Here is a 55120-nt window from a genome sequence, read left to right as displayed (position 1 = left end):
CCGTGTCCACCGCCGCGACGCGGCCGAGGGCGCCGGGCCGGGCGACGCCGGGTACGACGCGGTGGTCGACGACCGGTCCGAGGCGTACGCGCTGCTCGCGGTGCAGGGGCCGAAGGCCCAGGAGATCCTGTTCCGGGTCACCCGGGCGCCGCTGGCCGACCTCAAGTACTACGCGATCCTGGCCGGGGAGGTGGCCGGGATCGACGCCCTCATCGGGCGCACCGGGTACACCGGCGAGGACGGCTTCGAGCTGTTCGTCTCCAGCGGCGACGCCGCGGCGCTGTGGCACGCGCTCGTCGAGGCGGGCGGTGACGACCTCAGGCCGGCCGGCCTGTCCGCCCGTGACACGCTCCGCCTGGAGGCGGGCATGCCGCTGTACGGGAACGAACTGTCCACCGAGACCACGCCCTATGACGCCGGTCTGGGCCGCGTGGTGAAATTGGACAAGGAAGGCGATTTCGTAGGCCGGGAGGCTCTGACGGCCCTCGCCGACACCCCGCCCGGGCGTACGCTCGTCGGCCTGGTCGCCAAGGGCCGCCGGGTCCCCCGGCACGGCTACGCGGTGGTCACCACAGGTGAGCAGGGCGGCACGCCGTGCGGTGTCGTGACCAGTGGCGCTCCGTCGCCGACACTGGGCAGGCCGATCGCGATGGCCTATCTCGACACCGGCGCCGGCACGGACGAGCTCGCGGTCGACATCCGAGGCAGGCACGAGCCGGTCGACGTGGTCCCTCTGCCCTTCTACAAACGTGTCTCGCCGTAGGCACGCCCGACCAACACTTTCATCAGGAGAAGACAAGTGAGCATTCCCGAGCAGCTGCGATACACAGAGGAACACGAGTGGGTGGCCGGTCTCGACGGCGAGAGCGGAGTGGTCACCGTGGGGATCACCGCGTACGCCGCCGACGCGCTGGGCGACATCGTCTATGTGCAGCTGCCCGACGAGGGTGCGACCGTCGAGGCCGGTGAGCCGTGCGGCGAGGCGGAGTCCACCAAGTCGGTCAGCGATGTCTACGCGCCGGTCTCCGGTGAGGTCACCTCGGTCAACACCGCCGCGACCGAGGACCCCGCCATGATCAATACGGATCCGTACGGCGAGGGCTGGCTGTTCAAGGTCCGGCTCGACGGCGACCCCGGCGACCTGCTGGACGCCGCGTCGTACGCCAAGCTCATCGAGGAGTCCTGACTGCCATGAGCAGCAGCATGTTCCGGTCACTGGCCGAGGTCGACCCGGAGGTCGCCGCGGCGGTGGCGGCCGAACTGGGCCGTCAGCAGCACACCCTCGAGATGATCGCCTCGGAGAACTTCGCTCCGGTGTCGGTGCTCGAGGCGCAGGGCTCGGTGCTGACCAACAAGTACGCCGAGGGCTACCCGGGCCGGCGCTACTACGGTGGCTGCGAGTACGTCGACGTCACCGAGCAACTGGCCATCGACAGGGCCAAGGCCCTGTTCGGGGCCGAGCACGCCAACGTGCAGCCGCACTCGGGCGCGCAGGCCAACACCGCGGTCTACTTCGCGCTCCTGCAGCACGGCGACACGATCCTGGGCCTCGACCTGGCGCACGGCGGTCACCTCACGCACGGCATGCGGCTGAACTACTCCGGCAAGACGCTCAACGTGGTGCCCTACCACGTGCGGGCGGAGGACGGCCTGGTCGACATGGACGAGGTCGCCACGCTGGCGGCCGAGCACCGGCCCAAGATGATCGTGGCGGGCTGGTCGGCCTATCCGCGGCAGCTGGACTTCCCGGCCTTCCAGGAGATCGCCGACTCGGTCGGCGCGCTGCTGATGGTCGACATGGCGCACTTCGCCGGTCTGGTCGCGGCCGGGCTGCACCCCTCGCCCGTGCCGTACGCCGACATCGTCACCACGACGACGCACAAGACGCTGGGCGGCCCGCGGGGCGGCCTGATCCTGTGCCGCGAGAAGTACGCCAAGAAGATCAACTCCGCGGTCTTCCCGGGCATGCAGGGCGGCCCGCTGGAGCACGTGATCGCGGCCAAGGCCGTGGCCCTCAAGATCGCCGGCTCGGAGGAGTTCCGCGAGCGGCAGGCCCGCACCATCGAGGGCGCGCGGCTCCTCGCGGCCCGGCTGCTCGAGGAGGACTCCACCAAGGCCGGGGTGACGGTGCTGACCGGCGGCACGGACGTGCACCTCGTGCTGGTCGACCTGGTCGACTCGGAGCTCACCGGGCGCGACGCCGAGGACCGGCTGCACGAGATCGGCATCACGGTGAACCGCAACGCGGTCCCCAACGACCCGCGTCCGCCGATGGTGACCTCCGGACTGCGGGTGGGCACGCCCGCGCTGGCCACCCGGGGCTTCCAGACCGCCGACTTCACAGAGGTGGCCGACATCCTGGCGCTGGCGCTCCAGCCCTCCTACGACGCGGTGGCCCTCAAGGCCCGGGTGACGGCCCTCGCCGACGCCCACCCGCTCTATCCCGACCTCTGAGGTCACCCGCCAAGACCCACTCCCCTCCGTGATCATGCAATCCATCGTCGATGGATTGCATGATCACGGAAGTTGGGGGCGCTACGGAGCTACAAAGAGGTAGTGCAGTGGCCATTTCTGTATTCGATCTGTTCAAAGTCGGCATCGGGCCGTCGAGCTCGCACACGGGCGGGCCGATGGCGGCCGCCCACCGTTTCGCCCGGGGCCTGCACGGCGACGGCCTGCTGCCGTCCGTCACCGGCGTCCAGGTGATCCTGTACGGCTCGCTCGGGCTGACCGGCAAGGGCCACGGCAGTGACAAGGCGGTGTTCCTCGGCCTGGAGGGCGACAAACCCGAACTCGTCGACGTCGACTCCGTCGAGCGGCGGCTGGCCGCCCTGCGCGAGAACGGCACGCTGCGGCTGTGGGGCCCGGACGGGCCGCGGGTGCCCTTCGTGACCGGCGAACACCTGGTCTTCGAGCGCAAGGTGTCGCTGCCCGGCCATCCCAACGGCATGCGCTTCACCGCGTACGGCGCGGACGGCGCCGAGCTGCGGTCGAGGGTCTACTACTCGGTGGGCGGCGGTTTCGTGGTCGACGAGAACGCCACCGGCGCGGACCGGATCAAGGCCGATGACACGCTGCTGCCCCATCCGTTCGGCTCGGCCGCCGAGCTGCTCGAGCTCACCCAGAAGACCGGGCTGTCGATCTCGGCTCTGATGCTGGAGAACGAGAGGGCGTTCGGCCGCTCCGAGCAGGAGATCCGCGACGGGCTGCTGGACCTGTGGCGGGTCATGCGCGAGTGCGTGAGCCGGGGCTGCGCCAACGAGGGCCTGCTCCCCGGCGGGCTCAAGGTCCGCCGCCGCGCCCACCAGCTCTACCGCAAGCTCACCACCGAGACGGGCCAGGACCCGCTGGCCGCCATGGACTGGGTGACGCTGTTCGCGCTGGCGGTCAACGAGGAGAACGCCGCCGGTGGCCGTATCGTCACCGCGCCCACCAACGGCGCGGCCGGGATCATCCCCGCGCTGCTGCACTACTACGACAAGTTCGTGCCGGGCGCCGACGACGACGGCGTCATCAGGTTCCTGCTCACCGCCGGGGCCATCGGGGCGCTGTTCAAGCAGAACGCGAGCATCTCGGGTGCCGAGGTGGGCTGCCAGGGGGAGGTGGGCTCCGCGTGCTCGATGGCGGCGGCCGGGCTCACCGAGATCATGGGCGGCACTCCCGAGCAGGTGGAGAACGCCGCCGAGATCGGCATCGAGCACAACCTCGGCCTGACCTGCGACCCGGTGGGGGGCCTGGTGCAGGTGCCGTGCATCGAGCGCAACGCGGTCGGCTCGATCAAGGCGATCGGCGCGGCCCGCATCGCCCTGCGCGGCGACGGGCGGCACTTCGTCTCCCTCGACAAGGCGATCAAGACGATGCGCGACACCGGCCGCGACATGCTCGACAAGTACAAGGAGACCTCACGCGGCGGCCTCGCCGTCAACGTCATCGAGTGCTGACCGGGAGCGCCCGGAAGAGTGCGCACGTCATGGGGTGCTGACGGCCGGTGGCGCGGCCTCGGCGCCACCGGCCCCCAGCGGTCCGGGCTACTTGCCGAACATCCGCCTCATCTTGTCGACGGCGTCGCCGACCTTGTCCTTGGCCTCCTCGGCGGCTTCCCTGGCGTGTGGCTGGACCTCGTCGGCCTTGCCCTCGCGATCGGGCCGCTTGTCGCCGGCCGCCTTGCCTGCGCCGTTCCTCGACGCACCGGCACCGGCCCTCGACGCACCGCCGCCGGTCCTCGACGCACCGCCACCGGTCCTCGACGCACCGGTGTCGTCCCGGGACGCACCGGCGCCGTTCCTCGACGCACCGCCGCCGGTCCTGGACGTACCAGCGCCGGTCCTGGACGTACCGGCGCCCGCCTTGCCTGCGGCGTTGCCGGCCCTGGCGGCGGCCCTCGCCGTGTCGGCACTCCCCGCCGCGCCGGCGGCGCTCTTCGCCGTGCCCGAGGTGTCTTCGGGCTTGGAGTTCAGGTTGTTCATCTGACATCCCCCCAATGGTGACTACATGTCACCCAATACCCACTCTACGTCACCAATCTCTCGGCATCTGCGGTGAGCCGCCTCTGAGCGAGTGCGGCCAGCAGCGCGGCGCCGTCGGGGAGGACACCGTCGTCGAAGGCGGCGTCGGCGGCGTGGTTGAAGGGTGCGGTCGAGACGTCGCGATCGGCGGGGCAGGCGCCCAGGAAGACGAACGCGCCCGGCACCTCGTTGAGGACCAGGGAGAAGTCCTCCGAGGCGGTCAGCGGATTGGGCAGCGGCACGTACCGGTCCGGGCCGAACAGCGAGCCGATGGTGGCCTCCGCGAAGCCGGTCTCGGCCGCGTCGTTGATCGTCACCGGGTAGCTCATGAAGAACTCGATCTCCACCGTCAGCCCGTGGGCCGCCGCGATGCCGCGCACCACCTGCACCACGCCGTCCTTGATCCGCGCGTGCGAGACCTCGGAGAACGAGCGCAGGGTCACCCCGAACTCGGCGGAGTCCGGGATGACGTTCTCCTTGGTGCCCGCGTGGAAGCTGCCGACGGTGAGCACGACCGGGTCGAAGACGTCGAAGGCCCGGGTCACGAACGTCTGCAGCGCCAGCACCATCTCGCAGGCCGCCGGGACCGGGTCCTTGGCGAGGTGGGGCTGTGCACCGTGCCCCCCGACGCCGCGTACGGTCACCCGCACCTGGTCGGCCGCCGCCAGCACCGGCCCCGGCCGGGCCGCGAACCAGCCGTTGGGCAGCAGCGAGGAGGCCACATGGAGTCCGTACGCCGCGACCGGCCGCTCCCCGGACGCCTCCAGCACCCCTTCGACGATCATGTGCTCGGCGCCGCGGAAGCCCTCCTCGCCGGGCTGGAACATGAACACGACGCTGCCGGCCAGCTCGGCCCGCCGCGTGGCCAGCAGCCGGGCCGCGCCGACCAGCATGGCGGTGTGCAGGTCGTGGCCGCAGGCGTGCATGGCCCCTTCGACCGCCGAGGCGTAGGGGACACCGGTCCGCTCGGTCACCGGCAGCGCGTCCATGTCGCCGCGCAGCAGCACCGTCGGCCCCGGGCGGCCACCGCGCAGCACACCGGTCACCGACGAGATCCGCTCGCCCGTCGTGATCTCCAGGGGCAGGCCGTCGAGCGCGCCGAGGACCCGCTCCTGTGTGCGGGGCAGCTCCAGCCCGATCTCCGGCTCCCGGTGCAGTTCCCGCCGGAGCCGTACGAGGTCGTCCCTGAGGTCCGCAGCGTCATCGGTCATGGCCATGGGGCACCTCCGCCTATCGGCCTCGCACGTCACGGTCAGGCTATGCCCGTAGGAACGGGCCCTCGGCGGACCAGCGTTGCACCGCACCGCCCTCCGGAACGGAGTTATCGCGGCGATGGGGGTGGGCTCAGCGGAAGACGACGGTCTTGTCGCCGTTGAGCAGGATGCGGTGCTCGGCGTGCCAGCGGACCGCGCGGGCCAGGGCCAGGCACTCGGTGTCCCGGCCGACCGCCATGAGCTCCTCCGGCCCCTGGGTGTGGTCCACCCGGGCGACCTCCTGCTCGATGATCGGCCCCTCGTCCAGGGCGGAGGTCACGTAGTGGGCGGTGGCCCCGATGAGCTTCACGCCCCGGGCGTGCGCCTGGTGGTACGGCTTGGCGCCCTTGAAGCTCGGCAGGAACGAGTGGTGGATGTTGATCACCTGGCCGGCCAGCTTCGAGCAGAGGTCGTCGGAGAGGATCTGCATGTAGCGGGCGAGCACCACCAGGTCGGCGCGGTAGTGCTGCACCAGGGTGAGCACCTCGGCCTCCTGCGCGGCCTTGCCCTTGGGGGCCACCGGCAGATGGTGGTAGTCGATACCGTACGACTGGGTGAGCGGCCGCAGATCGGGGTGGTTGGACACGACGGCGACGACGTCGATGTCCAGCAGCCCGGAGCGCACCCGGAACAGCAGGTCGTTGAGGCAGTGCCCGCCCTTGGAGACCATGATCAGCACGCGGGGCCGTTCGCCGCGGTCGTGCAGCCGCCAGTCGAAGTCGAACTCGCGCGCCAGCGCCGCGAAGGCCCCCCGCAGCTCGTCCATCTCACCGCCCGGGTACGCCTGCGCCGCGTCGGCCGGACGGCCGGGCCCGGCGAACTGGACGCGCATGAAGAATCGGCCCGTCGCCGCGTCGCCGTACTGCTGGCTCTCCAGGATGTTGCAGCCGCGCTCCGCCAGTGCCCCTGAGACGGCCGCCACGATGCCGGGGCGGTCCGGGCAGGACAACGTCAGGATGTACACCGCGCTCATCGGCTCTCTCGTTCGTGTGGGGTCACGCCGCCCGCCATCCGGGAGCGTACGGATCAGGTCACCCAGGGTGAGCATTTCGAGTCTATGCCGTCCGCCGCGGCCGGTCAGCCGATCCCGGCCCGGCCACCGGGGGGGTCGGCACGCAGCGGGCGGCGCGCGGGTTTCCGCATAGCGGCCATAGCCCCCGGGCCTGCGAGAGGGATCCACCCAGGCCGTCATCAGGGGTCTGTCTGTCATCATCCGGGTGTTCATCCGGATACATCGGGGCGTAGGGAGACGACGGGTGGTCGAGTCGCCGCAGGACCGGCCGGCGGTACGGATCGTCTGCGTGGACGGGACCGGCCGCATCCTGCTGCTGCGGTGGCGGGACCCGGTGAGCGAGCGCGACTTCTGGGAGCCCCCGGGCGGCGGGCTCGACCCGGGCGAGAGCCCGCTGGCGGCCGCCCGGCGCGAGCTGGAGGAGGAGACCGGGCTGCCCGGCGACGCCGTACTGGACCTTTCGGTGCCGGTCGACCGGGACTTCCACTGGAACGGCGTGCACTACCGCAAGGTGGAGCCGTTCTATCTGGCCCGTTTCGAGGGAACCGTGCGCGCGGCGCCCGCGGCCTTCACGGCCGAGGAGAACGAGACCTACCTCGGCAATGGCTGGTTCACCGCCGAGGAGATCCCGTCGCTCGACGACGTCGACCCACCGCGGCTGCTCGAGGTCCTGGCCGCACTGATGCGGCGGCAAAGATGAGAAACCGTTGATGATCATTTAACTCGGACAGGGGCAGGACCCTTCAGACCGGTCTTCGGACCATGGACTGCACAGGTTGAGGCGGGGGCCCTGGATGTCGAGACGCACGGCCGTGCTGTTGATGGCGATCTCAGCGGTCCTCTGCTGGCCGGGCACGTCCGCCGGCGCCCGTACGGAGCCGGGGCCCGCCCGCGATGTCGTGCTGATCGGCGTACCGGGCCTGCGCTGGGCCGACATCACGCAGGATCGCTCTCCCCAGTTGCTCCGCCTGGTCGGCCGGAGCGCCACCGGCGGCCTGTCCGCCCGTACCATCGGCCGCTTCACCTGCCCGGCGGACGGCTGGGTGACGATCTCCGCCGGCGCCCGGGCCGCCACCGGGCCGCTGTGCCGTCGCCCGCCCCGGCTGGACCCGAGCGGGCAGGGCGTGGTGGTCGCGGACCTCCCCGGGATCCGCCAGTACAACACCGGGCTGGGATTCCCCACCCGGCTGGGTCTGCTGGGCGACGCCGTGCACCGGGCCGGGCGGTGCGTCACCGCCGTGGGGCCGGGCGCCGCCCTCGCCGCCGCGGACGGCGCGGGCCGGGTCGACCACTACGCCGCGACGGTGGCCTCCGCCGAGCGCGGGCTGTGGACGCGCTGCCCGGTGACCATCGCCGCCCTCGACGACCTGGCCACCGTACGGGGATCACGGCGGGCCGACGTCGTACGCGGGATCGACACCGCCGTCGGCTCGATCCTGGCGCGGATCTCCGCCGGCACCACCGTCCTGGTCGCCGGGGTCGGCGACGACCGCCGGTACGCCCGGCTGCGGGTGGCCCTCGCCGCGGGCGAGGGCACCGCGGGGAGGTACCTGGGGTCGGCCTCCACCCGCCGTCCCGACCTGGTGATCCTGCCCGACGTCACGGCGACCGTCCTGGCCGCGATCGGCGTCCCCGCCCCGGACGGGCTGGTGGGCACGCCCTGGCGCCCGGGGGCCGAGGCCCCGGGCCCGATCGCCACGATCCGGCATCTGACCGGCCAGGCGGCCGCGCCCGAGGTGCTGCGCCCGGTGGGCCGGGACTTCTACCACTGGTTCATGATCGGCCAGCTCACGGTGTACGCGGCGGCCGCGGTCGCGCTGTGGCGGCGCGGCCGGTCGCTGCTCCTGGTCAAGCCCGTCGCGCTGGCGGCGGCGGCGTTCCCCGTCTCGGTGTTCCTGGTCAACCTGCTGCCGTGGCCGCAGTCCCGGCATCCGGCGGAGGCGGTGCTCGGCGGCATCGCCGCGTTCGACCTGCTCGTGGTCGGCATCGCCCTCTGCGGTCCCTGGCGCCGTCATCCGCTCGGCCCCGGGTCGGTCGTCGCCGCCGTCTCCGCGCTCGTCCTGGCCGCCGACCAGCTCACCGGCTGCACCCTCCAGTTCAACAGCTTCATGGGCTACTCCCCCATCGGCGGCTTCCGCTACTACGGGATGGGCAACATCGGGTTCGCCGTCCTCACCACCTCGACCCTGCTGGCGGTCTGCGGCTTGGCGCACCGGCTGCGGGCCAAGGGCAGGCCCCGCGCCGCCCTCGCGTCGGTGGTGACGATCTCGCTGGGGGTGGCGGCGCTGGACGGCTGGGCCGGCTGGGGCAGCGACCTCGGCGGCATGATCGCGTTCATCCCCGGCCTGGCGGTGACCGTCCTGCTCGTCTCCGGCCGCCGGGTCTCGCGGGTCAAGCTGGGCCTGCTCGGGGCCGCCACCACGGCGGTCGTACTCGGGGTGGCCTTCCTGGACCACCTGCGGCCGCCGGACCAGCGGTCACACCTCGGCCGGTTCTTCGGCGACCTCCTCGCCGGCCAGGGCATGCCGGTGGTGAGCCGCAAGACCACGGCGATGCTGCACAGCTTCACCAACCCCGACCTGACCTCCGTGGCGGTCGCCGCGCTCCTGTTCCTGGTGGTCGTGCTGGCACGGCCGCGGCGGGCCGGAGGGTCCTTGCTGCGGCAGGCCTTCGAGCGCGCCCCGTTGCTGCGGGCCGGACTGGCCGGCGCCCTGGTCACGGTGCTGCTGGGCACCGTGGTGAACGACTCCGGGGTCTCGATCCTGGCGCTGGGGCTGACCGTCACGGTGCCCGTCACGGTGGCCGTCTGCGCCCACGTGCTCCGGTCGGAGGTGGCCGCCGCCGGGACTCGCCCGGCGCTCGCGGGCCCGCCGCTTCGGAGCGCACGGTCCGCCGGGCCGTCGTAGTGGCCGGGGGCTCGGTGCCGGTCGCCCAGCCGAGTGCGCCCCCCACGGGCAGGCCGCCTGACCTGCCGCTCCGTCCCTCTGGGCACTCGGGTGACACTTGTCACTGGTTTGCCCGGGTCTGACCGGGTTAGGTTCGCTGCTATGCGACGGGCCCTGATGCTGCTGGCGACGATCGCCCTCCTGCTGTCCGCCGGACTGGCAGGTTGCAAGAGCCAGAGCGGCCAGGGCGGCGGGGGCGGCGAGAGCGCGGGCCCGCGGAGCGGCGGCCAGAAGGGCGGCGGCCGGCGTCCCACGACGGTGCAGGGGATCCCCACCGGCACCGGGACCTTCAAGCTGAAGCTCGACGTGGGCACGGTCGGGCACCGCGAATACCTGCTGCACGTGCCGGCCCAGCTCACGAAGGGCGGCTGGCGGAACGGAAAGCCCGTCAAACCGCTGCCCCTGGTGCTGGCCATGCACGGCGGCCTCAGCAACATGCAGGGCATGCGGAAGCTCACCGGCTTCGACGACCTCTCCGACCGGAAGGGGTTCCTGGTCGCCTACCCCGACGGGTTCATGACCACCTGGAACGCCGGCGACTGCTGCGGAGCCGCCAAGATCGGCAACGTCGACGACGTCGGCTTCCTCACCAAGCTGATCGACAAGCTCGTCGACTCCGGGCTGGCCGACGGCAGACGGGTGTACGCGACCGGGTTCTCCAACGGCGCGGGCATGGCCTACCGGCTGGCCTGCGAGGGCCCCGGCAAGGTCGCCGCGATCGGAGTGGTGGAGGGCGCCCTCGTCATGAGCTGCCACCCGGGCCGCCCGGTGTCCGCACTCATCTTCCACGGCACGGCGGACCGCAGCGTGCCCTACAACGGCGGCGGCAACCGGGACTTCAACGACCGGCGCCCCTTCCCCCCGGTGTCCCAGGCGGTCGACTTCTGGCGCAAGGCCAACAAGCTGCCCGGCCTGCGCCAGACCGGCCTGAGCCGGGACCTGAGCCGGGCCTCGGCCGAGTGCACGGCGACGGGCAAGGGCGGGAACGGCGCCGAGGTCTCCTTCTGCCGGATCAAGGGCGGCACGCATCACTGGCCGAGCACCGCCGGCGCGCAACTGTGGGAGTTCTTCGCGGCCCATCCGCGACCATCATGAAGACTTTTCATGTTTAACGTTTTATGACACTCTGACCCGTATGAATATCCGGGAGCGCTACGACACCGCGACGGCCGACCTCGAACCGCCGTTCGCGATCGTCGATCTCAAGGCCTTCCGCACCAACGCCGCCGACCTCGTCCGGCGGGCCAACGGCAAGCCGATCCGGGTGGCGAGCAAGTCCGTCCGCTGCCGCGCCCTCCTCGAAGAGGTGCTGGCCATGGACGGCTTCGCGGGCGTCATGGCGTTCACGCTTCCCGAGGCGCTCTGGCTGGCCAGGCAGGGCGTCAGCGACGACATCATGGTCGCCTACCCGACCACGGACCGCACCGCCCTGGCCGAGCTGGCCGCGGACGAGCACCTCGCCGGGATCGTCTCGATCATGGTGGACTCCGTCGAGCACCTGGAGCTCATCGAGAAGGTCCTCGCCGAGCGCACCACCGGCGAGACCGCGCCCATCCGGGTCTGGATGGACGTCGACGCCGCCTACTACGCACTGCGCGGCCGGCTGCGGGTCGGCGCCCGCCGCTCCCCCGTCGTCACCCCCGCGCAGGCGGCGGGCCTCGCCGAAGAGATCGTCAAGCGTCCCGCCTTCACGCTGGTCGGCATCATGGCCTACGAGTCGCAGATCGCCGGCGTCGGCAACGCCCCTCCCGGCAACCCGATCATGGCCCGCGCCATCCGCGTGCTGCAGGCCAGATCCCGCGTCGAGCTGGCCCGCCGCCGCGCCGCCATCGTCAAGGCCGTACGAGCCGTACTCGCCACCGCGGGCCGGCCCGACCTGGAGCACGTCAACGGCGGCGGCACCGGCAGCGTCGAGACCACCACCCTGGAGAAGGCCATCACCGAGGTGGCCGCGGGCTCCGGCCTCTACCAGCCCCACCTGTTCGATTACTACACCAACTTCCGCGGCCACCCCGCGGCGCTGTTCGCGCTCTCGGCCGTACGCCGGCCCGCCCCCCGCATCGTGACCGCGCTGGGCGGCGGCTACCTGGCCTCCGGCCCCGGCGACAAGCTGCGGCTGCCCCAGCCGTACCTGCCCACCGGGCTGTCCTTCAGCGGCTCCGAAGGCGCCGGCGAGGTGCAGACCCCGCTCCTGGGCAAGGCGGCCGACCTGCTGCGCGTCGGGGACCGCGTCTGGTTCCGGCACACCAAGGCCGGCGAGCTGTGCGAACGCTTCGCCGAGCTGCACCTGGTGGAGAACGACCGCGTGGTGCGGTCCGTGCCCACCTACCGCGGCGAGGGCAAGACGTTCCTCTGAGAGAACGCCTGTGAACCGGGTCAGCGGGTGAGCCGGCCAGGTGGCGGCGGTCCCGCCCGGCCCTCAAACCTTTGACGACGCCGTCGGCGAAGGCGCGTCACGGGCGCCGGTGACCCGGGTTTTGTCATAGCCGCATGCTGTAGTAGCAGCGTGCCCTCAACCCCGGAAGCTCTCCGGCCACTGCACTATCGTGGAGAAGTCGAACCCTTCTAAGGCGGTTCAATGTCCGATGATCCCCTGATCAGGGTGCGCGGCGAAACCGTCCTGCAGGTCGAGCCGGAGATCGCCGAGCTCACCGTGCATCTGCAGGCACGCGATATGGACCGCCGCCGGACCCTCGACCGGCTCAGCGCGCGCAACCAGCAGTGCCTCGACCTCATCAAGACCTACGGCGAGGCCGTCGAGCGGCTGGAGACCACCGGGCTGGTGGTCCAGCCGGTCATGCGAGAACGCCGCCGGGACGAGAAGGTCCACCGCTACCAGGGCACCGTGCGCATCCACGTGACCCTCACCGACTTCGGCGTGCTCGGTGAGCTCGTCACCCGCCTCGGCGATCTGGAGCTCACCGCCGTCCAGGGCCCCACCTGGGCGCTGCGCCCCGACAGCCCGGTCTACCGCCGGGCGCGCCACCAGGCCGCCCGGGAGGCCGTCGGCCGGGCCCGCGAATACGCCGAGGCGCTCGGCTGCCGGCTCACCGGCCTGGTCGAGCTCGCCGACGAGGGGCTCACCACCCACCCCCAGCGGGAGGGCTACGCGCTGGCCGCCGCCGGGGACCTCATGCGCGCCCAGTCCGCTCCCGAGCCCATCGACCTGGAGCCCGAGACCCAGACCGTCCGGGCCGCGGTCGAGGCCAGCTTCACCGCGACGGCACCCGATGACCTCTGATCCGCCGCCCTCCCCCAGCCTGCAAGACCCCTGTGCCGAGCGGGAACTCGGCGGCCAGCCCCTGCACGCCGACGGCGACGACGGCCTCGACGTCTTCCTCAGCGGCCAGATCTTCATGGACATGATCTTCACCGGGCTGCCGTTCCTGCCCCCGCCCGGCACCGAGCTGATGACCAAGGGGCTCGGCTCGGCCCCCGGCGGGGTCGCCAACATCGCGGTGGCGATGAGCCGGCTGGGCCTGCGCGTCGGGCTGGCCGCCGCCGTCGGCGACGACCTCTTCGGGGCGTACCTCTGGCGGACGCTGTCCGAGCAGGAGGGCGTCGACCTCCGCTGGTCCCGCCAGCTCGCCGGCTGGCCCACCCCGGTCACGGTCTCGATGGCGTACGACTCGGACCGCAGCATGATCACCTACGCGCCGCCGCCACCGCTGCCCACGACCGGGCTCGTCGACGTCCCGCCCCGCGCCCGCACCTGCTTCCTCGACATCGACCGGCCCGTCCCGGAGTGGGCGATCTCCCTGCGCAAGCAGGGCGCGACCGTCTTCGCCGACCTCGGCTGGGACCCCACCGAGGCCTGGTCCGCGGAGGTGCTCGACCGGCTCCAGCACGTCGACGTGTTCCTGCCCAACGCGGTCGAGGCGATGGCGTACACCCGTTCCAGCAGCCCTGAGAAGGCGCTCGACGCACTCGCCGAGCGGCTGCCCGTCGTGGTCGTCAAGCTCGGGCGGGACGGCGCCATCGCGATCGACTCCACCACCGGCGAGCGCGCCTCGGCCGGCGCGCTGCCGGTCAGCGCCGTCGACCCCACCGGTGCGGGCGACGTGTTCGCCGCCGGGTTCGTGTTCGGCACCCTCGCCCGGTGGCCGCTGGCCCAGCGGCTGAAGTTCGCCAACCTGTGCGCCGGGCTCTCCGTCCGGCATCTCAGCGGCTCGCTCGGCGCGCCCTGCTGGGGCGACATCGCGACGTTCGGCGAGGACACCGAGGTGCCCGCCGACGTCCTGTCCGACTACTCGTTCATCGTGCCCTACATCCCGCAGAGCGGGCTCGACGAGGGCGCCTACGCCGTCGCCCGCGCCCAGCCCACCCTGCGCCACACCGACTGACTCCGTGATCATGCAATCGTTCGTCGATCGATTGCATGATCACGCAGAGGGGGGAGAGCAGTGAAGATCGCGATCGTGGGAGCCGGCAGCGGCTACATGCCCGGGGTGATCCGGGGGCTGCTGCACCGGTCCGCCGAGCTGGCCGGGACGGAGCTGGCCTTCCACGACCTCGATCCAGATCACCTCGCGGTCATGACCCGGCTGGCGACGGCCATGTTCGCCGCCCGCGGCGCCGGCTTCACCGTCGTGCCGCACACCGACCTGAAGACGGCCCTGGACGGAGCGGACTTCGTCTTCACCACCTTCCGCCCCGGCGGGATGGCCGCGCGGCGGCTGGACGAGTCGATCCCGCTCCGGCACGGCGTGGTGGGCCAGGAGACCGCCGGCCCGGGCGGGTTCCTGATGGCCTGCCGATCCGTGCCGGTGCTGCTGGAGATCGCACGGCTGGCCGGCCCGGACGCCTGGATCATCAACTACACCAACCCCACCAACGTCGTCACCGACGCCGTCACCCGGTACGCCCCCGGCACCAGGATCCTCGGGCTCTGCGACCAGCACGTGGGCGACACCGAGATGTGGGCCTCGCTGCTCGGCCTGCCCTCCGAGCGGCTGGAGGCCGACTGGATCGGGCTCAACCACGCCACCTGGGCCACCCGGGTCCGGCTGGACGGCCGCGAGATCGACCTGCCCGCGCGGCTCGCCGCGCTCCAGCCCCCCTCGGGCGGCGCCACCCCGTGGCGGGACCCGTCCCGGATGGCCTCCCTCGCCAAGGCCCTCGGCTTCCTGCCCAACTCCTACGCGAAGTACTACTTCTTCCACGACGAGGTCGTACGGGAGCTCCGCGCCAAGGGCACCACCCGGGCCGACGACATCCTCGCCATGCTGCCGTCCTACTACGAGCAGGTCGCCGCGGAGGCCGCCAGGGACGACCCCGACCCCAGCAGGGACCGGGGCGGCGGGGAGCACGGCGAGTTCGCGGTCGAGGTCATCTGCGCCATCGCCCGCGACGAGCGGCGGCGGATCATCGTCAACACCGTCAACGACGGCGCGATCTCCTCACTGGAGGACGACGCGATCGTCGAGGTGCCGGCCATCGTCGGCCGTCAGGGCGCGACACCGCTGGTCATGGGCTCGCTCCCGCGCCCGGTGCGCGGCCTCACCCAGGCCGTCCACCAGTACGAGCGGCTGGCCGCCGACGCCGCCGCCACCGGTGACCGGCGGGTGGCGCTGCAGGCCCTCATGGCGCACCCCTTCGTGCGCGGCAAGGACACCGCGGAGAAGATCCTCGAGGAGGGCCTCGCCGCCCATGCGGCCCACCTGCCGCAGTTCACCCACCGGGGGTGAGCCGAGGCGGCGTCATCACCTCGGTCTGAGCGGGGCGAGCGCCCGGATCAGCGACGGCTCCGGCGCCACAGGACCAGCACGGTCACCGTGAGCGCGACGCCCGCGCCGACCAGGACGGCGGTGTTGCGCCGCGTGATCGCCTCGTGGTCCTCGGGATCCGGCCGTGCGACGATCGTCCCCATGGCGGCGGCGACGTTCCCGGCCTCCTCCTTCACCCGGGCGACGCTGCGCGAGGCCACCTTCTTGGGGCTCACCCGCTCGGCGAGCGCATCGATGGTGCGCGCCAGCTCATCGCGAGTGCGCTCGATCTCCCGCTCCAGCGCCTCCGGGTCGCGGGCTCTGTCGGCCATTGCGGTGTCCTTATCGTTCGAGCGTCCGTCCAGCAGCACATGATTGTGATCAGAGTGTGCCAGGACCTTACCCTGTAGACCGCGCCCAGACCCCCAGCACGGCCGGTGATCCCCCATGTCCGGCACCGGCCCGGGTACGGTGAGAGCCGACCATGACCGGAAGGAATGTCCTGTGACCGAACGCCTGCAGCCCGGTGACGCCGCCCCCGACTTCACCCTCCCCGACGCCGACGGCAAGCCCGTGGCGCTGTCGTCGCTGCGGGGCAAGCGAGTGATCCTCTACTTCTACCCGGCGGCCATGACCCCCGGGTGCACCAAGGAGTCCATCGACTTCAACGAGGCGCTGCCCGAGCTGGAGGCCGAGGGCGTCACCGTGATCGGCATCTCCCCGGACAAGGAGGCCAAGCTGGCGAAGTTCCGGGACCGCGACGGGCTGACCTTCCCCCTGCTGTCGGACATCGACAAGAAGGTCCTGCAGGCCTACGGGGCGTACGGGGAGAAGAAGCTGTACGGCAAGGTCACCATCGGCGTGATCCGGTCGACGTTCCTCATCGACGCCGAGGGCAAGATCGAGAAGGCCTACTACAACGTGAAGGCCACCGGCCACGTGGCCCGCCTCCGCAAGGATCTCAACGCCTGACCCGCACTCCGGAGAGTGAGCGCCCGTCGCGGAATTGTCACACCCTGGCGTTACCTTCAATTCATGTCAGGATACAGAAAGTACACCCCCGAACTTCTCGCCGAAGCGGCGGCGGCGTCGATCAGCGTCGCCGGCGTTCTCCGTTACCTGGGAGTTCCGGGCTCCGGCGGAATGCACGCCCACATCAGCCGTCAGTTGAAGAAGTTCGAGATCGATACATCGCATTTCTTAGGCAAGGCTCACTATCGAGGCCGGGAATCTCCGCACCGCAGGAGGCCCGAGCAAATCTTCGTGATAAGCCCACCCGGCTCGAACCGAGCAAAGCGCGCGACCTTGCGAAGCGCCCTGCACCAGGTCGGCGTGCCGTACCGCTGCGGACGATGCGGAATCACCGAATGGAACGGCGAGCCGCTGATACTGCATGTCGACCACATCAACGGGGACTACCTGGACAATCGCCGGGAGAACCTCCGCTTCCTCTGCCCGAACTGCCATACGCAGACCCCGACCTATGCTGGTAGAATCAAGAACGCGAAAGCGGGGTCGTAGCCCAACGGCAGGAGGCGAATGGTTTAGGTCCATTACAGTGCGAGTTCGAATCTCGCCGACCCCACACCTTTGATGGGCGGCCGAATGGCCGCCCATTAGGCTTTCCAGGATCACGCAGCGCGGTCGGCACCTGCGCGCCCCTGCGCGTGCGCTAACTGGGAGGCTACAACCCCCTACCTTCTGTTCATCATCTGAAAAAGCGATCGTGCGGCCGGCCTGGCGACGGGCGTATTTTGGTCGGATCTATCCGGTGGGGATGGCAGGCGCATGGACGGCACAGTGGTGACGGCGGGCGTGTCACACGAGGCGCTGCCCTATGCCTCCGAGCGCGACTTCCTGTCCGGTGCCCTGCCGTTCCTGCGCCAGGGCGCCGAGACCGGCGACGTGGTGCTGGCCATCGGCGGCCGGGCCAACCTCGGGATGCTCCGGGAGCGCCTGGGCGGCGCGGCGGCGCGGGTGGAGTTCATCGAGGACGTCACGTTCTACCACCATCCGGCCCGGACGCTCGCGCAGTGCCTGGCCTTCGCCGACGAGCTGGCGGCGCGGGGCCGCCGGCTGCGGCTGCTCGGGGAGCCGATCTGGCACGGCCGCACGCCGTCGGAGATCGCCGACTGGCAGCGGATCGAGGCGATCGTGAACGTCGCGTTCGCCGGCACCGGCGCGTCCATCCTGTGCCCCTACGACGTGCGGTCGCTGCCGCCGGCGATCCTGGACGGGGCCCGGCGCACCCATCCGGTGGCGGTGCACGACGGGGAGCATCGCGTCAATCCCGCGTACCTGGATCCGTGGGCGTACACCTCCATCATCGACCGCCGGCCGCTCCCGCCGCCGCCCTCGTTCGCGGAGAGCCTGCGGATCGACACCGAGGACCTCTACTGGCTGCGGGCCTACGTCGCGGAGTACGGGCGGGACGCGGCGCTGATGGATTCGGCGATGCAGCACCTACTCATGTCGGTAACCGAGGTGGCCACGAATGCGATCCGGCACGGTACTCCCCCGATCACGCTGCGGCTGTGGACCGAGCCGGGCGACGTCACGGCCGGGTCGCGGCGGGATCCGGCCACCGGCATGCTGGTGTGCGAGATCAGCGACCGCGGTCACTGGAAGCCGGCCCCGGGGCTCAGCCTGGTCCCGCCGGGGCCCTCCGCGCCGGGCCGGTTCGGGCTGTGGGCGGTGCGCCTGCTCTGCTCCCGGGTGCAGGTGCGCACCGGGCTGACGGGCACGACCATACGACTTCACATGGCGACGGCGGCATGACTTTTCACGCCGATCCGCTCACATGACGGCAAAACATTCGCCTCCTGATCAACCGTGGACGGCGTACGCTAGGCAGATCTACCAGAACCGCAATGGATGGGTGATGGAGACCTGGTTCGCTGAACGGCCCGTGGGCGACCTGCGCCCCGGCGATCATGCGTGGTTGGCCTTCGCCAACGGCGAAGAGCAGAACCGCGTGATCGGTGACTTCGTGTTCGACGGCCTGAAGACCCAGGAGAAGGTCGTCTACGTCACCGACTCCCGGCCGTTGGAGCTTCCCGGTCTGCTGACTCGCTACGGTATCGACCCCACGCCCTTCACCGAGGTCGGACAGCTGCGGCTGATCCCGCCGGACAAGGCCTGCCGGACCCATGGCCGGTTCGATCCGGACCGGATGTTGATGACACTCGACCAGGAGATCTCCGTCGCCTTCGACCAGGGCTACCGGGCCGTCCGCGTCACCGCGGACATGGGCTGGGCACTGCGGGAGCCCGGCGGCTCGGATCTCATGCTCGGCTGTGAGCAGGGTTTCGAAGCCGCCGTCGCCCCGAGCACCATGACCATGGCGATCTGCCAGGTCGATCGGAGTAGTTGCAGCCCCGACGAGCTCACCGCCCTTAGGAACACTCACGAGGTACTCGTGGAAGTGAACCCCGAATTCGATGACGGCATTCTGAAGATCACCCGTACGTTCGCGCCGCACGGCCTGCGGCTCGAAGGTGAACTCGACGGGGCACGGCACGCCGTGTTCGCCGAGACGCTCTCGTCGGTGGCGGTGGCGGTGACCAGGAGCAAGGTCCACCTCGACTTCACCCGGCTCAGCTTCATCGATCTGGGCGCACTGAATCTGCTCGCGGTCTACGCGATGCAGTTGCCCAAGGGCGGCGGGCTCGTCCTGGACAATCTCCGCCCGGACGTCGAGCAAGTGATCGAGATGGTGGGCTGGCACCGGCTGCCCGGCATCTCCCGCGGGCGGGGAGCCGCATCGTGAGCAGAGACGAGAGGCTTGTGCACCAGGCACTGCTGTACGGCGGTGAAGCAGAGTTCCTCACCGCCACCGTTCCCTTCCTGAAGGCCGGTCTGGAGGCGGACGACGAGGTCCTGGCCGTCGTCCCCGGGCCCAGCTCGGCGGCGCTGCACGACATGCTCGGCTCCGACGCGGGCCCCGTGCGGTTCATCGACGCGGCCACCTTCTACCAGCACCCGGTCCGCACCATCGCGAGCTACAACGACATCGTGCACGCCGTCGCGCCGCGCCGGGTGCGGGTGCTCGCCGAGCCCTTCCTGCCGGGACGTTCCCCGCTGGAGACCGTCGAATGGTCCCGGTACGAAGCGGTGGTGAACGCCGCCTTCTCCACCACCCCGGCCCAGGTGATCTGCGGGTACGACACCCGGCGGGCGGCCCCCGAGGTTCTGGACGCCGCCCGGCGGACGCATCCGATGCTGGTCGGCTGGCACGGCACGCACCGCAACCGCGGCTACGACGACCCCGAGCGCTTCGGCGTCGACTGCGACCGGATGCCGTTGCCCGCTCCGGCGGAACTGCCGGTCACGCTGTCCTTCGAGCGACTGGAGGACCTCCGCGGGGTGCGGCGGTTCGTCGAGAGCCACGCCCGGCGGCTGGCGATGCACGGGCTGGAGATGGCGAAGTTCCGGCAGGCCGTGGACTCGGTGGTGGGCAACGCGATCAAGCACGGGTCGCCGCCGATGGAGCTGCGGCTGTGGGGCGAGGACGACTTCGTGGTCTGCGAGGTGGTCGACTTCGGCCACTGGCGGCCCGATGGGCTGGTCGGCTTCCTCCCGCCGGAGCCCGGCACCGGTTTCGAGGGGCTGTGGGGCGCCCGGATGCTGGTGGACGCCGTGCATGTGCGCACCGGCTGGTCCGGCACGGTCGTACGGCTGCGTACCCGGCTGCAGCCCGAGCCGCCGGGGCACTGACCGATCAGCGCCCGAGCCGGGGCGAGGCGACCGGCCGGCGTGTGGTCACGGCTTGGGCCCGCTCTCAGGTCGTGATGGCCGGGGGGTTTCCTCAGCCCGCCAGCAGCTCGGGCAGCAGCCGGGCCAGTGCCCGCAGCGCCTTGCCGCGGTGGCTGATGGCGTCCTTCTCCGCCGCGGTCAGCTCGGCGCTCGTCCGGGTGTCGCCGTCCACCATGAAGATCGGGTCGTAACCGAAGCCGCCGTCACCTCGAGGCGCCTCGATGATCCGGCCGTCCATCCGGCCCTCCACGGTGTGCTCTCCGCGCTCCGGCAGCACCAGCGCGGCCACGCAGACGAAGTGCGCGCCCCGGTCATCGGGCGCGACATCGCTGAGCTGGTCCAGGACGAGGTGGAGATTGGCCAAGTCCTTGTCCGGCGCGGCACTGCCGAAGCGGCCCGACCAGCGCGCGGAGAGCACCCCGGGCATGCCGTTCAGCGCGTCGACGCACAGCCCGGAGTCGTCGGAGATCGCGGGCAGCCCGGTGTGGGCGGCGATCGCCCGTGCCTTGAGCAGCGCGTTGCCGGCGAAGGTCAGCTCCGTCTCGGGCACGTCCGGCGCGTCCGGGAACTCCTCCAGCCCGACCACGTCGAAGCCGGCGAGCCGCCCATCCGGGTCGTCCGCCCGGAGCTCGTCGAGGATGCGGCGTAGTTCGACGATCTTCCCGGGATTCCGGGTCGCTAGGACGATCTTCATACCCTCTGCGTTACCTTCGTGAGCTCCGCGGTGCGGAGACGCGGGCGCCGGACGGCGGGGTCTCAGGCGGACAGTGCCGCGTGCTGGAGGCGGGTGAGCTCGGCACAACCGCCCAGGGCGAGGTCGAGCAGCGCGTCCAGCTCGGACCGGTCGAACGGCTGTCCCTCGGCGGTGCCCTGCACCTCGACGAACGCTCCGTCACCGGTGCAGACGACGTTCATGTCGGTGCCGGCGGCGACGTCCTCCTCGTAGCACAGGTCCAGCCGGGGCTCGCCGTTGACGACCCCCACGCTGATCGCGGCCACCGAGCCGATCAGGGGATTGCCCCTGGTCAGCTTGCGCTCGGTCATCCAGGCGACGGCGTCGGCCAGGGCGAGGTAGGCCCCGGTGATGGCCGCCGTGCGAGTGCCGCCGTCGGCCTGCAGCACGTCGCAGTCCAGGACCACGGTGTTGTCGCCGAACGCCTTGAAGTCCACGCAGGCGCGGAGCGACCGGCCGATGAGCCGGGAGATCTCCTGGGTGCGCCCGCCGATCTTGCCCTTCACCGACTCGCGGTCGTTACGGGTGTTGGTGGCGCGCGGCAGCATCGCGTACTCGGCGGTCAGCCAGCCGAGCCCGCTGTCCCGCCGCCAGCGCGGCACCGAGTTCTGTACGGAGGCGGCGCACAGCACGCGGGTGCCACCGAACTCGACGAGCACGGAACCCTCCGCGTTGTCGAGCCAGCCTCGCTGGAAACGGACGGGACGGAGCTGGTCGGTCGCACGACCATCGGGGCGGGACATGACCTCAGCTTATCGACCGCGATCGGGTTACCGGCACGGGATCTCGCCGGCCGGGATCACCCGCTCAGATCTCGTAGACGTCGCCCTCGTGGGCGAGCGCGATGCTGCCGGAGAAGCCGCTCTCCTTGGCCTCGGCGAAAGTGCGTTCCGGTCCGTCGTCGTCCCAGGGGATCAGATGGGTGAGCACGAGACTGGCCGCCCCCGCACGGGCGGCGTGCTCGCCGGCCTCCCGTCCCGTCAGGTGCAGATCCGGCGACATGCTCTGGTCGGCCCACGACGCCTCGCAGAGGAAGAGATCTGCCTGATCGGCGAGCCTCACCAGGGTGTCGCATTCACCGGTATCTGAGGAGTAGGCGAATGCACTGCCGCCGTGTTCGACGCGAAGGCCGTACGTTTCCACCGGATGATTCATACGGTCGGTGGTCACCGCAAAGGGCCCGATATCAAACGAGCCGGGAAGCAACGTCTCGAAGTCGAATGCCTCGCGCATGCCGGGGTCGGGATCGAGCCCGCATGCGCGCGCCAGCTGCTGTGCCGTGCCGGCGGGGCCGAACACCGGGATCTTGGGGAGTGCACCGGCCGGATGGTAGCGGCGCACCACCCAGTAGCCGCACAGGTCGAGGCAGTGGTCGTAGTGGAGATGGGAGACGAATATCGCGTCGATGTCGTACAGCCCGTGGTGACGTTTCAGCGAGCCGAGTGCGCCACTACCGAGATCGATCATCAGGGTGAATCCCTCGGCCTCGACCAGATAGCATGAGGCGGCACTTTCCGGCCCGGGGAAACTACCGGAGCAACCGATCACTGTGACGCGCATATTCCACTCCTCATTCGATCCGACCTTATCGGCTTTCCTGGCCGGAAGAGGTCAGTGCATTTTCCACGTCGCCTATCTCCGGGCCCAGGAAGCGGCGGCCGAACACGGCGAAGACGGCGGGGTCGCCGGTCGCGCGGAAACGGTGCAGAGGCGGGGGCGACGACTCGGCACGGGCGAGGTTCTGATCGTGCAGCACTCGGTAGACATCCTTAGCGGTCTCATCGGCGCTCGAGACCAGTGTGACCCCGTTCCCGACGACATACGAGATGACGCCGGTAAGCAATGGGTAATGCGTGCAGCCGAGGATGAGGGTGTCGCAGCCCGCGTCGACGATCGGTCGCAGATAGTCCGTGGCGACGTCGAGGAGCTCGTCGCTCATCGTCACTCCGCTCTCGACGAACTCCACGAACCGCGGGCACGCGACGCTGGTGAGCCGGATGTGCGGAGCCGCGGCGAACGCGTCCTCGTAGGACCGGCTGGTGACGGTGGCACGGGTGGCGATCAATCCGATCTTGCCGTTGCTCGTGGCGCGGGCCGCCCGCCTGGTGGCCGGAAAGATCACCTCGACGACGGGTACGTCGTAGCGCTCCCGGGCGTCGCGCAGCATCGCCGCGCTGGCACTGTTGCAGGCGATCACCAGCATCTTCACGCCCTCCTTGACCAGGTGGTCCAGGCAGTCGAGGGCGTAGGCGCGGACCTCGGCGATGGGCCTGGGGCCGTACGGCTGGTGGGCGGTGTCGGCGACGTACAGGATCGGCTCGCCGGGTAGCTGATCAAGGACGGCGCGGGCTACGGTGAGGCCACCGACTCCGCTGTCGAATATCCCGATCGGCGCATTGGACATGGTCCAACAGGCTAGGCGACATCCTGCCGTAACAGTGCGTCCTGCGCTCTACATCACACAGCTTCATGACGGCGGCATTGCCTGCTGAGGAGCCTGAACGACCGCCGCGGCGTCCGGCCGGGCGGCGTACCGGCCCGGGCGGGCGCCTCAGCCGCCCTCGGGCCTGCCGCGGCCGACCCGGGCGAGCTGGCGGCTCTGCGCCACCAGCCGGCCGGCCGAGTCCCAGATCTCCGCCTCCTCGTCGAACCAGCCGTCGCTGACCAGCCGGCCGCTGCCGTGCACCGCCAGCCAGCCGGGTGCCGGTACGGCGCGCATGTGCCAGGTCAGCTCGACGGTCGGGGCCCAGCCGTAGGAGCCGGTGTTGAACACCACCGGCGGCAGGGCGTCCACCGCGAGGGCGAGCACGAACGCGTCGGGGGCCTGCTCCTCGTGCAGCCGGAAGTAGGCGGCCTGTTCCAGCCGCCCGGTCGGCCGGCCGTCGAGCCAGCCCATCGTGGCCGGTTTGAACCGCATGTCGACCCGGTCGGCGAAGCCGCGGTCCCCCTTCTCGGACTCGAAGTGGAGGCACTCCTCGACCGGGGGCAGCGCGGGCGGCTCACCGGACCAGACCGGCTCGGCCGCGGCGGCGAGGGTGCCCGTGGTCACCGTGGCGTCCACCATCGAGTCGCCGTCCTGCACGAGGGAGACCCGGAAGGTGGCCGCGGTGCGGCCGGTCTTCCGTGATTCGACCCACACTTCGGCGGCGCCGGGCCGGGGCACCCGCAGGAAGTTGGCGCTCGTCGCGACGGGGTGTTCGTGCGGGGACGCGTCCAGGACCGCGCGCAGCATGGCCGCCATCAGGTAGCCGCCGTTGGGGGCCGTGCCGATGGAGAATCCGGCGTCGAGTTCGGCCTGGTAGCGCCCGTCCCGCACGCGCTTCACGGTGGTGGCGTCGTCGAACCTCGTCATGTGTCCTTCTTCTCCAGCCCCGGCGGGAAGCCGCGCCGCACCCAGCGAATCCCGTTCGGTTGGCACTTTATCCCTCCCGCCCGCCCGATCTACATGCGGTAGGAATGCATACAGATCACACCCATGCGACAGATCGGTACTCTTGGGAATCCACGGACGCGGAGAAGACCAGTGACGCTGCACGAATCGAAGCACGCCGGCTACACCGACCTCAGCCGACTCCACCAGAACTTCCTCGGCGAGGGCGATGCCTTCCAGCCCGGTGGCCCGCCTCCCAGCTCACCCGCCGCACCCGGCTCGGTGCCGCCGCCGAGCATGCCGCCGGCGGGCGGCTCTCCGGCGGCGCACTCGGTGGTGCCGGCGGCCCCGCCCGCGGCCCCCCAGCCGGTCCCGCAGCCTGCGTCACGGCTGTTCCAGCGTGTTCTCTACAAGCACGCCGACCTCGGCCCGCTCCGCTCCGACCCCGACCGGCGCCCCCCGGCCGGCGAGGACGACTGCTTCGACCAGCTCGCCCGCTTCGCCGAGTCCGAGTCGTGGGCCGGGCCGGTGTCGGCGAACCGTGGCGTGCCGGGCGCCGCGCAGCACGACGAGCTGTGGGTGCTGCGGGAGTACATCGAGTGGACCTTCGAACGGCTGCACCAGCAGCGCCAGGTCATCACCTCGCCCGACGGCGCCTACAGCCTGTTCAACACCGGGCTGGCCACCCCCCAGCAGGAGACCATCTACGGGCTGTTCGTGCCCAGCCGCAACGCGGACGGCGCGCCCTGGCAGCTGGCCGGCTGGTACCCGGAGTCCGAGCGCGAACTGCCCGACCACTTCCCCGACCTGCCCGGCTTCGCCACCTACACCGAGTCGCCGGGCGACTTCGTCTACGACTGGCGGCGTGAGCTGGCGGTGAATCCGAAGCACCTGCTGGAGTCGCAGGAGAACCTCGGCAGCCTGCCCGACCCGCTGCGCAGCAACCCCTACCAGGCCAGCCTGGTGCTGGAAGGCGCGGTCCGGCGGGCCGAGGCGCGGGTCCGGCGCAGCTACCGCGTCGCCGTGCCCTGCTGGGATCCGGCGGCCGAGCGCGTACAGCTGCTGCTGCCCCTCGCGCTGACCACCCCGGAGACGGTGGACGTGGCACTGATGGTGTCCTCGGAGGGCGAGGCCTACCGGGCGACGATGGTGCTGGGCCTGGACGTGGCCTACGCGCGCGCCCGCCTCATCGCCCGGCCCGAGGAGTGGCTCAGCGCCAAGTGACGGCGGGGCCGCGCAGCTCAGTCGGGGTCGGCGCCGTCGGCCTCGAAGGCCGACTCCTCCAGCAGCCGCAGGTTGATGTCCTGCGCCCACTCCGCCGCGAACCGCTTGATCCGCTGGATCTCCTCGTGGTCGAGGCCGTACTGCTCGAATTCGGCATCGTCCCTGATCTCCGCGGCCTCCAGCCTCGAGGCCAGGCGCTCGAGCGAGAAATCCCGTTCGTGTGAGCGGCCCAGCCACTCGAGCCGCTCGAAGCCGTACTCGCCCGCGAGCGAGGCGGCATCGATGAGGTCGCGTGCGATCCCGCGATCGTGCACCGCGCGCATCTTGAGGCCGACGGCGTCGTCGAAGCCGACGACCGGGCACGAGTTCACCACGATGGGGGACACCCGCAGCGTCGTCTTCATCAGATCGATCTCGCAGGACTCGCCCGTCGACGGATCGCTCACCAGAAGCCGGGCGAAACGGTGGTTGCCCGGCGCGGTCTCCACCACGAAGCCCTGTGCCCGGTAGCCGTCCGCGACCTGTTCCGTGAGCTGGTCCACGGGGAGGGGGCTCGCGGTCACGAAGTCGAGGTCCTTACTCGGCCGATCCACCAGACCATGGGCCTTCATGGCATAACCGCCCGCGAGGAACAACTCGTACTGCTCGCACAGGCCGAGCCCGGCCTCCAGCAGCACGATGACCAGCTCGTAGAGGGCCACCCGCTGGCGGAAGCCGTCCACGTGGTAGGAGGTGGAACCAGACCGGCAGAGGTCCAGGGGCGGCTCGACACGGCCGGCACGCGGACCATGGAGCTCCGAGAGGGAACGCGGGATCCACTCCGGAAGGCGGGCGGTCCGGCTCGGCGGCTCCGCCGATGAGGTCATGTCCCCAGTATGCCGAGCGGGACCCACCGCCCGTGCGGTGCCCGGCTAGGCCCAGAGCTGGCCTTCGAGCCGGGCCTCGGCCTCCTCCAGGGTGCCTGCGTAGGCGCCGGTGGAGAGGTACTTCCAGCCGCCGTCGGCGACCACGAAGGCGATGTCGGCGCGCTCCCCCGCCTTGACCGCCTTGGCAGCCATCCCGATCGCGGCGTGCAGCGCCCCGCCGGTCGAGATGCCGGCGAAGATGCCCTCCTGCTCGAGCAGCTCACGAGTCCGCCGCAGCGCCTCCCGGGACGGCACCGAGAACCGGGTGGTGAGCACGGAGGCGTCGTAGAGCTCGGGCACGAAGCCCTCGTCGATGTTGCGCAGGCCGTACACCAGCTCGCCGTAGCGGGGCTCAGCGGCAACGATCTTGATGTCCGGCACCTGCTCGCGCAGGAAGCGCCCGACGCCCATCAGCGTCCCGGTGGTGCCCAGCCCCGCCACGAAATGGGTGATCGTCGGCAGGTCCGCGAGGATCTCCGGGCCGGTCGTCTCGTAGTGCGCGAGGGCGTTCGCCTCGTTGCCGTACTGGTAGAGCATCACCCAGTCCGGGTGCTCGGCCGCCAGCCCCTTGGCCACCCGGACCGCCTCGTTGGACCCGCCGGCCGCGGGCGAGGAGATGATCTGCGCTCCCCACATCTCCAGCAGCTGGCGGCGCTCGGCCGAGGTGTTCTCCGGCATGACACAGATCACGTTGTAGCCGCGCAGCTTGGCGACCATGGCCAGCGAGATGCCGGTGTTCCCCGAGGTGGGCTCCAGGATGGTGCAGCCCGGGGCGAGCCGTCCCTCCTTCTCGGCCCGCTGGATCATGTACAGCGCCGCCCGGTCCTTGACCGAACCGGTCGGGTTGCGGTCCTCCAGCTTGGCCCACAGGCGTACGTCACCGGACGGGGACAGCCTGGGCAGCCCGATCAGCGGGGTACCGCCGAGCGAGTCCAGCAGGGAGTCGAATCTCACCGCCGGCCACCGGCGACGGCGGGCAGCACGGTGACGCTGTCGCCGTCGGAGACCTGGGTGTCGAGACCGCCGAGGAAGCGGACGTCCTCGTCGTTGAGGTAGACGTTCACGAACCGGCGCAGTCCCTTGTCGTCGACCAGCCGGTCGCGCAGGCCGGGGTGCCGGACGTCGAGGTCGGTGAAGAGCTCGTCGAGCGTGCCGCCCTTGCCTTCAACCGCCTTGGCTCCGTCGGTGAGGTTGCGCAGGATCGTCGGGATCCGGACCTCGATCGCCATGGGAATGCTCACTTTCGCGTTGTTCGGACCGGCCACCGGTGTCAACACGGCGACGCGCCCGGGGAATTCCAGAGAGGGAGGGTTTGACCGGGAACTCGGCAGTACGCGTCAGAGACAGTCGTAGACGACTTCGACACGCGTGTGCCCGAACAGAAAGTTCTGCACAGGCGGCACGGGGAAGACGTGTCCCGCCCTCCGCTGGATCGTCCGCATGAGTCCAGTTTACCGAGTCAGGCGTACGCCGCCACGACACGGACCTCTTCCTCGGTCACCTGGCCGTCGACGATGCGGTACGAGCGGAACTCGACGTCCTCGGGCTCCCGGGTGGACACCAGCACGTAGTGGGCGTTGGGCTCGGAGGCGTAGCTGATGTCGGTGCGCGAGGGGTAGGCCTCGGTGGCGGTGTGGGAGTGGTAGATCACGACCGGCTCCTCGTCCTGGTCGTCCATCTCCCGCCACACCCGGAACTGCTCCATGGAGTCGAACCGGTAGAAGGTCGGCGAGCGCTCGGCGTTCTCCATCGGGATGAAACGGCCGGGCCGGTCCGAGCCCGCCGCCCCCGCGACCACGCCACACGCCTCGTCGGGGTGATCGGCGCGCGCATGCGCGATGATCTTGTCAACGATGGCCTGCTCGATGGTCAGCATGCCCCAAAGCTTAGTGAAGGCTCACAGGCTGTTGACGAGGGTGTCCTGGAGCAGCGTCAGCCAGTCGTAGATCGCGAACATCGCGTAGCGCGGATCGTCCCAGTCGAGGGCGGCCAGCCGCTCGTGGGAGTCCTCGGTGATCTCCAGCCGGGTGCCGAGCGCGAGCCGCAGGTCGTTGAGCGCCCGCAGCCAGGCCTGGGCCTCCTCGTCCGACAGGATGACCTTGCCGCCGGTGCCGAAGTCCCCGCTCAGGCTCTTCAGCATGGTCTCGGCGGCGGCCCGCTTGCCGTCGCGCAGCGAGGCCTCGGTGTAACGGCGGAACTCCACGGCCGCCGCCGGATCCTCCTCCTGGTAGCCGTCGGGGAACAGCCGTGCCAGCACCGGATCGTCGGGGATCTCGGTGTTCTCCGAGATCCCGAGCTCGGCCAGGCCCGGGTCACCGTCGGGCAGCCGGCTCATGAGTTCCAGCAGCTGCTCGGCCAGGCCGCGCAGAATCGCGGCCTCCTCCTCCACCAGATCGAGGGTGATCCGCTTCTCGTCGTCGTGCCGGAACCCTCTGGACATTCAGTCGTCCCGCTTGACCGTGGCCCAGAGGCCATAGGAATGCAAGATCTCCACGTCGCGTTCCATCTCCTCGCGGGTGCCGTTCGACACGACGGCACGGCCCTTGTGGTGGACGTCGAGCATGAGCTTTTCTGCCTTGTCCTTGGCATAACCGAAAACCGTCTGGAAAACATATGTCACGTACGACATCAGATTGATCGGGTCGTTCCACACGATCGCCAGCCACGGCCGGTCGGGGCTCATCTCCTCGTCCGTCGTGGGCTGCTCGATCTCGACCGGTGATGGCGCGGTCAACTTGAGCCCCCTTCCTCCGCATGGACCTGCCCATCCATGGTGCACACACCGAGCCCTAGTGTTCCACTCGTGAATGTCCCAAGCTCGCTGCTCACAGATCATTATGAGCTGACCATGCTGCAAGGGGCCGTCAAGAGCGGCACCGCGTCGCGCAGGTCGGTCTTCGAGGTGTTCGCCCGGCACCTGCCCGCGGGACGCCGGTACGGCGTGGTCGCCGGCACCGGGCGGCTCCTCGACGCGCTGGAGTCGTTCGTCTTCGACGGGCCCGCGCTGGAGTTCCTGACCTCCAGCGGCGTGGTCGACGACGACACGGCCACCTGGCTCTCGGACTACCGGTTCTCCGGGAACATCTGGGGCTACGCCGAGGGCGACTGCTACTTCCCCGGCTCGCCCATCCTCGTCGTGGAGGGCACGTTCGCCGAGGCGGTGCTCCTGGAGACCCTGGCCCTGTCGGTGCTCAACCACGACTGCGCGATCGCCTCGGCGGCCTCCCGGATGGTGCACGCCGCCGGCGACCGCCCGCTGATCGAGATGGGGTCCCGGCGCACCCACGAGAAGGCCGCGGTTGCCGCTGCCCGCGCGGCGTACCTGGCCGGGTTCGCCACCACCTCCAACCTGGCGGCCGGCCGTGTCTACGGCGTGCCGACCGCGGGCACCAGCGCCCACGCGTTCACGCTGCTGCACGACAGCGAACGGCACGCCTTCGCGGCCCAGCTGGCCTCGTCCGGGCCCGGCACCACGCTGCTGGTCGACACCTACGACGTCGAACGGGCGGTCCGCACGGCGGTGGAGCTGGCCGGTCCAGCGCTGGGGGCCGTACGGCTGGACAGCGGGGACCTGGGGGCCGTGGCCCGGGAGGTGCGCGCCCTCCTGGACTCGCTGGGCGCCCCCGAGACCAGGATCGTCGTCACCGGCGATCTCGACGAGTACGCGATCGCGGCGCTGGCCGCGGCCCCCGTCGACGGGTACGGCGTCGGTACCTCGCTGGTCACCGGCTCCGGCGCGCCCACCGCGGCGCTGGTCTACAAACTCGTCGCCCGCGCCGACTCCGCGGACCCCGGCGCGCCGCTGCGGCCGGTGGCCAAGCTCTCCGTGGGCAAGCCCAGCATCGGCGGCCGCAAGTGGGCGTTCCGGCACCGCGACGGCACGGGCACGGCCCAGGCGGAGATCGTCTCCACCGGCAGCCCCGAACCGGGACCGCACGACCGCCCCCTGCTGATCCCCCTGGTCCGTGACGGCGAGGTGGTGCACCGGGAGCCGCTGAAGGCCGCCCGGGAGCGGCACGTCCTCGCCCTCGCGGAGCTGCCCTCGCACTCCCTGCAGCTCTCCCGCGGCTACGCCGCCATCCCCACCGAGTTCCAGGTCTGACGCCGTCCGGCCGATCCGGGCCGGTCGGCGAGCCGTTGCCGATTCCCGCCGACCGGCGCGCCCATAGTGGGGACATGGCCGCATCGTCCTCGTGGGACTCCAGCCCGGGGTTCCTGCTCTGGCACGCCAACCTCCGCTGGCAGCGGAGCATCACCATGGCGCTCAAGCCGCTCGGGCTGACCCACGTCCAGTTCGTGCTGCTGGCGAGCGCCTATTGGCTGGGCAGGAACGCGGAGCCGCCCAGCCAGCGGGAGCTCGCCGATCACGCCGGTACGGACGCGATGATGACCTCCCAGGTCGTCCGGACCCTGGAGGGCAAGGGGCTCATCGACCGGACGGCCGACCCGGCGGACTCCCGGGTGAAGCGCCTGCACGTCACCCAGGCCGGCCGTACGGTCGCGCTGCGCGCCATCGAGAAGGTCGAGGCGGCCGACCGCGACTACTTCCGGCAGGTGGCCCATCCCGATCTGCTGATCCCCCAGCTCCGCTCGCTGGCACTGCCGGGCGCCACGGCGCGATCGCGGCCCGCCGGGGCGTCCGCCCGGCGGCGGCCCGAAGGCCATGGCCGGGACTCAACGTCGGCGGGCCCGTGAGGTAGCGTCCGGTTCAGGACGAACTCCGCGATAACAGGCGGGGGCCGCCGCCCGACGCCACAGGGAGCATCCGATGAACCGCGCACTGATCATCGTGGATGTGCAGAACGACTTCTGCGAGGGAGGCTCGCTTCCCGTGGGCGGCGGCGCGGAGGTCGCCACGGCGATCTCCGGCTACGTCTCCGGGCACCCCGGCCGCTACGCCCACATCGTGGCCACCCGTGACTTCCACTTCGACCCCGGCGGCCATTTCTCCGCCGAGCCGGACTTCGAGCACACCTGGCCGCCGCACTGCGTGATCGGCACGCCGGGCGCGGACTTCCACCCGAACCTCGCGCTGGCCCCCATCGAGAGCGTGTTCAGCAAGGGCCGGAACGCTGCCGCCTACAGCGGCTTCGAAGGCGCGTCGGACGACCAGGTCCCGCTGGCCGACTGGCTGCGCGAACGCGAGGTGGACACCGTGGACGTGGTGGGCATCGCCACCGACCACTGCGTGCGCGCCACCGCGATCGACGCGGCCAGAGAGGGCTTCCGGACCACGGTGCTGCTGGACCTGACCGCCGGGGTGGCCGCGGGGACCACCGAGCGGGCCCTCAGCGTGCTCCGCGCCGAGGGCGTCGAGCTCTCCGGTGAGCCCGTGGTGCGGCCGTAGCGTGATCAAGCCGGTAAACCGGGTATGCAACTGCCCGTGACTGACGCAGAGCACACCACGAAGCCGAAGATCATCCTGGTGATGGGCGTCTCCGGCAGCGGCAAGACCACCATCGGCGGGATGCTGGCCGGCCGCCTGGGCCGGGAGTACGCCGAGGCCGACGACTTCCACCCGGCGGCCAACCTGGAGAAGATGCGGTCGGGGCAGCCCCTCACCGACGAGGACCGCTGGCCCTGGCTGCAGCGGATCGCCGACTGGATCGACGAGCGCCTCGCCTCCGGCACCCCGGCCGTGGTGACCTGCTCGGCGCTCAAGCGGAAGTACCGCGACGTGCTGCGCCGCCCCGGCGTCACAGTCGTCTACCTCGAGGTCGACCCCGAGGTGCTCACCCGCCGGATGGCCGCCCGGCACGGCCACTTCTTCCCCGCCAAGCTGCTGGAGAGCCAGCTCAAGGATCTGGAGCCGCCGGCGCCGGAAGAGCACGCCCACTACGTCACCGCCTCCGGGGAGCCGCCGGCCGAGATCGTCCAGCGGATCGTCGACGAGCTCCACCTGAACGCGGACTGACCGAACGGTCGAGCCCTCCCCGGAACCGCCCGCCGCCCGCCCGGTCGCCACCTGGCATCGTCGCCCGGGACGATACCGAAGGGCCTAACTCCGCTTCGCGGCCCAGTCGCGGATCTTGGCAATCCGCTTGCGGAGGTCGTCGCCGGAGGCCTGGGCGGCCGGCGGGCCGCCGCAGGTGCGCCGCAGCTCGTTGTGGATGACCCCGTGCGGCTGGCCGGTGCGGTGGTTCCACGCCCCCACCAGGCCGTTGAGCTCCTTGCGCAGCGCCTGCAGATCCTCCGAGGCGGTGCGCTCGGGCTCCGGCGCGCCGCGGCCGCGCTGCTTGCGCTGGGCGGCGAGCTGACCGGCCTGGCGCTGGCGCAGCAGCTGGGTCACCTGCTCGGGCTCCAGCAGCCCCGGAATGCCGAGGAACTCCTGCTCATCGTCGGAGCCGGACTCGGCGTGCGTCCCGAACTCACCGCCGTCGTAGAGCACCCGGTCGAACGTGGCGGAGGCCTCCACGGTCTCGAACTCGAGCTCCTCCCCCACGTCGGGGTTGTCGTTCTGCCGGTTGGCCTCGGCGAGCAGGTCGTCGTCGAGGCCGTCCTCGCGCCGGGGCCGGTCGAGCACGTGGTCGCGCTCGGTCTCCATCTCGGACGCGTGCCCCATCAGGGTCGGCACCGACGGCAGGAACACCGAGGCGGTCTCACCACGCCGCCGCGACCGGACGAAGCGGCCGATCGCCTGGGCGAAGAACAGCGGGGTGGAGGTGCTGGTGGCGTAGACCCCCACGGACAGCCGCGGGATGTCGACCCCCTCCGAGACCATGCGGACGGCCACCAGCCACCGGTCCTCGGACTCGCTGAACTGCTTGATCTTCTTGCTGGCGTTGGGGTCGTCGGAGAGCACGACGGTGGCGCCCTGCCCGCTCACCCCGCGGATCATCTTGGCGTACGCCCGCGCCGTCTCGTGGTCGGTCGCGATCACCATGCCGCCGGCGTCGGGGACCCCCCGGCGCACCTCGGTCAGCCGCTTGTCCGCCGCGGCGATCACCTGGCGGATCCAGTCTCCCTTGGGGTCGAGCGCCGCCCGCCACGCCTGCGCGGTCTGGTCCTGGGTGAGCGGCTCGCCCAGCGTGGCGGTGATCTCGTCGCCGGCCCGGGTCCGCCAGCGCATCTCCCCGGCGTAGGCGAGGAAGATGACGGGGCGGACCACCCCGTCCGCCAGCGCGGGGCCGTAGCCGTAGGTGTAGTCGGCGCGGCTGCGCCGGATCCCGTCGTGTCCCTCCTCGTACTCCACGAACGGGATGGGGTTGATGTCGGTGCGGAACGGCGTGCCGCTCAGCCCCAGCCTGCGGACCGCCGGCTCGAACGCCTCCCGGATCGCGTCGCCCCAGGACAGCCCGTCACCGGCGTGGTGCACCTCGTCCAGGATCACCAGGGTCTTACGGGCCTCGGTGCGGTTGCGGTGCAGCATCGGCCGGGCGGCGACCGTGGCGTAGGTGACCGCGACACCGTGGAAGTCGCGGGCGGTGCGTCCCTGTGAGTTCTGGAACTCGGGGTCGATCTTGATGCCGACCCGGGAGGCCGCCTCCGCCCACTGCCGCTTGAGGTGCTCGGTCGGGCAGACCACGGTGATCCCCGCGACGATCCGCCGCTCCAGCAGCTCCCGCGCGAGCCGCAGCGCGAAGGTCGTCTTGCCCGCGCCGGGCGTGGCGACGGTGAGGAAGTCGCGCGGCCCGTGACCCTGGGCGCGGGCCTCGCCGTCGCCGTCGCCGTCGCTCGCGGCGGGCGGACGGCCGCCGGGCGCCTTGAAGTAGATCTCCAAAGCCTGCTGCTGCCAGGCGCGCAGGGACGGGGCGGTCCCCCAGGCGGCCCGCTCCGGGAAGGCTGGGGGCATGCTCGATGCGGCGAAGGTGCTCACGGTATTGGAAGGTTACCGAGCCTCACCGACAGGACGTGCCGACCGCGCGAAGGTCCCAGCAAACCCATCGGCGCCGTGTTAACGGCGGATACCCGGATCCGCGGGTGCCCGCGCCACCCGCGGAAGAGGCGGACATCACACCCCCGGTTCCTACCTCTGGGACGCCCGCGCCGCCCCGGCGCCGCCGCGGTAGACGGTCCAGACCGCGCGGATCCGGTCGCCCTGGCCGGCGGTGAACTCGTTCATGCAGGCGTCGAAGCCGTAGTCCATGAAGTTGTGCACGGGGTCGGTGCCCGTGGCCAGGCAGGTGTCCTTGACCAGCGGGCAGCCCTGGGTGGGCACGCCTTCGTACGGCGTGTCGTCCACCGCGTCGCCGGGGGCCAGGCAGCCGTTCTCGAAGGTGTGCAGGAGCCCGAGCCAGTGCCCCACCTCGTGGACCGCGGTGTAGCCGCGGTTGAAGCGGGGATTGCTCCCGCCCGGGATGCTGCGGTAATCGATCATGACTCCGTCGAGCACCGGCTGCAGGGCGTACCACTGCGGGAACGTCGAGATGCCGAGGATGTCGACGCCGACGGCCGCGCTGTAGAGGTTGAGCGTGCCGGGACCGCCCCGGCGCAGTGCGGTCTTCAGCTGCCGCTCGTACACCCGGGGAGCGGCGAACCAGTCGGCGTTGCTGGTGACGTCCGTCGCGATCAGCCGGAACGAGACCCCGGTGTCGGCGCCGCCGGTCCGGCCCGAGTACGCCGCGTTGAGGGCGGCGATCTGCCCGGCGACCTCGGCGGCCGACAACCGCCCCTGGTCGCCGGAGGCGATCACGTGGAAACGCACCGGGACCTGGATCGTGTCCGGCAGCCGGGGCCCCAGCCGGCGGTCGTCGGGCTCGCCGAACCGGCGGGACAGCCTGCGGCGCAGATCGCCCAGGAGACCTGCCACCTGCGCGTGGGACAGGGAGTCGCGTTCGCGCAGGACCCGGTGCGCGAGCCTGGATGCGCGCCAGGATGGGGTGCGGCACCCCGGTGCGACGGTCCCGTCCGCCGAGATATGGCGGGTGCCGGGCATCGGACAGATGATCGTCGCCGCCACCCCGAGCATGACGAAAAGAACTCGCCGCCTCATGAATCCCCCGACCTAAGACGGCTCGTATGCAGAGCAGCCGCACCGTCACCCAGTGTGACTGCCCACGTTATTCCTCGCCGCCGCCCTTCGGCATGCCTTCGAAGATCTCTTTGCACTCCGGGCACACGGGGTACTTCTTCGGGTCACGGTTGGGTACCCACACTTTGCCGCACAGCGCGATGACCGGCGTGCCGGTGACGGCACTCTCGGTGATCTTCGCCTTCTTGACATAGTGCGCGAACCGCTCGTGATCGCCGTCGCCGTGCGAGAGATCTGGCCGGGTGTCGCTCTCTGGAAGGATCTTGGTGCTCACGCCGACAGTTTAGTTAAGACTCGGGTCGTCCGGGAAAGTCGCGACGAAGGCGAGGTCACCGCCCTGCCTGCGGAGCACCGCCTGCCAGAGGTGCTCGGGATCGTCGATGAAGGCGTCGCCCGGCACGGCGGGCACCACGTACCACGCGCCCTCTTCGATCTCTGACCGAAGCTGGCCATCGCTCCAGCCCGCGTAACCCGCGAAGACGCGGAACTGGGCCACGTCCGCGGCGACCAGGTCGGGCGGAGTGTCCAGGTCCACCAGCCCGACCCGCGCGACGGCCGGCGGCCCGTCCAGCGCCCGCCAGCCGACCGGCCCGGACCCGCCGGCCCCGCCGTTCCCGCTCGTCATGCGGGCCAGCGCCAGCGCCGTGTCGAGCGCCACCGGCCCGCCCTGGAACACCACGGACGGCCCGGTCACCAGCCCTGCCCAGGGTGGCAGCACCTGCTCCACCGGCACCTCGGTGGGACGGTTGAGCACCACCCCGATGGTGCCCTCCCGCTCGTCGTGCTCGAGCAGCAGAACGACGCTCCGCCGGAAGTTGGGATCGTCGAGCAGGGGGGTCGCGACCAGGAGGCGGCCCACCGCGATGGCGTCGTGCATGGACTCCATCATGCGGTGCCGTCCGACCAGGGCCCACCGAGTTATCGCGTTAGGGACTTCTTGCCGCTGGGTAATCGGCAGAATGCGGGCGTAGGCAAAACATGATCTAGGTTGTCCACAGGAACCCATGACGGTGGTGGGCCATCGGGAGGACGCATGCAGTTGCCGAGGGTCATCATCGCGGCGGTGTTCTTCGTGATCGGGGCGCTCATCGCGATCCCCGCGCTGACCCGCTCGGCGTCGTCCTCGCGGGCGGACAGCACCCCTGCATCGAGCAGCACCCTGACCCCGACGGCCACCGTGACGGCCGGCTCGACCCCGCAGGTCTCGGCGACGGCCAGCGCCAGCGCGAAGAGCGCCACCCCGACCAGGACCCCGACCCGCCAGGTCACCCGGACCGTGCGCCCCACCCCCAGCCACGTGACCCCGCGGATCACGGTGACGCCCAAGGTGCCCACCGTCGTCCCGCTCAAGGCCACCGTCTCGGCGGTTCGCTGCGCCGGGCCGGAGATCACGGTGAAGGTCACCAACAGCGGCGTCGTCACCGAGGACTACACCATCGAGCAGGACGGCCAGGTCGCCCTGGCCGACCGCGTCGGCCCGCTGGGCACCCGCAGCAACCCGCTGATGGTCAAGGAGGGCCAGGTGACCAAGATCGTCGTTACCTGGCGGAACAAGCCCATCCAGACCGTCACCCGCACCGTGGACTGCGCGACCGAGCCGCCCGCGCGCAAGAGCCCGCCCGAGAACCTGCCGCGCACCGGCGCGGACGACGCCGAGCTCTACGCGAAGATCGCCACCGGCGTGGCGGCGATGATCACCGGCGTCATCATCTTCTGGTGGGGCGGCGTCTGGCCGCGCCGCCGGGAGGACATGTTCGCAGGCGGCCGGAAGTCATCCCAGGACTCCGGCGACAAGGGCTCCGAATAGGAGCCGCGGCGGCGCGCCGCGGGCAGGCCCCGCCCGACCGGGGCAGCGTGCCGACGGCGACCAAGGTCGTCGCCGCCGGCCGTACGCCGCCACCCGGACGGCGGGTCGCCGGCCGTCCGCCGCGTCCGCTCCGGAGCGCCGCGCAAGCCGCCCCCTGACGGGTTCCGCGGCGGCCACCACGGCCCTGGGCGCCACCGGCCCGGCCAGCGGTGGCCGGGGCGCCCTGCCGCTCTGCGGCGCCTTCCTGGGGCCGCACAGCGGCTGCGGAGACCGGGCTCGGCCCGCCGGGCCCCGGTGTCTCAGGCCTCCGTGCGCGGCCTGCCGCCCGCCGCCTCGCGTACGGCCGCGGCGACGGCCTTGGTGACATCGGGGTGGAAGACGCTGGGCACGATGTAGTTCGGCCCGAGCTCGGCGTCGGTGACGATGGCCGACAGCGCCTGGGCGGCGGCCAGCAGCATGTCCGTGGTGATCGTCCTGCTCTGCGCGTCCAGCAGGCCGCGGAACACCCCGGGGAAGGCCAGCACGTTGTTGATCTGGTTGGGGTAGTCGCTGCGGCCGGTCGCGACGACGGCGGCGTGCTCGCGGGCGGCGTCCGGCGAGACCTCGGGCTCGGGATTGGCCAGTGCGAACACGATGGCGTCGTCGTTCATCGTGGCGATGTCGTCGCCGGACAGGATGCCCGGGGCGGAGACCCCGATGAACACGTCGGCGCCCTTGACCGCGCCCTTGAGGTCCCCGGCGTAGTTGTCGGCGTTGGTGTTCTCGGCGATCCAGCGCAGCGAGTCGTCGAGGTCGTCGCGGCCCCGGTGCACGGCGCCCAGGAAGTCGCAGACCACCACCTGCGAGGCACCCGCGTGCAGCAGCAGCTTGAGGATGGCGCTGCCCGCCGCGCCCGCGCCCGCCATGGCGATGCGCACCGAGGCGAGGTCCTTGCCGACGACCCGCAGCGCGTTGGTGAGCGCGGCGCTGACACAGATCGCGGTGCCGTGCTGGTCGTCGTGGAAGACCGGTATGTCCAGCAGCTCGCGGAGCCGCGCCTCCACCTCGAAACAGCGCGGCGCGGAGATGTCCTCCAGGTTGATGCCGCCGAAGCCGGGAGCGATGATCTGTACGGTCCGTACGATCTCGTCGGTGTCCTGGGTGTCCAGGCAGATCGGCCAGGCGTCGATGTCGGCGAAGCGCTTGAACAGCGCCGCCTTGCCCTCCATGACCGGCAGCGCCGCCTCCGGGCCGATGTTGCCCAGGCCGAGCACCGCGGAGCCGTCGGTGACCACCGCGACGCTGTTGCGCTTGATGGTCAGCCGCCGGACATCCTCGGGGTTGCGCGCGATCGCCAGGGAGACCCGGGCGACGCCGGGGGTGTAGGCCATGGAGAGCTCGTCGCGGGTCCGCAACGGCACCTTCGACCGCATCTCGATCTTGCCGCCGAGATGCATGAGGAAGGTCCGGTCGCTGACCTTGTGGATCGTGAGGTCCTCGATCATCTCGAGCGCGCCGACGATGGACTCGGCGTGCTCGGTGTCGCGGGTGGCGATCGTCACGTCGATCCGCAGCGACTCGTGCGCGGCGGTCGTGACGTCGAGCGCCGTGACGATCCCGCCGGCGTTCTCCACCACCTGGGTGATCTGGCTCACGGCTCTACCGCCGGCCGGCACCTCGAGCCGGACCGTGATGGAGTACGACACGCTCGGCAGGCTGGCCACGTCAACTGCTCCCTGGGACGTCGTTGTCAGGTCCGATCGGCTACGCGTCCCACCCACTGCCCCAGCGGGCCGCCGAGACGATCAGGTCGACGCAGGCGCGGTGCGGGAGCCTCGTACTGTCGATGACGAGGTGGTACAGCCACGGACTGGCGGGGTCGACCCGGTAGAAGTGCTTGACGTATGCGGCGCGGGCACGATCGTTGTCGTCGAGCATACGCTGCGCGGCCTTTTGCCCGACGCCGAAATCGGTCACCACCTGCGCCAGCCTCCGCTCGCGCGGCCCGTCGAGGCGCACGTGCAGGGCCTGTGGATGGTCGGCCAGCACCCGCGCGGCCGCCCTGCCCAGGATCACCCCGCCGCCCTCCCGCGCGATCTCCCGGATGACCCGCTCGGTGCAGGCGACGAAGTCCTCCTCCGGCACGATCGCGTGGTGCGGCAGGTAGACGTCCATGCCGCCGAAGGTGATGTTGGGCAGCCGGGCGGCGCCGGCGAGCAACCGCCCGAGGCCGCTCTCCGACCGGTCGTCATGGACGAGCGCCTCTTCGACCGAGCAGCCGATCTCCGCCGCGACCGTGCCCGGGATGATGCGGTCCACCAGCGGCAGACCGAGCCTCCGGGCCACGGCCCGCCCGATCTCTTCACCACCCGTGCCGGCCGTCGCGGAGATCGTCACCGTGAGCGCCGTCACACCTCCATCATGCCCCGCCCCGCGGTGGCGGGCGGGGCACGAGCCGCGCGGGCGGCACGGATCAGATCAGAACAGCGCGGACTGCAGGGCGCGCCGCCCCTTGGCGATCCGGGGGTCGTCGGACGGCAGCACGTCGAACAGGGTCAGCAGGTGGGTGCGGGCGGCGTCGCGGTCGTCACCGGCGGTCCGGCGCACGGTGGAGACCAGCCGCTCGAAGGCCTTGTCGATGGCGCCGGAGACCATCTCGACGTCGGCGGCACGGGTCTGCGCCGCGGCGTCGTCCGGCTGGTCGGCGGCCTCGCGCATGACCCGCTCGGGGTCGTAGTCGCGGACCCGCCGGCTCAGCTCGACAAGGGCGAGCCCGCGCTTGGCGTAGTCGTCCTGGGGTGTCTTGTCGAGGATCTGGCGGAAGGCGTCGGCGGCGGTGTCCAGGTCGCCCTGCTGCAGCGCCGTCTCGGCGGCCTCGTAGATCGGGTCCGCCTCGACGGGGGCCGGCTCGGCGCCGTCCGTCCCCGCCGCGTCGGCGCCGTCCGGCAGGATGCCCTCCTGGCGGAGCGCGTCGAAGAGCTGGTCGATGGCCTGGCGGACCTGCGCCTCGGGTGCCGCGCCGTTGAGGAACGGCATCAGCTGACCCGAGACCACCACCGCCACGAAGGGGATGCCCCGCACGCCCATCTGCTGCATGTACGCACCGAGCTGGGGGTTGGCCTCGATGTCGACCTTGGCGAGGATCCAGCGCCCGCCGGCCTCCCCCGCCAGCTTCTCCAGGACGGGACTGAGCTGCTTGCAGGGGCCGCACCACTCGGCCCAGAAGTCCACCAGCACCGGGACCGTGCGCGACTTCTGGACGACCTCGGTGTTGAAGGTGTCGTCGGTGACGTCCACGACATAGGTGCTGCCGCCGTCGGCGGCGGACGCCTGGCGTTGCTGCTGCTTCTTGGCGGCGGCCTGCCTGGCCCCGAGGTCGATGGCGCCGTGCAGCGAGAAGTCCGGTGAAGGCATGTCTCCATCCTGCCCCATCGGCGCCGGGTTCCGTGCGCCTGTACGGCACCTGCGGGCGAACGCCCCGCGTCCACGCCGGGCCCGTCGGGCGGAACTCCTCACCCCCGCACGGCGTGCGCACCGAAGCCGCATTTCCGAATTGCCGCTGTCCGGTTTCCCGGAAAATACGCATTGGCCCCCCATAGCCCTCGCACTCACGGCACATCGCACATAAGGCCACCGCCGTCTCGGGCGGAGCACAAAAGAGAGCTGACAGCCAACGCCAAGCCTGGTTATAGTTCAGAAGTCGATGCGTGTAGCGACGGCAAAAGTGGGTAGGCGTTCCGCACTCCGGGGGGAGTAGCGGGTAATGCGTCCAAAATCCGCCGCCCGTCCCGGCCGCACGACGCTAATGGGGGGTTAACAAATGATCGCGGATATTTCCACGATCGTGGCCAGAGAAATGGGTGTCCGCCGCGGGGGGCGGTGGCTCCTGCGTCCGGCGACCTTCGGTATCGCCGGAGGTGTGATCGGTTTGACCGGTTCGCCAGGTGCGGGAAAGTCAACCCTGCTCGCCACGTTCGCAACCATGCGCCGTCCACATGTCGGCGCGCTCGATATTCTCGGATATGCCACCGGCAGTTCCGCCGATCTGCGGCGCTTGCGGGCGCGGATCGGATATCTGCCCGCTGATTTCGGCTGGGCGGCCGGTCTCCGCGTTCGTGACTTCGTCGCTTACTCGGCCTCTTATAAACGCACTTCCATGCCGGCCGTCCAGGCGATCCTGGAACGGCTGGAGCTCGGTGACGTGACGGCGATGAAGCTGGGGATGCTGCCGGCCGACGTACGGCTGCGGGCGGCGCTGGCCGCCACCTGCGTCCACGACCCGGATCTGGTGCTCCTGGACGAGCCGCTGACCGGGTTGACCGACCAGGCCGCCGACGAACTCGTCCCGCTGCTGAGCTCGCTGGCCCCGACGGTGCTGGTGACCGGGCCGTCCGCGGGGCGGCTGGCGGGGTGGTGCGACCAGGTCTTCGCCCTCGCCCGTGGCCGGCTCACCGAGCTCGCCACCCGGCCGTGGCCGGTCGCGGGGGGCGTGCGCGGATCGCGCCTTCCGGTCGGCGGGCCGGCCATCCTCACCGGCGACGCCGCCGGACCTCGGGTCGACGCGCCGGGCCGCACCGCGCGGGCCGCCACGGCCCTGGACGCGCACCGCAGGCTGGAGCGGCTGCCGGTGGGAAGCGGCGCCGGTGGCTGAGCTGGCCTGGGTGCTGCGGATGGACGCCCGCAGGACCATGGCGCCGATCGCGGTGCCGGTGCTCGCCGTGCTGGGTCTGGCGCTCGCCTGGCGATCCCTCATCCCGGGCGTCGCCTACTGGGACAACACCGTGGTGGCAGTCAGCGCCTCGGTGCGCCTGCTGGGCCCGGCCACGGCGACGCTCGCCGCGTGGGGCGCGGTCCGCGAACGGCGCCTGGACCACGTGCGCCTCCTCACCCCGCGTTCGGCCGTGACGGGTCCGTTGCTGGACCTGCTGCTGCTGACGGTGATCTCGCTGCTGGCCTACGGGGTCGTCGCGGGAGTGATCGTCGGGGAGACCCTGCTGCGGGCGGGCACGTGGGATCTGCGGCCGGCCGGGCTGCTGGCCGGTGCGGCGGCCCTGGTGCTGCACGCCGTGCTCGGCTGCCTGGCGGGCCGGGTGCTCGCCGGCCCGCCCGCGGTGGTCGCGGTGGCGGTGGCGACCACGTTGTGGGCGACGCTGCGCACCGACGGCTCCTCCTGGCTGAGCCTGCTCCCGCCCGCGGCCATCGGCCAGGTCCAGGTGTTCGACGGGCTCCGCCCCGGGGTCTTCACCGACCAGCTGCTCTGGTCGCTGGGACTCGGCGCGACCCTGCTGCTGGGCTACGTGTGGACGGTGTCCCGGCGGGCCGTGCTCGCGCTGCCGATCGCGGCGGCGCTGGCCGTCACGGCGGTGAGCACGGTGCGGCTGCACGGCTACGGCGGGGCGGCGCTCGCCCCCGCGCCGACCGGCTACACCTGCGGCAGGTGGCCGCTGACGGTGTGCGTGCATCCGGCACTGCGGTCCGCGCTGCCCTCGCTGGAGGCCGCGGTGACCCCGCTCGCCGCCCGGCTGGCCGGCACCCGGGGCGCCTTCACCCGGGTGGAGCAGCTACCCGGCGAGGAGCAGGCGTCGGTGCGCGACGGCGTGGCGCGCGTGCACCTGACCGATCTGGCTCCCGGCTACGGGCACCGGGCGGCTCAGGAGATCGGGCTCGGCCTGATCGACGCCCGCGTCTGCGCCGCCCCGGACCACATGCGCGGCATGCTCTACAGCAACATGGTCAGTGCCTGGCTGCTCGACGAGCACCCGGCGCCGGTACCCGATCAGGCGACCGCCCGGCGGTTCGGCCGCTGGAGCGAGCAGACCCGCCGCGGCTGGCTCCGCGCGCACTTCACCGACTACCGCCGCTGCTCGCTCAAGCCGCGCGACTTCACGGGCTGAGCGCGGCGAGGCCCTCTCCCCCTCCGGAGCCCCGCCGCCGCTCAGCCCTGCCCGGGGGCCGCCGGCCGGAGCCAGGCGCGCTCCACGTAGAACGGCGCGAAGGGCAGCACCCCCGCGACGAGCGCCAGCAGTGTCCGGCGGCCGTCCCAGCCGGTCCGCTCGCGCGCCAGCACCACCAGGGCGCAGTAGGCGATGAACAGGGTCCCGTGCACCGGGCCCAGGATGCGCACGCCCAGCGGGGCGTCCGCGCCGTACTTCACCGCGGTGGCGACGAGCAGCAGCAGGAACGAGGTCGCCTCCGCCACGGAGACGAGCCGGAGGGTACGAACGATGTCCACGACGGGCTCAACGGGAGAGGCCCCTGAGTGGTTCCGGGACCCCGTTATGGCCCTGCTCACACCACCCGCGCCCGCCGGCACCGGAAGCGGCCCCGGCCGCGGGAGCGGTACGCGGCTGAGGGGCGGTCCGCGAGGACGGGAAGTCCCGGTCCGGACGGGACAGCGAACCCAGGCGCGGCGCGGCCGGTTCGCCCTAGGGTTGCCCCGTGGACTGGAGCCTGCTGACGTGTGCGCGTAAGGGTCACATCACCTACGCGCCGGACGAGACCCGACTGCGCGACAAACTGCACGTGCCCACCCCCTCGGGCGAGGCCTGGCGATGCCTGCGCTGCGGCACCTACGTGCACGGCGCGCCGCACGGTGCCGGGCCCGCCGACGAGGCGCCGCTGGTGCCGCGCGGGCGCGCGCTCCGGGACGCCTTCATCATGCGGTTCTTCGCGTTCGAGCGGGCGGTGCGCGGGGTCATCGTGGTGTTCGCGGCGTGGGGCGTATGGCAGTTCTCGCGCAGCCGGGAGTCGATCCAGGAGATCTTCGAGCGCGAGATCCCCATCCTCAAGCCCGTCGCCAAGCAGATCGGCGTGGATCTCGACACCTCGAAGATCGTCACTTCCATCCGGCACGTCTTCGAGCTTAAGTCGACCACCCTGGTCTGGGTGGCGGTCGCGCTGCTCGCCTACGCCGCCGTCGAGATCATCGAGGCGGTCGGCCTGTGGATGCTCAAGCGGTGGGGCGAGTACTTCGCCGTCGTCGCGACCAGCTTCGGGCTGCCGATCGAGATCTTCGAGCTGACCGAGAAGATCTCGGTGCTCCGCGTCGGCGCGCTGGTCGTCAACGTCGGGCTCATCGTCTATATCGTGGCCAGTAAGCGGTTGTTCGGCGTACGCGGCGGCAAGGCGGCGCACGAGGCGCACCTGCGCAGCGAGTCCCTCATGGAGGTGGAGCAGGCCACGCACGAGCCGGATCTGCACGGCCGCGCACTGGCGAAATCGGCAGGTACCGCGGGGTCCACCGCCCCCGCTCCAGAACAGTCACCCACTCCGTAGGTGAATCGTCGATTTCTAGGGGAATGCCCCACTCATGGCACGCTCAGAAGCTAACAGCGAAGAGCGGATCGAGACCGAGCAAGCGGTGAAGGTCAACCGGAAGCGCGGGTTGCGGACGTCCCTGCTGCTCGCCGTGGTGGTCGTGGTGATCGCCTTGGCGGCACAGATGCTGCATCTCGTACCCGGCTGGCTCAATCCGTTCGGCGAGCAGACCAAGGACCGCAGCAGTCCGGTCGTGCTCAAGTCGATCCGCGACCTCTCACGATACGAGGCCGCCACCGGTGAATACCAGGTGGTGGTCGACCTGGAGAAGGACGCCAAGTTCCTGCCCAGCGCGATCAGGGGGCAACGCACCCTGTTCGTGGGGAACGGCAACGTCAACGCCTACGTGGACTTCTCCAAACTGGCCAGCGGTGCGATCACGATCAACAAGGACCGCACCGCCGCGACCATCAAGCTGCCGCACGCGCAGCTGGAACCCACCAATCTGGACCCCAAGAAGAGCTACGTCTTCGCGACCCAGCGGGGCATCTTCGACCGGATCGGCGAGTTCTTCAGCGGCAACCCCAACGACCAGCAACAGCTGTACGTGCTGGCCACCCAGAAGATCCAGACCGCCGCGCAGCAGAGCGGGCTGCTGCAACGGGCCGACCAGAACACCAAGCGGATGCTCGAGAACCTGCTCAAGGCCCTCGGCTTCAAGACCGTCACCGTGACCCTGGCCGACTCCCCCTGACCCCTCACCCACCTCTCCACCGTGATCATGCAATCAATCGTCGATCGATTGCATGATCACGAACGGGAGGGGACGGTCCGGTGAGGGGGTGCGTCAGGAGGCGGGAACGCGGATGACGAGGGCGTCGCCCTGGCCGCCGCCGCCGCAGAGGGCGGCCACGCCGGTGCCTCCGCCGCGCCGCTTGAGCTCGTAGGCCAGGTGCAGCAGGATCCGGGCTCCGGACATGCCGATGGGGTGGCCCAGCGCAATCCCGCCGCCGTTGACGTTGACCTTGTCCGGCCCGACGCCCAGATCCTTCATCGACTGGATGCCGACTGCGGCGAAGGCCTCGTTGATCTCGATGAGGTCCAGGTCCTCCACCGACAGCCCCGCCTTGCCGAGGGCGTGCCGCACGGCGTTGGACGGCTGCGACTGCAGGGAGTTGTCCGGCCCCGCGACGTTGCCGTGCGCGCCGATCTCGGCCAGCCAGGTCAGCCCCAGCTCCTCGGCCTTGGCCTTGGACATGACCACGACCGCGCAGGCCCCGTCGGAGATCTGCGAGGACGAGCCCGCCGTGATGGTGCCGTCCTTGTCGAACGCCGGCCGCAGCTTCCCGAGCGACTCGGCCGTCGTGTCGGCCCGTACGCCCTCGTCGACCGCGAACACCACCGGCTCGCCGCGCCGCTGCGGGATCTCGACCGGAACGATCTCGTCCTCGAACAGGCCGTTCTTGATCGCGGCGGCGGCGCGCTGGTGCGAGCGGGCGGAGAACTCGTCCTGCTCCTGCCGGCCGAGGCCGAGCTTGCCGTTGAAGCGCTCGGTCGACTCCCCCATCGAACAGGCGTCGTAGACGTCGGTGAGCCCGTCGTAGGCCAGGTGGTCGAGCACCTCGACCGAGCCGTACTTGTACCCGCCGCGCGACTTGGGCAGCAGGTGCGGGGCGTTGGTCATCGACTCCATGCCACCGGCGACCACGATGTCGAACTCGCCGGCCCGGATGAGCTGGTCGGCCAGCGCGATGGCGTCCAGCCCGGAGAGGCAGACCTTGTTGATGGTGATCGACGGGACGTTCATCGGGATCCCGGCCTTGACCGCCGCCTGCCGGGACGGGATCTGGCCCGCGCCGGCCTGCAGCACCTGGCCCAGGATCACGTACTCGACCTGGTCGCCGGTGATTCCGGCCCGCTCCAGTGCCGCCCTGACGGCGATCGCGCCCAGGTCGACGGCACTGAAGTCCTTGAGGGAACCGAGCAGGCGCCCGATGGGCGTACGTGCCCCGGCGACGATCACAGAGGTCATGAGGGGGTCTCCCAGGAGTACGGCGGCGATGTTTGCCACGATACTCATCAACGAAGATGGGGCCGCTCGCGGCCGGGTCACACCAGCGCGAGCCCTCGTGGCAAACAGGTGAGCGGAGCGAGCTGTGCTGACACGTATCGACCACATCGGGATCGCCTGCCATGACCTCGACGCGACCGTCGAGTTCTACCGCCGCACCTACGGCTTCGGCGCGGACGACGCGGACGTCCACTTCGAGGTCAACGAGGAGCAGGGCGTCCGGGAGGCCATGTTGAAGATCAATGATGCCGGTGACGGGGGCGCGACCTATCTCCAGCTGATCCAGCCGATCCGTGACGACTCCCCGGTCGCGAAGTTCCTGGCCAAGAACGGAGAGGGCGTGCACCACATCGCCTTCGGCACCGACGGCGACGTCCAGGAGGAGGCCGACGGGATCGGCGCCGGCGGCGTGCGGGTGCTGTACGACGCGCCGCGCCGGGGGTCGATGGGCTCCCGGATCACCTTCCTCCATCCCAAGGACTGCGGCGGGGTGCTGACCGAGCTGGTGCAGGCCGCGGCCGGGCACTGAGGCCGCCCCCGCCGCTGCCTGCGCGGGTAGTCCGTTTCGTGACGTGATCGAAATCACTTGGTCACTCAGCGAGATTTCCGGAGCGCCCATGGGGTGTTTAGGCCGGATATGAGGCTTTTTCCAGGCACCTTCCCCGGTCAACCCCTCTGCCCCAAGAAGCATCACAAACAAGACAAAACACGCAGTGCGTTCAGATGAGCCCCCAACACGGCAGCAGCCGGAGTACGCTGCTTTCGCCGGGAGAGGTCCGAGGCCGTACGACACGTCCGCAAGCCAGGAGATCGGCCAGTCCCGGAACTACCCGTAGCCGTCCCGTCACAGCAGGATTGAGCCTCATGCAGTCCGACATCGACGCCCAGCTCAGTAACTTCTTCGAAGACACGCCCCCACGCGAGTTCGACGTGGTGCTTCGCGGCTACGACCGGCACCAAGTCGACGAGCACATCAAACAGCTCGACAACGAGGTCCGGCAGACACGCGAGCAGACCGGAGCTCTGCAGCGTGAACTGGCCGACTCTCACCGGCAGCTCCAGGAGCAGGAGAGGCCGACCTACTCGGGCCTCGGTGCTCGCATCGAGCAGCTCCTCCGGCTCGCGGAGGAGCAGGCCACCGAGCTCGTCCAGGCAGCCCGATCCGAGGCCAACGAGATCAAGGCCGCCGCGAAGGTCGACGCCGCCGAACACCGCGCCACCGCGGAGAACGACGCCTCGGAGCTGCGTGCCAACGCCCAGCGCGAGGGCGATGACATGCGCAACGCGGCCGAGCGCGAGGCGGACGAGGTCCGCACCAGCGCTCGCCGTGAGGCCGAGGAGCTGACCTCCACGACCGAGCGCGAGGTGGCCAAGCTGCGCGCCACCGCCGACCACGAGGTCGCCGAGAAGCGCGCCAGCGCGGAGCGCGAGATCGCCAAGCTCCGCACCACCACCGAGCGCGAGGTGGCCCAGCTCCGGGCGTCCACCAAGCGTGAGCGCGACGAGATCCTCACCACTGCCAAGCGGCAGGCCGACGAGATGCGGGCCCAGGCCCAGCGCATCCTGGAGGAGAGCGAGGCTCAGCGGGCTCAGGCCGAGGCGGAGTTCGAGATCCAGCTGGCGGCCCGGCGCGAAGAGGCCGACCGGCAGGACGCCGAGCGGCACGCCGCGGCCCAGGCGGCCACCCAGAAGCTGGTGGCCGAGGCCGAGCAGCGGGCGGCCTCCGCCGAGCAGCGGGCGGCCAAGGCCACCCAGCAGGCGGAGCAGACCCGGCGTGAGGCCGACTCGCACGCCAAGCAGCTCATGGCGAACGCCAGGAAGAACTCCGACCAGGTCATCGCCGAGGCGAAGAGCCAGGCGGAGCAGCTGCTGGCGGAGACCAAGTCCGAGGCCGAGCGCATCCGTACGGCCGCGCAGCGCCAGGTGGACGAGCTCACCCGCCAGCGGGACAGCATCACCAGCCACCTCAACCAGCTGCGGCAGCTCATCGGCGGCATGCAGCCGACGATGCCCGCCGTCGAGGAGATCTCGGCTCCGGCCGAGAAGCCGGCGCTGTCCTCCCCGGAGCCCAAGCCGGCTCCGGCTCCCAAGCAGGCGGCCCCCGCTGCGGCTCCGGTCGCCGCGAAGGCCAAGCCGGCCAAGGACGAGGACGAGGACTGGTGGCAGGAGTAAGCACCACCTGACTCACCACGAGTTAGCCGAAAAGCCTAGAGGCGTCATACTGCCTCTAGGCTTTTCGGCATCCGACCCGAACACCCCCCGAACAGAGGAGACCGGCGTGCCTGAGGACACTCCCCGGCATGACCGGGAGGAGACGTTCGCCGAGCTCCCCGACGCCCCCGTCGTGCCGAGACCGTCGTCGCCCGACCAGATCCCATCCGCTCCGACGCCCCCGGCACGGCCCTCCTCCGGCACCTCGTCGTCGGACGGTGCCGCGCCGGGCGACGCGTCGTCCGACGAGCGGTCGTACGCCGACGCCATGTCGGCGGACAGGGCACTCGCCGCCGCGTCGGCCGCCTCCGCCGCCGACCGGACGGCCGCCTCGATCACCGACAAGGTCGTCATCCCCGACCCGCTCGTCGACATCGAGCAGCGCAAGCGCGAGGCCGGTGTGGACGATCAGTTCCCCCTCGGCCGGCCCGGCCGTCCGCTCGGCCAAGCCCACCCGTTCATGTTCGGGTTCACCGGCGCCCTCGGGGTCTTCGTCGCCTACACCCTCATCCAGGCGATCGCGGACATCAGGCAGGTCCTGATCCTGATCACCGTCTCGATGTTCCTCGCCGTGGGCCTCAATCCCGCGGTGGAGCGGCTCACCCGGGTGGGGATCTCCCGGCGCTGGGGGGTCGCGCTGGTCTTCCTCTGCCTGGTGCTGTTCTTCGTGGGCTTCGGCTTCGCCATCGTGCCGCCGCTCACCGAGCAGATCACCGCCTTCATCAACGAGACCACCAGCCCCACCGGTTACGTGCAGCAGCTGCTGCAGAACCCGCGGGTGCACGAGCTCGACCAGCGCTACCAGCTGCTGACCAAACTCAAGGCCACGCTGGCCAGCAAGGACCTCGGTTCCCAGGTGGCGGGCGGCATCGTGGGCGTCGGCAGGGTCGTGGTGAGCGGCATCTTCAGCACCCTGACGATCCTCATCCTGACCCTCTACTTCCTCGGTTCGCTGCCCAACATCACGACGTTCTTCTACCGGCTCGCGCCCCGGTCCCGGCGGGCCCGGGTCTCGTTGATCGGTGACGAGATCCTCGGCCGGATCGGCGGTTACGTCGGCGGCAACATCCTGATCTCGGTCATCGCCGGCGTCACGACGTACATCTTCCTGCTGATCGCCGGGGTGCCCTATCCGATCGCCCTCGCCCTGATCGTCGCCATCACCGACCTGATCCCCCTGGTCGGGGCCACGATCGGCGCAGTCCTCGTGACGGCCATCGCCTTCTTCGCCGGCCTGTGGATCGGCATCGCGACATTGATCTTCTGCCTCATCTACCAGCAGGTCGAGAACTACCTCATCGCACCGCGCGTGATGAAACGGTCCGTCGACGTGCAGCCCGCGGTGACGGTCATCGCCGCCCTCATCGGCGGTGCCCTGCTCGGCATGGTCGGAGCGCTGCTGGCCATTCCCGCGGCCGCCGCGGTGGCGCTGATCCTGCGCGAGGTGGTCATGCCCCGCCAGGAGCGGATCTGACGCGCAACCCCGCGCGACGGGACCCGCGACCAGGGCCGCGATCAGGGTTCGGTCATGGCATGGAGGTGCGGGCCAGCGCCGAGACGAACTCGGCGACGGCCTGGTTGAACAGGTCCGGCTGCTCCATCGCCGACAGGTGGCCCGCGCGCGGGATGACCAGAAGCTCGGCGTTGGGCAGCGCGTCCGCCATCGCCCGCGCGTCCTCCTCGGTGGTCAGGGTGTCCTCGCCGCCCACGACCACCAGGGCGGGGGCACGGGTCCGCCGGAGCGTCTCGAAGGAGTCCTCCCGCGCGGCCATCGCCCGCTGTGCCCAGGCCGCCGCCGCGGGCGGAGTCGCCTGTACGAGCCCGCGTACCCGGCCGTAGATCATCGCCCGCTGCCGGAGCGTGGTGGGCCCCACCAGGCCCGGCAGCACGTCGTCCAGCAGCGGCTTGGCCGTGCCCTCGTCGTCCAGCCGTTCGGCCATCCGCTGCCGCCGGTGCTGCGCCTCCTCCAGGTCCGCGGCGGCCTTGGTGTCGGCGAGCAGGAGGCCGAGCACGCGTTCCGGGTGGTGCCGGCACAGTGCCATCGCGACGTAGCCGCCCATCGACAGCCCGCCGATCACGGCACGCTCGAGGCCCTTCGAGCGCAGCATCTGGGCCACGTCTTCCGCCATCACGTCGATGGACGGCGTGTCCTCGCCGAGCACCGAACCGCCGAAGCCGCGCAGGTCAGGGGTGATCACGCGGAACCGTTTCGCGAGCGTCTCCCGCTGAGCCAGCCACATGGCCGAGGACAGCGGAAACGCGTGCAGCAGCACGAGCGGAGTTCCCTGGCCTACATCTCTGGAGTACAGAGTCACGCTCATGATGGAGTTCGTTCTCCCCGTTTCCGGCTCGGCGATCGGCACCCCTTGTGGTGATTAGGCAATGTTCGCCTAGAGGTGCGCGCCTGCGGTGCCCCGTGGCCGCGATCGGCCGAAGGGGTTTAACCGTCCGTTAACCGGACCCGGAGCCGTCCCACTCGGTGGCCAACGGGTACGCGGCCGGCGCCACCCGCCGTACGATCTCGTCGAGCACGATGCGCACGTACGGCTCGCCCACCCACAGGTGCTTGGCGCCGTCGACCGCGACCACCTCGGCCTGCGGGATCCGCTTGAACCGCTCGTGCGCCTCCGGCGGGCGCAGGTAGTCGTCCAGTTCGGGCACCAGTGCCACGACAGGTCGGCCGTCGGCGCCCCAGGCGTCCAGATCGGCGTCGGTGGCCCGGTGCAGCGGCGGCGACAGCAGGATGACGCCCTCGACCAGCGGGTCCCGCCCCCACTTCAGCGCCAGTTCGGTGCCGAACGACCAGCCCAGCAGCCAGGGGTGCGGCAGGTCGTGGTACTCGGTGTACTCGAGCGCGGCGGCGACGTCGTACCGCTCGGTCTCGCCCGCGCCGAACGTGCCCTGGCTGGTGCCGCGCTCCGAGCTCGTACCGCGGGTGTTGAAGCGCAGCACCGCGATCCCCGCCAGCGCGGGCAGGCGGTAGGAGGCCTTGCGCAGCACATGGCTGTCCATCATGCCCTCGGCGGTCGGCAGCGGATGCAGGCAGACCAGCGTCGCGACGGGCGGGCGATCCGCGGGCACGGCCAGTTCACCGACCAGCTCCAGCCCGTCGCCCGTGTGCAACGTGATCGGCGTCCGCACCGCGGGCAACACCGTGCTCGCCCGGATCTCTCCCATGCTCACCCTCCTCCAAGCGCATCCCTGCGCGCTGATCCGAATCCCTCCGTGATCATGCAATCGTTCGTCGAACGATTGCATGATCACGGAGGTGGGTCTGTGCGGCCGGCCGGGCCGTCAGTGCCGTGGGGCGTTCCGCGATCTCTGGGTGCGCGGCGCCCGCCGCAGCCGCGCCTGCCAGCACGGCTTGTGCCAGTGCCGGCGGTCGTCCGCGCCGCGCGAGTCGGCCGGCCACGCCACCAGGTGCCCGATGCCGGGCGGGATCTCCTGGTCGCACCCGGGACAGCGGTACGCCTTGGCCGCGTTGGTGCCGGCCACCTGACGGACGATCCAGTCCCCGTCGGGCGCCTCCTCGGTGTCCTGGAACCCGCCGAACCAGCCGGATGCCGGGGGGCCTTCCGACCCGCCGCGACCACCTGCTGACGGGCCGCCGAGCTGACGGCGGTTCTTCCGGGGGCTCATGCCCATAAGGGTACGGACGCGGCGCGGTGACCGGGATCGTCGCACGTCAGCGGAGCGTGCGGCCGGCGGCCGCGTACTCCTCCAGCAGCGGGGCCGGGGCGAGCGCGGGCTCCCGGGACTCGGCGTGGAGGGCGCGCAGCACGCGGGCGGCCGGGCCGGGCCCCAGCCGGTCCAGCTCGGCGATCGGCCCGGCCGGATACCCGCAGCCCAGCCGCATCGCGGCGTCGATCGAGTCGGCGTCGGCGTAGCCCGCCTCCAGCATGCGCGCCGCGTCGTTGAGGTACGGGAAGCGCAGCGCGTCGATGACGAAGCCCGCCCGGTCGCGGCAGCGTACCGGCACCAGGCCCAGCAGCCCGGCCAGCGCGGCGGCCCGGTCGGCCACTTCGGCGGACGAGAGCGCGGTGGAGACGACCTCGACGACGGTGCCCGGCCTCGCCTCGTCGGCGGGGTGCGGCGCGAAGCGCAGGCCGACGACGGACTCCGGGCGGCCGGTGGCCCTCGCCTGCTCGATCACGGACGTGCCGGACGCCGGCGTCGCGAGGACCGCGTCCGGCCCGGCGAGGCCGGCGAGCACGGCGAGCCCCTCCGCGGCGGGCTCGGCGGTCGCATCGACGATCAGGTCGCAGCCGGCCAGCCGGCTCGGCTCGTGGCCACCGGTGATCCGGTCCAGCGCGGCCTTCCTGGCCGCGTCATCGAGTGTGCCGTCGGCGACGGACCGGTCGAGCGACTCCTGCAGCGCCGACCAGGCCCGCTCGACCTCGGTCTGGTCGCTCGCGAGGAAGCGGACGTCGGCACCGCCCCGCGCGCAGGTCTCGACGATCCGGAGAGCGTCGCCGCCCGCGCCGGCCACGCCGACCAGCGGGCGCTCGGCCACCGGAGCCGGCGCCGCGGCCGGGGTGTCCACCACGACCGCCGAGCCGGGCTTGTCGTAGGTGTAGAGACCCCGGCCCGTCTTGCGGCCGAGCAGGCCCGCCGTGACCAGCTCCCGGAGGATCGGGGCGGGGGCGTGCCGGTGGTCGCGCGTCTCGCGGTAGATCGCCTCCAGTACCTCCAGCGAGGTGTCCAGGCCGATCAGGTCGAGCAGGGTGAGCGGTCCCATCGGCACACCGGTGCCGAGCTTCATGGCCGTGTCGATGTCCTCCCGGCTCGCGTGCCCGGAGTCGTACATGGTCGCGGCCTGGTTGAGGTAGCCGAACAACAGCCGGTTCGCCACGAACCCGGCCCGGTCGCCGATGGTGACCGGCACCTTCCCGAGGCCGCGCACCAGTTCGGTCACGCCGGCGAGCGCGGCCGGCTCGGTGAGGACTGTGCCGATCACTTCGACCAGCTTCATCACCGGCGCCGGGTTGAAGAAGTGCACGCCGACGATGGAGGTCGGGCGGCCGGTGGTGACCGCGATGTCGGTGACCGACAACGAGGAGGTGTTGGTGGCGAGTACGGCGTCGGGGCGGCAGACCTTGTCCAGCTCGGCGAACACCCGGCGCTTGAGCTCGAGCCGCTCCGGGACCGCCTCGATGACCAGATCCCGGTCGGACAGGTCGGCGAAGGAGGTGGACAGCGTGATGCGCGCCAGGATCTGCGCCTGCGCCTCCTGGGTGAGCCTGCCCCGCTTGACCGCGCGCCCGGTCGAGCCCTCCAGGTGCGCCCGGCCGCGCGCCAGCGCCGCGTCGTCGATCTCGATGCCGACCACGTCCAGGCCGCCGCGGGCGAGCACCTCGGCGATCCCGGCGCCCATCGTGCCCAGCCCCACCACTCCGACCTTGCCGAACCTGCTCATCGACGCTGTCTCCTCTTGCCTGCGATGGTGCCGTGCTGTTGCCCGCGAGGTCTTCTGCCGTGCGGTCCGGCCGCCCGCGCGTTCGTCCGAGTGTCGCAAAGGGAGTGCGCGTCCTTCCTCCCGGGGGTAGGACGTGGCCGTGCGCTTCGGCATCTTCCTGCCCTCCGGCCAGTGGCCCGGACAGTCGCACGCCGAGGTGCTGGACCGTACGGTCGCCGCCGCCCTCGCCGCGGAGGCCGCCGGCTTCGACGACGTCTGGCTGGCGGAGCATCACTTCATGTCGTACGGCGTGTGCCCGTCGGCCGCGACGCTCGCCGGCTTCGTCCTCGGCGCCACCTCACGCATCGACGTGGGCACCGCGGTCAGCGTGCTGTCCAACCAGCATCCGGTCGCGCTCGCCGAGCAGGCGGCGTTGCTGTCGCTGGTCTCCGGCGGCCGGTTCCGGCTCGGGGTCGGCAGGGGCGGGCCGTGGATGGATCTGGAGGTGTTCGGCACCGGGCTCTCCCGCTACGAACACGGCTTCGCCGAGTCACTGGACCTGCTGCTGACCTGGCTGGAGTCCGAGCGGGTGTCCTGGTGCGGGGAGTCCTTCCGGTTCCGCCCGGTGCCCGTGGTGCCGAGGGCCGTTCCCCCTCCGCCGGTGGTGGTGGCCTGTACGTCCCCGGCCACCGAGGCGCTGGCCGCCGCCCGCGGGCTGCCGATGCTGCTGGGCATACACGTCGGTGACCGGGAGAAGGCTGCCGCGGTCGCCCGCTACGACTCCTTCCCGACCGCACGCGACTTCCCGACCGCACGCGACACACCGGTCCGGCCCGGCGGCTTCGGCCATATCGCCACCGGCCTCGCACATGTCGCCGCGAGCCGTACGGAGGCGGTGGCGGCGCTCACCCGGGAACTCCCGCGGTGGCTCGGGCCCGGTCTCGCCGGACACCTTCCGGTGGACGGCCGGCCGCGATCGCCGCGTGACCCGGCCCGGTACGCCCGCGAGCTGTGCGACCTGC

At 71.1% G+C, this 55120-nt stretch carries 58 protein-coding genes and 1 tRNA gene (2 of these 59 only partly in view); 31 read left to right on the top strand and 28 right to left on the bottom strand.

Annotated features, from left to right (window positions below):
• From gcvT to ACRYCC_RS03705, 4 genes are all read left to right on the top strand, one after another.
• A protein-coding gene (gene gcvT, locus ACRYCC_RS03720; protein WP_433808677.1) for a glycine cleavage system aminomethyltransferase GcvT crosses the window boundary here: on the top strand, positions 1-763 show its 3' portion. The gene continues 392 nt to the left of window position 1, outside the view; the window shows 763 of its 1155 coding nt (coding positions 393-1155); its start codon lies off the left edge, out of view; it ends in the stop codon at positions 761-763.
• A gap of 36 nt (positions 764-799) precedes the next feature.
• Positions 800-1186: a glycine cleavage system protein GcvH gene (gene gcvH, locus ACRYCC_RS03715; protein ID WP_433808675.1), complete on the top strand. Its 387-nt coding sequence runs from the start codon at positions 800-802 to the stop codon at positions 1184-1186.
• Positions 1183-2454 carry a serine hydroxymethyltransferase gene (gene glyA / locus ACRYCC_RS03710; RefSeq protein WP_433809909.1) on the top strand — a complete coding sequence of 424 codons (1272 nt, stop codon included), beginning with the start codon at positions 1183-1185 and terminating at the stop codon, positions 2452-2454. The genes gcvH and glyA overlap by 4 nt, the downstream gene beginning before the upstream one ends.
• A gap of 107 nt (positions 2455-2561) precedes the next feature.
• Positions 2562-3941 (top strand): L-serine ammonia-lyase, encoded by a 1380-nt coding sequence (locus tag ACRYCC_RS03705; RefSeq protein WP_433808673.1) that lies wholly within the window; start codon positions 2562-2564, stop codon positions 3939-3941.
• A gap of 87 nt (positions 3942-4028) precedes the next feature.
• On the opposite strand, the gene ACRYCC_RS03700 is transcribed toward ACRYCC_RS03705, so the two are convergent.
• From ACRYCC_RS03700 to purU, 3 genes are all read right to left on the bottom strand, one after another.
• Positions 4029-4466 carry a CsbD family protein gene (locus tag ACRYCC_RS03700; protein ID WP_433808672.1) on the bottom strand — a complete coding sequence of 146 codons (438 nt, stop codon included), beginning with the start codon at positions 4464-4466 and terminating at the stop codon, positions 4029-4031.
• 44 nt (positions 4467-4510) lie between these two features.
• Complete coding sequence (locus ACRYCC_RS03695; RefSeq protein WP_433808670.1) at positions 4511-5722, bottom strand: M20 metallopeptidase family protein; 1212 nt, start codon at positions 5720-5722, stop codon at positions 4511-4513.
• Positions 5723-5849: 127 nt separating this feature from the next.
• Complete coding sequence (gene purU / locus ACRYCC_RS03690) at positions 5850-6731, bottom strand: formyltetrahydrofolate deformylase (RefSeq protein WP_433808668.1); 882 nt, start codon at positions 6729-6731, stop codon at positions 5850-5852.
• 283 nt (positions 6732-7014) lie between these two features.
• Here purU and ACRYCC_RS03685 point away from each other — a divergent pair, with 283 nt between their 5' ends.
• From ACRYCC_RS03685 to ACRYCC_RS03655, 7 genes are all read left to right on the top strand, one after another.
• A complete protein-coding gene (locus tag ACRYCC_RS03685) occupies positions 7015-7470 on the top strand; it encodes an NUDIX hydrolase (RefSeq protein WP_433808666.1) in 456 nt (151 codons plus the stop codon).
• Between the two features lie 94 nt (positions 7471-7564).
• On the top strand, positions 7565-9676 hold the full coding sequence (locus ACRYCC_RS03680) for a hypothetical protein (protein WP_433808664.1): 2112 nt from the start codon (positions 7565-7567) through the stop codon (positions 9674-9676).
• Between the two features lie 141 nt (positions 9677-9817).
• Complete coding sequence (locus tag ACRYCC_RS03675) at positions 9818-10810, top strand: CE1 family esterase (RefSeq protein WP_433808662.1); 993 nt, start codon at positions 9818-9820, stop codon at positions 10808-10810.
• 40 nt (positions 10811-10850) lie between these two features.
• The gene (locus ACRYCC_RS03670) at positions 10851-12071 is read left to right on the top strand and encodes an amino acid deaminase/aldolase (protein ID WP_433808660.1); all 1221 of its coding nucleotides are present in this window, start codon (positions 10851-10853) and stop codon (positions 12069-12071) included.
• Between the two features lie 222 nt (positions 12072-12293).
• The gene (locus ACRYCC_RS03665) at positions 12294-12956 is read left to right on the top strand and encodes an SIMPL domain-containing protein (protein ID WP_433808658.1); all 663 of its coding nucleotides are present in this window, start codon (positions 12294-12296) and stop codon (positions 12954-12956) included.
• Positions 12946-14058 carry a carbohydrate kinase family protein gene (locus tag ACRYCC_RS03660; RefSeq protein ID WP_433808656.1) on the top strand — a complete coding sequence of 371 codons (1113 nt, stop codon included), beginning with the start codon at positions 12946-12948 and terminating at the stop codon, positions 14056-14058. The genes ACRYCC_RS03665 and ACRYCC_RS03660 overlap by 11 nt, the downstream gene beginning before the upstream one ends.
• Before the next feature lie 60 nt (positions 14059-14118).
• Positions 14119-15402, top strand: coding sequence for a family 4 glycosyl hydrolase (locus ACRYCC_RS03655; protein WP_433808654.1), 1284 nt, complete (start codon positions 14119-14121; stop codon positions 15400-15402).
• Between the two features lie 47 nt (positions 15403-15449).
• On the opposite strand, the gene ACRYCC_RS03650 is transcribed toward ACRYCC_RS03655, so the two are convergent.
• Positions 15450-15752 (bottom strand): DUF3618 domain-containing protein, encoded by a 303-nt coding sequence (locus ACRYCC_RS03650; RefSeq protein WP_433808652.1) that lies wholly within the window; start codon positions 15750-15752, stop codon positions 15450-15452.
• 172 nt (positions 15753-15924) lie between these two features.
• Here ACRYCC_RS03650 and bcp point away from each other — a divergent pair, with 172 nt between their 5' ends.
• From bcp to ACRYCC_RS03620, 6 genes are all read left to right on the top strand, one after another.
• Entirely contained in the window at positions 15925-16392 is a 468-nt protein-coding gene (gene bcp / locus ACRYCC_RS03645; RefSeq protein ID WP_433808650.1) for a thioredoxin-dependent thiol peroxidase, read from the top strand.
• A gap of 63 nt (positions 16393-16455) precedes the next feature.
• Positions 16456-16941, top strand: coding sequence for an HNH endonuclease signature motif containing protein (locus tag ACRYCC_RS03640; protein ID WP_433808648.1), 486 nt, complete (start codon positions 16456-16458; stop codon positions 16939-16941).
• Positions 16932-17005: transfer RNA gene (locus ACRYCC_RS03635), tRNA-Leu, on the top strand. The genes ACRYCC_RS03640 and ACRYCC_RS03635 overlap by 10 nt, the downstream gene beginning before the upstream one ends.
• A 203-nt stretch (positions 17006-17208) precedes the next feature.
• Complete coding sequence (locus tag ACRYCC_RS03630) at positions 17209-18198, top strand: anti-sigma factor RsbA family regulatory protein (protein ID WP_433808646.1); 990 nt, start codon at positions 17209-17211, stop codon at positions 18196-18198.
• A 103-nt stretch (positions 18199-18301) separates the two neighbouring features.
• Entirely contained in the window at positions 18302-19189 is an 888-nt protein-coding gene (locus ACRYCC_RS03625; protein WP_433808644.1) for an MEDS domain-containing protein, read from the top strand.
• On the top strand, positions 19186-20136 hold the full coding sequence (locus ACRYCC_RS03620) for an anti-sigma factor RsbA family regulatory protein (RefSeq protein ID WP_433808642.1): 951 nt from the start codon (positions 19186-19188) through the stop codon (positions 20134-20136). Before ACRYCC_RS03625 ends, ACRYCC_RS03620 begins: the two co-directional genes overlap by 4 nt.
• A gap of 91 nt (positions 20137-20227) precedes the next feature.
• Here the strand turns inward: ACRYCC_RS03620 and rdgB are convergent, their stop codons facing one another.
• From rdgB to ACRYCC_RS03595, 5 genes are all read right to left on the bottom strand, one after another.
• Complete coding sequence (gene rdgB, locus ACRYCC_RS03615; RefSeq protein WP_433808640.1) at positions 20228-20869, bottom strand: RdgB/HAM1 family non-canonical purine NTP pyrophosphatase; 642 nt, start codon at positions 20867-20869, stop codon at positions 20228-20230.
• Between the two features lie 62 nt (positions 20870-20931).
• The gene (gene rph, locus ACRYCC_RS03610) at positions 20932-21651 is read right to left on the bottom strand and encodes a ribonuclease PH (protein ID WP_433808638.1); all 720 of its coding nucleotides are present in this window, start codon (positions 21649-21651) and stop codon (positions 20932-20934) included.
• 64 nt (positions 21652-21715) lie between these two features.
• On the bottom strand, positions 21716-22468 hold the full coding sequence (locus ACRYCC_RS03605; RefSeq protein WP_433808636.1) for an MBL fold metallo-hydrolase: 753 nt from the start codon (positions 22466-22468) through the stop codon (positions 21716-21718).
• Between the two features lie 25 nt (positions 22469-22493).
• Entirely contained in the window at positions 22494-23312 is an 819-nt protein-coding gene (gene murI / locus ACRYCC_RS03600) for a glutamate racemase (RefSeq protein WP_433808634.1), read from the bottom strand.
• 147 nt (positions 23313-23459) lie between these two features.
• Positions 23460-24260, bottom strand: a complete 801-nt coding sequence (locus ACRYCC_RS03595; protein ID WP_433808632.1) for a thioesterase family protein — start codon at positions 24258-24260, stop codon at positions 23460-23462.
• 171 nt (positions 24261-24431) lie between these two features.
• On the opposite strand from ACRYCC_RS03595, the gene ACRYCC_RS03590 reads away from it, so the two are divergent.
• Positions 24432-25502: a DUF3825 domain-containing protein gene (locus tag ACRYCC_RS03590; protein ID WP_433808630.1), complete on the top strand. Its 1071-nt coding sequence runs from the start codon at positions 24432-24434 to the stop codon at positions 25500-25502.
• Positions 25503-25519: 17 nt separating this feature from the next.
• On the opposite strand, the gene ACRYCC_RS03585 is transcribed toward ACRYCC_RS03590, so the two are convergent.
• From ACRYCC_RS03585 to clpS, 6 genes are all read right to left on the bottom strand, one after another.
• The gene (locus tag ACRYCC_RS03585; protein WP_433808628.1) at positions 25520-26368 is read right to left on the bottom strand and encodes a nucleotidyl transferase AbiEii/AbiGii toxin family protein; all 849 of its coding nucleotides are present in this window, start codon (positions 26366-26368) and stop codon (positions 25520-25522) included.
• A gap of 45 nt (positions 26369-26413) precedes the next feature.
• On the bottom strand, positions 26414-27361 hold the full coding sequence (locus ACRYCC_RS03580) for a PLP-dependent cysteine synthase family protein (protein ID WP_433808626.1): 948 nt from the start codon (positions 27359-27361) through the stop codon (positions 26414-26416).
• Positions 27358-27636: a MoaD/ThiS family protein gene (locus ACRYCC_RS03575; protein ID WP_433808624.1), complete on the bottom strand. Its 279-nt coding sequence runs from the start codon at positions 27634-27636 to the stop codon at positions 27358-27360. Before ACRYCC_RS03575 ends, ACRYCC_RS03580 begins: the two co-directional genes overlap by 4 nt.
• Before the next feature lie 230 nt (positions 27637-27866).
• Positions 27867-28283 (bottom strand): M67 family metallopeptidase, encoded by a 417-nt coding sequence (locus ACRYCC_RS03570; protein ID WP_433808622.1) that lies wholly within the window; start codon positions 28281-28283, stop codon positions 27867-27869.
• 21 nt (positions 28284-28304) lie between these two features.
• Complete coding sequence (locus ACRYCC_RS03565) at positions 28305-28847, bottom strand: DUF2017 domain-containing protein (protein ID WP_433808620.1); 543 nt, start codon at positions 28845-28847, stop codon at positions 28305-28307.
• Positions 28848-29090, bottom strand: a complete 243-nt coding sequence (gene clpS / locus ACRYCC_RS03560) for an ATP-dependent Clp protease adapter ClpS (RefSeq protein ID WP_433809908.1) — start codon at positions 29088-29090, stop codon at positions 28848-28850.
• Between the two features lie 87 nt (positions 29091-29177).
• Between clpS and ACRYCC_RS03555 the strand changes: the two genes are divergently transcribed.
• The 4 genes from ACRYCC_RS03555 to ACRYCC_RS03540 all read left to right on the top strand — a co-directional run bounded on the left by ACRYCC_RS03555 (position 29178) and on the right by ACRYCC_RS03540 (position 32321).
• Complete coding sequence (locus ACRYCC_RS03555) at positions 29178-30509, top strand: nicotinate phosphoribosyltransferase (protein WP_433808616.1); 1332 nt, start codon at positions 29178-29180, stop codon at positions 30507-30509.
• Positions 30510-30583: 74 nt separating this feature from the next.
• Positions 30584-31102, top strand: coding sequence for a MarR family winged helix-turn-helix transcriptional regulator (locus tag ACRYCC_RS03550; protein WP_433808614.1), 519 nt, complete (start codon positions 30584-30586; stop codon positions 31100-31102).
• A 73-nt stretch (positions 31103-31175) separates the two neighbouring features.
• On the top strand, positions 31176-31754 hold the full coding sequence (locus ACRYCC_RS03545) for a nicotinamidase (RefSeq protein WP_433808612.1): 579 nt from the start codon (positions 31176-31178) through the stop codon (positions 31752-31754).
• 36 nt (positions 31755-31790) lie between these two features.
• The gene (locus ACRYCC_RS03540) at positions 31791-32321 is read left to right on the top strand and encodes a gluconokinase (RefSeq protein ID WP_433808610.1); all 531 of its coding nucleotides are present in this window, start codon (positions 31791-31793) and stop codon (positions 32319-32321) included.
• Between the two features lie 84 nt (positions 32322-32405).
• On the opposite strand, the gene ACRYCC_RS03535 is transcribed toward ACRYCC_RS03540, so the two are convergent.
• The 4 genes from ACRYCC_RS03535 to ACRYCC_RS03520 form a co-directional block, all read right to left on the bottom strand.
• Positions 32406-34199 carry a DEAD/DEAH box helicase gene (locus ACRYCC_RS03535; RefSeq protein WP_433809907.1) on the bottom strand — a complete coding sequence of 598 codons (1794 nt, stop codon included), beginning with the start codon at positions 34197-34199 and terminating at the stop codon, positions 32406-32408.
• Between the two features lie 174 nt (positions 34200-34373).
• A complete protein-coding gene (locus ACRYCC_RS03530; RefSeq protein ID WP_433808608.1) occupies positions 34374-35282 on the bottom strand; it encodes a zinc metalloprotease in 909 nt (302 codons plus the stop codon).
• A gap of 124 nt (positions 35283-35406) precedes the next feature.
• Positions 35407-35652 carry a DUF3039 domain-containing protein gene (locus ACRYCC_RS03525; protein WP_433808606.1) on the bottom strand — a complete coding sequence of 82 codons (246 nt, stop codon included), beginning with the start codon at positions 35650-35652 and terminating at the stop codon, positions 35407-35409.
• 9 nt (positions 35653-35661) lie between these two features.
• Entirely contained in the window at positions 35662-36255 is a 594-nt protein-coding gene (locus ACRYCC_RS03520) for a YqgE/AlgH family protein (protein WP_433808604.1), read from the bottom strand.
• A 156-nt stretch (positions 36256-36411) separates the two neighbouring features.
• On the opposite strand from ACRYCC_RS03520, the gene ACRYCC_RS03515 reads away from it, so the two are divergent.
• Positions 36412-37185, top strand: coding sequence for a hypothetical protein (locus ACRYCC_RS03515; protein ID WP_433808602.1), 774 nt, complete (start codon positions 36412-36414; stop codon positions 37183-37185).
• A gap of 299 nt (positions 37186-37484) precedes the next feature.
• Here the strand turns inward: ACRYCC_RS03515 and ACRYCC_RS03510 are convergent, their stop codons facing one another.
• The 3 genes from ACRYCC_RS03510 to ACRYCC_RS03500 form a co-directional block, all read right to left on the bottom strand.
• Positions 37485-38888: an NAD-dependent malic enzyme gene (locus ACRYCC_RS03510; protein ID WP_433808600.1), complete on the bottom strand. Its 1404-nt coding sequence runs from the start codon at positions 38886-38888 to the stop codon at positions 37485-37487.
• Between the two features lie 40 nt (positions 38889-38928).
• Positions 38929-39576: a cytidylate kinase-like family protein gene (locus tag ACRYCC_RS03505; protein WP_433808599.1), complete on the bottom strand. Its 648-nt coding sequence runs from the start codon at positions 39574-39576 to the stop codon at positions 38929-38931.
• Between the two features lie 66 nt (positions 39577-39642).
• Complete coding sequence (locus ACRYCC_RS03500; RefSeq protein ID WP_433808597.1) at positions 39643-40578, bottom strand: tetratricopeptide repeat protein; 936 nt, start codon at positions 40576-40578, stop codon at positions 39643-39645.
• 406 nt (positions 40579-40984) lie between these two features.
• Here ACRYCC_RS03500 and ACRYCC_RS03495 point away from each other — a divergent pair, with 406 nt between their 5' ends.
• Positions 40985-41815 carry an ATP-binding cassette domain-containing protein gene (locus tag ACRYCC_RS03495; protein WP_433808595.1) on the top strand — a complete coding sequence of 277 codons (831 nt, stop codon included), beginning with the start codon at positions 40985-40987 and terminating at the stop codon, positions 41813-41815.
• Positions 41808-43058, top strand: a complete 1251-nt coding sequence (locus ACRYCC_RS03490; RefSeq protein WP_433808593.1) for a hypothetical protein — start codon at positions 41808-41810, stop codon at positions 43056-43058. The genes ACRYCC_RS03495 and ACRYCC_RS03490 overlap by 8 nt, the downstream gene beginning before the upstream one ends.
• A 41-nt stretch (positions 43059-43099) precedes the next feature.
• On the opposite strand, the gene ACRYCC_RS03485 is transcribed toward ACRYCC_RS03490, so the two are convergent.
• Complete coding sequence (locus tag ACRYCC_RS03485) at positions 43100-43396, bottom strand: DUF3817 domain-containing protein (RefSeq protein WP_433808591.1); 297 nt, start codon at positions 43394-43396, stop codon at positions 43100-43102.
• Positions 43397-43602: 206 nt separating this feature from the next.
• Here ACRYCC_RS03485 and ACRYCC_RS03480 point away from each other — a divergent pair, with 206 nt between their 5' ends.
• Positions 43603-44439 carry a DUF2127 domain-containing protein gene (locus tag ACRYCC_RS03480; protein ID WP_433808589.1) on the top strand — a complete coding sequence of 279 codons (837 nt, stop codon included), beginning with the start codon at positions 43603-43605 and terminating at the stop codon, positions 44437-44439.
• A gap of 34 nt (positions 44440-44473) precedes the next feature.
• Positions 44474-45175: a DUF4230 domain-containing protein gene (locus tag ACRYCC_RS03475; protein ID WP_433808587.1), complete on the top strand. Its 702-nt coding sequence runs from the start codon at positions 44474-44476 to the stop codon at positions 45173-45175.
• 93 nt (positions 45176-45268) lie between these two features.
• Here the strand turns inward: ACRYCC_RS03475 and ACRYCC_RS03470 are convergent, their stop codons facing one another.
• Positions 45269-46453 carry an acetyl-CoA C-acetyltransferase gene (locus ACRYCC_RS03470; RefSeq protein WP_433809906.1) on the bottom strand — a complete coding sequence of 395 codons (1185 nt, stop codon included), beginning with the start codon at positions 46451-46453 and terminating at the stop codon, positions 45269-45271.
• Positions 46454-46577: 124 nt separating this feature from the next.
• Here ACRYCC_RS03470 and mce point away from each other — a divergent pair, with 124 nt between their 5' ends.
• The 3 genes from mce (at position 46578) to ACRYCC_RS03455 (ending at position 50177) form a co-directional block, all read left to right on the top strand.
• Positions 46578-47021 (top strand): methylmalonyl-CoA epimerase, encoded by a 444-nt coding sequence (mce, locus tag ACRYCC_RS03465; protein ID WP_433808585.1) that lies wholly within the window; start codon positions 46578-46580, stop codon positions 47019-47021.
• Between the two features lie 335 nt (positions 47022-47356).
• On the top strand, positions 47357-48664 hold the full coding sequence (locus ACRYCC_RS03460; protein ID WP_433808583.1) for a DivIVA domain-containing protein: 1308 nt from the start codon (positions 47357-47359) through the stop codon (positions 48662-48664).
• Positions 48665-48770: 106 nt separating this feature from the next.
• Positions 48771-50177 carry an AI-2E family transporter gene (locus tag ACRYCC_RS03455; RefSeq protein ID WP_433808581.1) on the top strand — a complete coding sequence of 469 codons (1407 nt, stop codon included), beginning with the start codon at positions 48771-48773 and terminating at the stop codon, positions 50175-50177.
• 52 nt (positions 50178-50229) lie between these two features.
• On the opposite strand, the gene ACRYCC_RS03450 is transcribed toward ACRYCC_RS03455, so the two are convergent.
• From ACRYCC_RS03450 to ACRYCC_RS03435, 4 genes are all read right to left on the bottom strand, one after another.
• On the bottom strand, positions 50230-51024 hold the full coding sequence (locus ACRYCC_RS03450; RefSeq protein ID WP_433808579.1) for an alpha/beta fold hydrolase: 795 nt from the start codon (positions 51022-51024) through the stop codon (positions 50230-50232).
• A 130-nt stretch (positions 51025-51154) separates the two neighbouring features.
• Positions 51155-51880: an alpha/beta hydrolase gene (locus ACRYCC_RS03445; protein WP_433808577.1), complete on the bottom strand. Its 726-nt coding sequence runs from the start codon at positions 51878-51880 to the stop codon at positions 51155-51157.
• A gap of 117 nt (positions 51881-51997) precedes the next feature.
• Positions 51998-52342, bottom strand: coding sequence for an Rv1322 family protein (locus ACRYCC_RS03440; RefSeq protein ID WP_433808575.1), 345 nt, complete (start codon positions 52340-52342; stop codon positions 51998-52000).
• A gap of 46 nt (positions 52343-52388) precedes the next feature.
• Positions 52389-54119: a 3-hydroxybutyryl-CoA dehydrogenase gene (locus tag ACRYCC_RS03435; RefSeq protein ID WP_433808573.1), complete on the bottom strand. Its 1731-nt coding sequence runs from the start codon at positions 54117-54119 to the stop codon at positions 52389-52391.
• A 139-nt stretch (positions 54120-54258) separates the two neighbouring features.
• On the opposite strand from ACRYCC_RS03435, the gene ACRYCC_RS03430 reads away from it, so the two are divergent.
• Positions 54259-55120, top strand: partial view of an LLM class flavin-dependent oxidoreductase gene (locus ACRYCC_RS03430; RefSeq protein ID WP_433808571.1) — the 5' portion only. Its footprint extends 170 nt past the window's final position; only the first 862 of its 1032 coding nucleotides appear in the window; the start codon lies at positions 54259-54261; the stop codon falls past the right edge of the window.

Origin of the sequence: Actinomadura scrupuli (assembly GCF_050971785.1) — a bacterium.
Taxonomy (GTDB): Bacteria; Actinomycetota; Actinomycetes; order Streptosporangiales; family Streptosporangiaceae; genus Actinomadura_E; species Actinomadura_E scrupuli.
Note: the sequence above shows the minus strand (reverse complement) of the source record. Positions and strands in the feature narration are given on the sequence as shown.

What these genes read in the sequence shown, in the direction of transcription:
- ACRYCC_RS03640 (WP_433808648.1), top strand. Translation starts at nt 16,456, where the DNA reads ATGTCAGGATACAGAAAGTACACCCCCGAACTTCTCGCCGAAGCGGCG.
- ACRYCC_RS03565 (WP_433808620.1), bottom strand. Translation starts at nt 28,847, where the DNA reads ATGTCCAGAGGGTTCCGGCACGACGACGAGAAGCGGATCACCCTCGAT.
- ACRYCC_RS03500 (WP_433808597.1), bottom strand. Translation starts at nt 40,578, where the DNA reads ATGCCTTCACCGGACTTCTCGCTGCACGGCGCCATCGACCTCGGGGCC.
- ACRYCC_RS03470 (WP_433809906.1), bottom strand. Translation starts at nt 46,453, where the DNA reads ATGACCTCTGTGATCGTCGCCGGGGCACGTACGCCCATCGGGCGCCTG.
- ACRYCC_RS03695 (WP_433808670.1), bottom strand. Translation starts at nt 5,722, where the DNA reads ATGGCCATGACCGATGACGCTGCGGACCTCAGGGACGACCTCGTACGG.
- ACRYCC_RS03675 (WP_433808662.1), top strand. Translation starts at nt 9,818, where the DNA reads ATGCGACGGGCCCTGATGCTGCTGGCGACGATCGCCCTCCTGCTGTCC.
- rph (WP_433808638.1), bottom strand. Translation starts at nt 21,651, where the DNA reads ATGTCCCGCCCCGATGGTCGTGCGACCGACCAGCTCCGTCCCGTCCGT.
- ACRYCC_RS03670 (WP_433808660.1), top strand. Translation starts at nt 10,851, where the DNA reads ATGAATATCCGGGAGCGCTACGACACCGCGACGGCCGACCTCGAACCG.
- ACRYCC_RS03625 (WP_433808644.1), top strand. Translation starts at nt 18,302, where the DNA reads ATGGAGACCTGGTTCGCTGAACGGCCCGTGGGCGACCTGCGCCCCGGC.
- ACRYCC_RS03445 (WP_433808577.1), bottom strand. Translation starts at nt 51,880, where the DNA reads ATGGGAGAGATCCGGGCGAGCACGGTGTTGCCCGCGGTGCGGACGCCG.
- ACRYCC_RS03665 (WP_433808658.1), top strand. Translation starts at nt 12,294, where the DNA reads ATGTCCGATGATCCCCTGATCAGGGTGCGCGGCGAAACCGTCCTGCAG.
- ACRYCC_RS03515 (WP_433808602.1), top strand. Translation starts at nt 36,412, where the DNA reads ATGCAGTTGCCGAGGGTCATCATCGCGGCGGTGTTCTTCGTGATCGGG.
- ACRYCC_RS03530 (WP_433808608.1), bottom strand. Translation starts at nt 35,282, where the DNA reads ATGCCCGGCACCCGCCATATCTCGGCGGACGGGACCGTCGCACCGGGG.
- clpS (WP_433809908.1), bottom strand. Translation starts at nt 29,090, where the DNA reads ATGAGCCCCGACCGGCCGTGGCTGGCGATCGTGTGGAACGACCCGATC.
- ACRYCC_RS03575 (WP_433808624.1), bottom strand. Translation starts at nt 27,636, where the DNA reads ATGGCGATCGAGGTCCGGATCCCGACGATCCTGCGCAACCTCACCGAC.
- ACRYCC_RS03680 (WP_433808664.1), top strand. Translation starts at nt 7,565, where the DNA reads ATGTCGAGACGCACGGCCGTGCTGTTGATGGCGATCTCAGCGGTCCTC.
- ACRYCC_RS03700 (WP_433808672.1), bottom strand. Translation starts at nt 4,466, where the DNA reads ATGAACAACCTGAACTCCAAGCCCGAAGACACCTCGGGCACGGCGAAG.
- ACRYCC_RS03595 (WP_433808632.1), bottom strand. Translation starts at nt 24,260, where the DNA reads ATGACGAGGTTCGACGACGCCACCACCGTGAAGCGCGTGCGGGACGGG.
- ACRYCC_RS03435 (WP_433808573.1), bottom strand. Translation starts at nt 54,119, where the DNA reads ATGAGCAGGTTCGGCAAGGTCGGAGTGGTGGGGCTGGGCACGATGGGC.
- ACRYCC_RS03520 (WP_433808604.1), bottom strand. Translation starts at nt 36,255, where the DNA reads ATGCACGACGCCATCGCGGTGGGCCGCCTCCTGGTCGCGACCCCCCTG.
- ACRYCC_RS03535 (WP_433809907.1), bottom strand. Translation starts at nt 34,199, where the DNA reads ATGCCCCCAGCCTTCCCGGAGCGGGCCGCCTGGGGGACCGCCCCGTCC.
- ACRYCC_RS03650 (WP_433808652.1), bottom strand. Translation starts at nt 15,752, where the DNA reads ATGGCCGACAGAGCCCGCGACCCGGAGGCGCTGGAGCGGGAGATCGAG.
- ACRYCC_RS03630 (WP_433808646.1), top strand. Translation starts at nt 17,209, where the DNA reads ATGGACGGCACAGTGGTGACGGCGGGCGTGTCACACGAGGCGCTGCCC.
- ACRYCC_RS03545 (WP_433808612.1), top strand. Translation starts at nt 31,176, where the DNA reads ATGAACCGCGCACTGATCATCGTGGATGTGCAGAACGACTTCTGCGAG.
- ACRYCC_RS03460 (WP_433808583.1), top strand. Translation starts at nt 47,357, where the DNA reads ATGCAGTCCGACATCGACGCCCAGCTCAGTAACTTCTTCGAAGACACG.
- ACRYCC_RS03570 (WP_433808622.1), bottom strand. Translation starts at nt 28,283, where the DNA reads ATGCTGACCATCGAGCAGGCCATCGTTGACAAGATCATCGCGCATGCG.
- ACRYCC_RS03555 (WP_433808616.1), top strand. Translation starts at nt 29,178, where the DNA reads ATGGTGCACACACCGAGCCCTAGTGTTCCACTCGTGAATGTCCCAAGC.
- ACRYCC_RS03660 (WP_433808656.1), top strand. Translation starts at nt 12,946, where the DNA reads ATGACCTCTGATCCGCCGCCCTCCCCCAGCCTGCAAGACCCCTGTGCC.
- ACRYCC_RS03585 (WP_433808628.1), bottom strand. Translation starts at nt 26,368, where the DNA reads ATGACCTCATCGGCGGAGCCGCCGAGCCGGACCGCCCGCCTTCCGGAG.
- murI (WP_433808634.1), bottom strand. Translation starts at nt 23,312, where the DNA reads ATGTCCAATGCGCCGATCGGGATATTCGACAGCGGAGTCGGTGGCCTC.
- ACRYCC_RS03495 (WP_433808595.1), top strand. Translation starts at nt 40,985, where the DNA reads ATGATCGCGGATATTTCCACGATCGTGGCCAGAGAAATGGGTGTCCGC.
- ACRYCC_RS03440 (WP_433808575.1), bottom strand. Translation starts at nt 52,342, where the DNA reads ATGAGCCCCCGGAAGAACCGCCGTCAGCTCGGCGGCCCGTCAGCAGGT.
- ACRYCC_RS03550 (WP_433808614.1), top strand. Translation starts at nt 30,584, where the DNA reads ATGGCCGCATCGTCCTCGTGGGACTCCAGCCCGGGGTTCCTGCTCTGG.
- purU (WP_433808668.1), bottom strand. Translation starts at nt 6,731, where the DNA reads ATGAGCGCGGTGTACATCCTGACGTTGTCCTGCCCGGACCGCCCCGGC.
- rdgB (WP_433808640.1), bottom strand. Translation starts at nt 20,869, where the DNA reads ATGAAGATCGTCCTAGCGACCCGGAATCCCGGGAAGATCGTCGAACTA.
- ACRYCC_RS03605 (WP_433808636.1), bottom strand. Translation starts at nt 22,468, where the DNA reads ATGCGCGTCACAGTGATCGGTTGCTCCGGTAGTTTCCCCGGGCCGGAA.
- ACRYCC_RS03450 (WP_433808579.1), bottom strand. Translation starts at nt 51,024, where the DNA reads ATGAGCGTGACTCTGTACTCCAGAGATGTAGGCCAGGGAACTCCGCTC.
- ACRYCC_RS03475 (WP_433808587.1), top strand. Translation starts at nt 44,474, where the DNA reads ATGGCACGCTCAGAAGCTAACAGCGAAGAGCGGATCGAGACCGAGCAA.